Here is a 57,671-nt window from a genome sequence, read left to right as displayed (position 1 = left end):
TGTAATGTGAGGAAGTAAATCATGCCTCGTCTAGAAATACTAAATCGATCTTCTAAGAAAAAATTAGAAATACTAATCGCTAGCGCAAAGAATAGGATATATTTCAATGTCTGGACAAGTTCAATAAAATATCCCCTTTTAAAAAAATCCTGTCCATAATCACTGATATAAAAGACAAAATAATGGAGGATATAAAGTGCAATAGCTGTTGTTGAAACAATCTCTGTTTCTCTCACAGCGCTAAGCAGATAAGTCACTAAAATGACAAGAAAACTCTGGATTATGGCCAATGAAGGCTTTACTACTTTTCCATTCATCTCTATCCCCCAACCTATTTTTTATTTTTCCCCGTAATCTCCATAATTTCCATAAGAACCGTATTTGTCTACTGAAGTATCGAATTTATTCAATACAACTCCTAAAAACGGCTTCCCTGTGTGTTCCAGTTGTTCTTTCGCTTTTTGAATATCCCTTCGATTTGTTTCACCCGCTGCCGTCACTAAAATAGAAGCATCACATTTTCGCGTAATGATAGCTGCATCAATCACGGCACCTACGGGAGCAGTGTCTACAATGATGTAGTCAAAATATTTACGCAAGGTTTCAAGCATTGTACTGAAATTCTTACTTTGAAGAAGAGCTGTCGGATTCGGTGACACAGATCCAGCCTGAATTACAAAGAGATTTTCGATATTGGTATCACAGAGCCCTTGTGATAGGTCTGTAGTTCCTGATAGAAATTCTGTCAGACCTGTAATCTTATCTCTTGCTTTAAAGACACCTGACATAACAGAATTGCGAATATCTCCATCAATCAGCAGCGTTTTGTAACCTGCACGCGCAAAAGCCCAAGCGATATTAGTGGAAGTCGTTGATTTTCCTTCTCCTGGTTTCACTGAAGTGATAGAAAATACTTTCAAATCATCTCCACTTAACTGTAGGTTCGTGCACAAAGCATTATAATACTCCTCTGCCTTTTTTACAAGATCCAATTTTGCCTGTGAGATTTCTAACGTTGGCATAACTTCCTCCTATTTCATTTTGTCCAAATCTGGAACGACCCCTAAAAGTGGAATTTGCAGTACATCTTCAACATCTTCAGGACGTTTCACACGGGTATCAAGCAACTCAATCAAAAGAACAGTAATTACTGTTACGACGGCTCCTCCAAGAAAACCAAACAAGGTGTTGCGTCGAACATTTGGAGAAGAGGGAGTCGTAGCTGGTCGCGCTTCTTCAAGCGTCGTTACATCAGATACTCGCGTTACAGCGATGATCTTTTCTGCAGCAGCTTCTCGTAGAGAATTAGCGATGCGACTGGCTTCCTCTGGTTGTTTATCCTTGACAGAAATTGAAACGATACGAGTGTCAGTTGGTACAGTCACTTGAACTTTGCCGGCTAACGTTTTTGCTGGCATATCCAATTTCAAATTTGTCGCTACCTTTTCCAATACATCCTGCGAAAGGATAATCTCACGGTAGTCTTTTACCAGATAAGATCCTGCCTGCAAGTCCTGATTTGTCAACCCCGGCTTATCTCCTTGATTGCGATTCACTACGTAAATACGCGTAGTACTCGTATATTCTGGCTTAACGATAAAAGTGCTATATGCAAAAGCTCCCGCACCTGTCACAAGTGCCACTAATAAAATAATTAGCTTGCGTTTCCACAAGGTTTTAAGTAATTGAAATACATCGATTTCTATCGTATTTTGTTCTTTCATCATTTCTCCTAAATTAGTTGATCCATTACAATTTTTCGAGGATTGTCTATAAAGAGTTCTTGAGCCTTCGCTTCTCCGTATTTTTGAGTAACAAGGTCATATGCTTCTGCCATATGAGGAGGTCTACCGTCTAGATTGTGCATATCACTTGCAATGACATGAACCAAATCCTGCTCTAAAAAATACTGAGCTCTTTTTTTCATGAATTTATAACGTTCTCCAAAAAGTTTGGGTTTGAGGATGTGTGAACTATTTACTTGCGTGTAACAGCCCATATCGATCAGTTCTCGAACGCATTTTTCATTATTTTCAAGAGCATCATAGCGCTCGATGTGGGCAATGACTGGAGTAATTCCCAACATCAAGATCTTGCTCAAGGCGCTATGAATATCGCGATAAGGGGTGTTCATACTAAACTCTATCAAGGCATAACGACTATCATTGAGGGTCGGAATCTGCTTTTTTTCCAACTTATCCAGAACATCTGGTGTGTAGTAAATTTCCGCCCCATAAGCAATGACCAAGTCACTCGCAACTTCCTTAGCTATTTCCCGAACCTGAAGAAAATTTTCTGCTATCTTCTCTTCTGGAGTTTCAAACATGCCCTTGCGACGATGAGAGGTAGAGACAATGGTTCGCACCCCCTGCCTGTAGGCTTCTGTCAAGAGGGCCTTGCTTTCCTCTCTCGACTTGGGACCATCATCTACATCAAAGACAATGTGCGAATGAATATCAATCATTTCATCTTCCCTCCAACACGTCTTGAATAGCAGTTTTGACAGATGCAAGGCTACTGTCGTCAATTTCCATCATATAGAGGTTGCTATCTGGCATCGCATAGGAAGGAAGATCCATCCGTCCTGTACCTTTCAAGTCTTGCGAATTCACTTTGTAAGTTCCACCACTTTCTAACTGAGCATTGACCAAGTTCATCATGGTCTCAAGCGGCATGTTTGTTTGGATAGAATCTTGCAAGCTATCAATAATCGTACTATAATTTTTCAGTGCTTCGGTCGACGTTAATTTTTGAAGGATAGCCACAATCACCTTTTGTTGATTGCGCCCGCGGTCGCGGTCACCATCTGCTAGAGAGTAGCGCTCGCGAACAAAAGCGAGTGCCTCTTCTGAATCTAAATGGACATTACCGATAGAATAGTGTTTTTTATTAGCAAGAGCTGTGAATTCCTGATCATTATAAACATCTACCCCACCCAACAAATCAATCAATTTCAAAAACGAAGTGAAGTTCAATCGCACATAGTAATTGATATCCACCCCATAGAGATTTTCTAAGGTGTGAATGGATGAATCAACTCCATAAATGCCCGCATGGGTCAATTTATCTTTTTGATTATTTCCACCATCTGCGATTGGTACATAAGCATCACGTGGCGTTGTGGTCAAGAGAATTTTCTTGGTATCTCGATTAACAGTCATCAGGATATTGACGTCTGAACGCGACACTGAACTAATCGGACCATAAGTATCAATACCACTCACATAGATATTAAAAGACTGACTCTTTGAAGTTTTAGGAGCTTCTACTTTTTTAGTGAATCCCTTAGTATAAATCTTTTTAATCTTTGACGCATAGTCCGGATACTCTGACTCGATGATATTTTCAAAGACACTATTTAAGACAATGGCCTTGGTGTCACCTGCAATCAGACTCTTGTAAGCCGCCAAGTAAGACGAACTCTGATTGACCGTCAAATCGGTATTCTGACTTGACTTGATATCAGCTAGTAGTTTTTGAATATTTTCATTATCAGTCCCAGTCGGTGCTGTCACACTCGTCAGTTGCGTAACATTTCCAATCTCACTATCTGCTAAAACAGCAACACTGATAGAATATTCTGAGTAATTAGAAGTCGCATTTAAACGATTGGTCAGTCCAACAAACTGCTGTACTGCAAAAAGTGAAACAGAGCTCACAAGGATAGAGAGCACCAACAGAAAAATAGTAAATTTTTCAGCTTTTTTATAGATAATCAAGAGTAGCTCTGCTAAGGCAACTAGTAGAACTAACGCAGTTGCCACTAGATTAAAATATCTAAAAGCAAGGATATGGTATTTAAAAATCAAAAACAATAAAAAGCTAGCCAACAATAGATAAACAGTTAACAAGGCTATGTTAACGCTTCGCTTTACTTTTCCTGAGCGAGATCTCTTTGAACGTTTCGTCATGACACTCCCCTATACTATAATAATTAAAGTAATTATATCACAAAAGTAGAGTAAATTCCATTCATTCCCACAATTCTCAGCGTTTTCATTCCTTTTTCTTGATCATTTTTTGAAGTTAGGGCTTTCAGCATCGAGAATTTTGGCAAACAAAAAACAAGGCCTCTTGAAGGAAACCTTGTTTTCGCCGTTATTTGATATGATTTTTAAATTCTTTTTGGCTCTTTTCGATAGCCTTTTTACTCTCTTCTTCCCACTTAGTCTTGGCTTCATCAAATTGTTTCTTGGTAACAGGATCTTTTTGCAGTCTCATATACTTGTAGTTATTTCCATCACCTTTGATTCCCACTAGAGAGTAGGCACGTGTAAATGGAGTTACTTTGGTTACAGAGGCCGTACCACCATTTGACATAGCAGACATGACTAGAGAATTGTCAATCATCCAAGCTTGAGCTTCAGCGTATTTTTCATAACGTTTAGAAACGTCTTTATTCTCAGCATCTGCTTCTTTTAGAAGTTTCGTATAGGTATCCAATCCCAAACTCTTAATTTTATCCTGATCTTCCTTAGCATCTAAACCGAAAATCTTGAGATAGAAGCCATCTTCTGCATTAAATGGATCCAGATAAGTTGACGGATCTTGGTAATCACCAACCCAGCCATCAAAGTTCAAATCGTAATCACGAGCTGCTGGATTTGGAGCTAGGAAAGCGACATTCCCAAAGTCATCCGTTGAAAGTTGCTGAACATCAATGACGACATGATCAGAACCTAGTACTGTTTCAAGTGTCTGTTTAAGTGAATTCATACCAGAAACTGCATTTTTATTGGTTTGATCAACCGGGATGTCCAAATGAATGGGGAAGGTCACCCCTTGGGCTTCCAATTCCTTTTTAGCTTCCGCAAATTTTGCTTGAGCCTTTTCCCTGTTAAAGTAACCGTCTTGGGCATCCGACAAGTTGATTTCTGACCATTCTGTTCCATACTGAACAAGTTTAGAAGAGACCACTTCCCCAAAGCTCTTATCTCCCACTTGCACAAATGTAGGGGGAACAAGGGTATTACGAAGGGTATTACTTGCTGCTTCTTGCCCGTTAGATTGGGCAGAGTAGGCTGTACGATCGATGGCAAAGTTCAAGGCCTGACGGAAGTTTTTATTTAAAATCGCTGTTTGCGTTGAGTTCTTTTGCTGGTCTGATGTTTTAGCAGTATGGTTATAGGCTTTACGGTTTACATTAAAGTTGAAGTACCAAGAAGTCTTGTCTTGTAAGCTATAAACAATATTGTCTTGGTATTTTTCTTTCGTCTTGGCATAGCTCGAGCTATTTGGATAGACTCCCGCAAGTGAATAGGCACCACTTTCAAAGTTTCGAATGGTCATCTCTTGATCAGAGCCATCAAAATAGGCTAATTTAACTTTTTCAATGGTCACTTTATCATGGTCATAGTAGTGTGGATTCTTCACATATTCGATTGACGATTTTGATGTAAAATCTTTTAACAAATATGGACCATTATAAAGGATACTGTCTGGTGTCAAGGTTCCAAAATCTTTATCCTTTGATTTCAAGAACTCTTCGTTGACTGGGAAAAGGATACTATTGGTTGTTTTTGAATTCCAATACGGCTCTGGTCGAGTTAAAGTGTACTCGACTGTGTAATCATCCAATGCTTTGACACCAACAGTTGAAAAGTCATTAGTCACACCCGTCACATAGTCATTCAATCCCTTGATTGAATTTTGGATCAGATCCATGGCTTGCCCCTTGTTGTCAGCGGCATATTTGATCCCAGTGACAAAATCCTGAGCTTTGACTGGAGCATACTCTTCTCCATCGGCTGTGTACCACTTGGCATCTTTTCTGAGTTTGTAGGTATAGGTCAAATCATCTGCTGAAACAGACCAATCCTCAGCTAGAGCTGGCGTTAGGTTGCCATAGCTGTCATTCTCTAACAAACCATCTACGAGATTGGTAATAACAGCAGTATTATCTGCATAATAATCTAGAAGATAGTTAAAAGTTGTCGGATTCGCACCAAATGTTGATGAGAAGGTGCTTGTATCTGTGTTGGACTGTCCACATGCCGAGAGCAAAATCCCTGTAGCTAGGACTAGACCAGTTCCGATAAGTCTTTTTTTCATTTTGATCATTATTCACTCCTTTATGTCACTTTTTATAACATAGGCATATTTTATCAAATTTATCCTAAATTGTAAAGTTCCTAGTTTTACGACGACTGATGTCTCAAAATCAGAAAAAGGAAGCACAGATTTTCTGCAACTTCCTTTTCTTTTATAGACTATTTGACATGTTTTTCTAGCTCTTTTTGGTATTTGGCATTTGTTTCAATTTTTTCTTTCTGCCATTTCTTGAGAGCTTCTTCGTATTCTTTTGTAGTCACGACATCCTTTTGCAGCTCCAAACCTTTGAATACAAACGGGTCTCCCTTGATTCCGACTTGAGAGTATGCTTTTGTGAATGGTACAGTACGGCTAACAGTTGGAGAACCACCTGAAGAGGCAACTGGGATCAAGAGCGAACTATCCGATACCCAGGCTTGGGCTTTAGCGTATTTTTCGTAACGCTTATTGAGGTCGCTTGTTTCAGATGCGGCATCATCCAAGAGTTTCTTGTATTCGTCTAGACCGACTTGAGCCATCACTTCTGGGTCTTTTCCACGAGTGAGCCCCAAGTGTTTAAGAGCAGAACCTTTCTTAGCATCAAGAATGTTTAGGTAGGTAGCTGGGTCTTGATAGTCTGGTCCCCAACCAGTTCCGTTCAAGTCATAGTCTTTTTGAGATGGTACTTTGGCTTGGGATGTAATACTCATTTTTTCATTATCGGTCATTTGAAGGACATCGACAATGACATTCTCCGTACCAAGTGTTGATTCGATAGACTGCTTGAGTGAGTTAGTCTGTTGAACGGCAATGACATCGGTCTGTTCAACTGGAACATCCAAACGGATTGGGAAGGTCACACCCTTAGCCTGCAATTCTGCTTTAGCCTTTGCAAAGGCTACCTTGGCTTTTTCAGGACTGTAAAGCGTATCCTTACCATCAGTAAGGGCTACATCTTTCCATTGGTCCCCGTAAGAAACCAGCTCTGCCTGAGCCAACTCTCCAAAGGTCTTTTCACCTACTTGAACGTAGTCATGAGGCACTAGGCTGTTACGGATAATTTTGTCCGCACCTTCTTCACCATTCAACTGAGCAGTGTAAGAATGACGGTCAAGGGCAAAGTTCAGCGCCTGACGGAAGTTCTTGTTAAGAAGAGCTTCTTTGGTTGATGTTTTTTGAGCTTCGTCTGTTTTGGCTGTTTTATTGTAAGACTGGCGGTTTACGTTAACAGTGAGGTAGTAGCTTGTCGCTTCTTGTGGACTGTAAACAATCTTATCTCCGTACTCTTTTTTAGTTGACTCAAAGTTTGAGCTTGTTGGGAAGAGACGAGCTGTTGTATAGGCACCTTGTGTAAAGCTACGAATCAAAGATTCTTGGTCTGAACCATCGTAGAAGGTTAGTTTAATATTGTCAATCTTAACATTGTCCTTATCCCAGTAGTTTGGATTCTTTTCATATTCGATGACTGATTTTGAAGTCAATGATTTCAAAAAGTAAGGACCGTTATAAAGAATACTTGATGGTGTTGGTGCACCGTAGTCGCTCCCTTTAGAATTCAAGAATTCTTCATTAACTGGAAGCATGGTTGCAGTTGTGACTTTAGAGTTCCAGAAGCTTTCTGGTTTGTTAAGCGTATATTCAACCGTGTAATCGTCAACAGCCTTGACTCCTACAGTAGAAAAGTCATTGCTCTCTCCACTGATGTAGGCAGCCAAGCCTTTGATAGAATCTTGAAGGAGAGAGAGGCCGTCTGATTTGCCATCAGCCGCGTGTTTCAGACCAGTAACAAAGTCCTGAGCCTTGACCTCAGCATACTCTTCTCCCTCAGAAGTATACCATTTTACACCCTTACGAAGTTTGTAGGTATAGGTCAAGCCATCTTTAGAAACGGACCAGTCTTCTGCAAGCGACGGAATCAAGTTCCCGTATTTATCGTTTTCCAAGAGGCCATCGACAACGTTGGCTATAACGTCAGAAGTTGAGCTCTTGCTCGTCACGCTGTAGTCCAAAGATGATGGATCTATTGCATAGACATAAGAAAATGTCTTGGGAGCATCAGCTTTCTTTTCGTTTTGCCCACAAGCAGTTAACAGAAGGGCTGCGCTCAAGACAGCACCTGCTCCTAAGAGCCACTTTTTCGATTTCATAAGTAATCTCCTTAAAGATAGTGTTTTCACCATTATACCCTATTTTTTCATAAAAGCAAGGACTTTCGACAGATTTTTTAGAAAATTCTAACAAATATTTTTTAAAGATTTCTCTACACAATTTTTAGTAAAAAACCTCAGGCTTCAAAAGCTTGAGGTTCGCTCATTTTAGTCAGTCATTTCCACACAGAAAGCATCCCATGGCGCCAAAGCCTGTTTCTCAACTGCTTCTTGAGCCACAGTATTTTTAATCAAGACAGATTGCACTTTTCCTTCTACTGAAAAATCTTGTTTTTCATTGGACAAATTAGCCACGACTAGGAAACGACGGTCGCCATCTTTGCGGATATAGGCAAAGACCTTGTCAGCCGTATCAAGCAATTCAAAATCAGCTCGAATCAGCCAACTGTTTTCCTTACGAATCTGAACCAACTTCTGATAGGTATAGAAAATAGAATCTGGATTTTCCAGTGCTTCTTGAACGTTGATTGCTTGATAGTTTGGATTAACTGCTAACCAAGGTTGACCTGTTGAGAAGCCAGCATTTTTGCTTTCATCCCATTGCATCGGAGTACGTGCATTATCACGACCGATGACACGGATGCTGTCCATAATCTCCTCTAGCGGAACGCCTTTTTCAAGAGCCTCACGCGCATAGTTGAGGGATTCAATATCTTCTACTTGATCCAGTGTTTCAAATGGATAGTTTGTCATCCCAATCTCCTCACCTTGGTAAATATAAGGTGTCCCTCTCATGAGATGAAGCAAGATTGCAAAGGCTTTGGCGGATTTTTCACGGTATTCTTGGTCATTTCCCCAGATAGAGACAATACGAGGGAGGTCATGGTTATTCCAGAAGAGGGAATTCCAGCCGTCCTCAACTCCCAACTCTGTCTGCCATTTGTTAAAAATCTCTTTTAACTTCCCTACATTTAACTCTTTTTGGTAGTGCCACTTAGGTTGCCCTTCCTGATACTGTAGACAGATGTGTTCAAACTGGAAGACCATTGACAATTCTTGTCCCTTTGGATCCGAGTAGAGTTTAGCAATCTCTGGCGTTGCCCCCCATGTTTCCCCTACTGTCAAGAGATTCTTATCTCCAAAGGTCCCCTGATTCATTTCCTTGAGATAGGGATGGAGCATAGGACCGTTATTGACTACTTTCTCATCAGGAATTTTTCCAATCATGTCAATAACATCCATACGGAAACCACCAATACCTTTATCAATCCAGAAGTTCATCATCTCATAAATTTTCTGGCGCAGTTTTTCATTCTCCCAGTTGAGGTCAGGCTGTTTCTTACTGAAAAAGTGGAGATAGTATTGACCCGACTTTTCATCGTATTCCCAAGCAGACCCACTAAAGATAGACTCCAAATCATTGGGCTCATCTCGCCAGATATAGTAGTCTCGCTCAGGGCTATCAGGATTTTCACAAGCCTCGACAAACCATGCGTGTTCATCCGAGGTATGATTGACCACCAAGTCCATGATAATTCGAATATCACGTTTCTTAGCTTCTGCAATGAGTTGGTCCATATCCTCCATGGTTCCAAAAATAGCTGCAATCGCTTGATAATCAGCAATATCATAACCATTATCATCCATCGGACTGTCATAAACAGGAGAAAGCCAAATCGCTGTGATTCCTAACTTAGCTAGATAGTCCAACTTACTAGTAATTCCTGGCAAATCACCAATTCCATCTCCATTGCTATCCATAAAACTCTTGGGATAGACTTGATAGACTACGGCATTATGCCACCATTTTTCTTGCATCTTCTTACCTCATTATTTTAATAATCTATAGTCTATGATAGCGCTTTTTAAAACTTTGTGCAAGCGTTTGCCTAATCTTTTTGATTTCTTTTTTGACTCCGTAGTTTCCTATCTTCCAATTTTTTATTATAATAGAGGTCAGAGGTAAAAAAATGAAAAAACAAGCTTTTAGTTCTGAACAATATTTGAATCTACAACGCGACCACATTTTGGAGCGCATTAACCAATTTGACGGCAAACTTTACCTGGAGTTTGGTGGCAAAATGTTAGAAGATTTCCACGCTGCTCGTGTACTGCCTGGTTATGAGCCTGACAATAAAATCAAGCTCTTGCAAGAATTGAAAGAGCAGGTTGAGGTTGTGATTGCCATTAACGCTAGCAACATCGAACATTCTAAAGCGCGTGGTGACCTAGGAATTTCTTATGATCAAGAAGTTCTTCGTTTGATTGACAAATTCAATGAACTGGGAATTTTTGTTGGTTCGGTTGTCATCACACAGTACGCTGGACAACCCGCTGCAGATGCTTTCCGCAACCAGTTAGATAAAAACGGGATTGATTCCTATCTTCATTATCCAATCAAAGGATATCCGACCGATATGGATCACATCATTTCTCCTGAAGGTATGGGGAAAAACGACTATATCAAAACCAGTCGCAACTTGATCGTCGTAACTGCTCCTGGACCTGGTTCTGGAAAATTGGCAACCTGTGTGTCCAATATGTACCATGACCAAATCAACGGTATCAAGTCTGGTTACGCTAAGTTTGAAACCTTCCCAGTTTGGAATCTTCCCCTTCATCACCCAGTCAATTTGGCCTACGAGGCTGCAACCGCAGACCTTGATGATGTCAACATGATTGACCCCTTCCATCTTCAAACTTACGGAGAAACTACTGTCAATTACAACCGTGATATCGAAATCTTCCCAGTGCTGAAACGTATGTTGGAACGCATCCTCGGCGAATCTCCATACGCTTCTCCAACAGACATGGGTGTCAACATGGTTGGCTTCGCCATTACAGATAATGAGGCTGCTATCGAAGCCTCTAAACAAGAAATCATTCGCCGTTACTATCAGACTGTACTTGATTTTAAAGCTGAAAAAGTCGGCGAATCTGCTGTCAAGAAAATCGAGTTGCTCATGAACGACCTCGGTATCACACCTGAAGACCGTAAGGTTGCTGTTGCTGCACGCCAAAAAGCAGAAGAAACTGGTGGTCCTGCCCTAGCCCTTGAATTGCCAAGCGGGGAAATCGTGACTGGTAAAAACTCTGAACTCTTTGGTCCTACAGCTGCCGCCTTGATCAATGCCATCAAAAAATCAGCTGATATCGCTAAGGAAGTGAAACTAATCGAGCCTGAAGTTGTCAAACCAATTCAAGGCCTCAAGATTAACCATCTAGGCAGTCGCAATCCTCGCCTCCACTCAAATGAGATTTTGATTGCACTTGCAATCACGGCTATGGAAAACCCTGATGCTGCGCGCGCAATGAAGGAACTTGGTAACCTCAAAGGAAGCGAAGCTCACTCAACCATCATCTTGACCGATGAAGACAAGAATGTCCTTCGCAAACTAGGTATCAACGTAACCTTTGATCCTTACTACCAATACGATCGCTTGTATCGGAAGTAATTAAACGAGGCTGGATAAAACTCAATTTGAGTAAAAATCCAGTAAATCTTTACATGATAAAAGATAAAACGCATAATATCAAGTCTTTTGAACACTTGGTATTATGCGTTTTTATGATTTTCCATCCTTATTTATTTTAATGAAATTGTCAACTCAACAGAGGCTCCTCCTTGGTCTGGATTGAGCAGGGTCAGACGACCACCATGCAAGAGAGCGACTTGCTTAGAAAAGGCTAAGCCGATACCATGATGGGGATTAGCTGAATTGCGACTTTGGTCACTCTGATAAAAGAGCTGTTCCGCTCCCAGCAGCATCTCCTCTGAAAATGCAGGGCCATTGTTCCAGATAGCAAACACCAACTGATCCTGCTGTACTGATACCGTCAGCTTGACTTCTTTTTGGTCTTGGTCAGCATGTTCAAGCGCATTTAGTAAGATATTGAGTAAAGCCCGTTTGAGATAATCTAAATAAATCAACAAAATCAGACTAAGATCGCAATCTTCTTGGAGATAAAAACGATAGCTTTCCTGTTTGCTGAACAGTGCCCAGTCGTCCTGTAGATCAGCCAAAAAGTCCCTTAAGGAAAGCTGACTAAACTGATTAGCATCAATCTGAAAAGTCTTAGCGTAATCAATCAAAGAGCCACAATACTCTTCCATCTTGTGACTGGCCTGCAAAATCTCAGAAGCATAGTCTGCCTGTGGCTGGTCCAACTGCGCCAATTCCAAGAGCTCAGCATTCCCCTTAATCACAGTTAGGGGCGTTTTCAAATCGTGCGATGTCGCTGATAACTGTAAAATCAACTCCCGATTATGCTGCTGCTCTCTTTCTAGAAGACGAGCATTTTCTTGGTGGCTGCTCCGTAAATCGCTATAAACTTCTAGCATTTCCTCAATCCGAAAAAGACGGCTTTGATTTTCTTCCAAAAGCTTCTCGCTCTTTAGCATTTTTATTTCCCTGTCGATTTTTCGGAGTAATTTCAAAATATGATAAAAAGTAATCAGCAGTAGGCTCCCTGCCCAAAAGAACAAGGTGAAAAGAGCATAATCACTTCCTTGCGTAAATTCATAGCCGATAAGCACAAAAATCAAAACATGAAAAAAGACGATTTTCAAGCTGGTTGTCCAGACTAAGCTTTTGAAATTTCGGGTTCTAATTGCCATCTATAGCCTACTCCTCTCACTGTTGCGATTGCTTGCAGCCCTTCTTGTTTGCATTTTTGACGAATCTGATATACGTATTCTGAGATGGAGCGAAGCTGTGTTTCTGAGCTTTCTGGGTAAAGTAAAGTATGCAGGCGTTCAGCTGAAAAGGTCTGCTTGGGATTGCTAGCTAGTAAATGCAGCAGCTTAAACTCCCGCTCTGAAAATTTCAAGACTTTACTAAAACAGGCAACTTCATAGCGCTCTGGATAAAATTGACAAGAAGCAATCTCAGAATAGCGCTCCTCACGTCTTTCCTCCCGCCGAAGATGCGCTCTGACACGCGCCAGCAATTCTTTGGTCCCAAAAGGTTTGACAATATAGTCATCTGCACCACGAAAGAGCCCTTCCACCTTGTCCGCCTCCAACTCCTTGGCCGTCAGAAAGATGATTGGGCACGAAAGATGAGGACGAATGTAGGAACACAGCTCAAAACCATTAACAGGCTCCATCATCACATCCAGCAGAATCAAGTCATATCCGACAAAATGCGTCAACTCTAGCTCTTCTATCCGATCAAGCGTTGTCACATCATAAGCGTCGAGTTCTAGGACGTTTTTCACCAGCTTTAAAATGCTCTGGTCGTCATCAACCACCAAAATACGATACTGTCTCATGTTTTCCATTATAGCATACCTCTAGCGAACATCTCGTTTCAAGGTTAAGAATATAGCAGAGCTCCAAACCAAAGCTAGCCAGAACAGCTGTATCCCCAGACCTGATAAATCTATTGAATGCTGAAGCCCTTCATACTCAAAAAGATTGAGCGTAGCCAGATCGGGCAGGTATTTTGCTTCTTTGATAAAAGTTGCCAATAAACGGCTAAGACCAATCAAGAGAGGAAAGAGCACCGACACCGGCACAACCCAAGATTGAAAGAGCAAAGCGAGGCCGGCAGTTAAAAAAGCCAGAAAAAGATTGCTGAGAAGACCAAAAGAGCTGTAATAGAGGAATTTCCCCAGTAAGGACCAGCTAAAGTCTAGGTCAAATCGAGCCAGCATAACAAAGAAACAGCTACTTATAATGACACTATAGAGAACCAAGAGCAGCAAGACCAGAAAAAGGAATTTCCCAGCCAACCAAGCCTTTCTATTGGATACTGTTAGAAAATTAGTTCGCATCCCTGACTTGACAAACTCCTGAGCAAAATAGAGGGAAGTAAAGATGACGATGACAGGCTGCGCCAGATAGAGAGCATGCAAAGCCTCGCTCAGAGCTTTCGTCTGGCCAACTGCTGTCTGACTATAGTCAAGATTCATCAGAAAAAATGGAACGACTACCAGAGCCGCCAAGGCGGCACCAAGAGCGAGATAGTAAGAACGGAACTTAATCCATTCACTTCTAAGCAGAGCTTTTATCATCAGTATCTCCCTCCCAAATCAGTCTTCAAAAAGCGCAGAGAGGCCATACTGCCGATGACTAGTAACCATGCGCCTAGTATCAAGAGCCCTTGCAAGGGATTGTTGGTATATTGGGAAGTTGGCGTTGTAGCAAACAACTCTCCTGCTGGCTGTGGCAAATAAGCTCCCCAACTCGTGTGAGCAGCTAGGTAGTTTCCCAGATTATAGATCTGTGGCACGAGAAAAAGCAGAGGAACTAGCATGGTCCGAGCCAATAAACCTAACAAAAATGAAAGGGTTCCCAATAAAGTCAGAGATAAGGTTTTCCACAAAATCAAACTCCAAGCTGCCTGATTGAGCAGAATCGGATCAAGCCCTTCCTTTCCTAAAGCTAGGTGCATGACCATATAACTAAAGTAGATTGATAAAAAGCTACTGGCAAGAGAAAAGCAAGCAAAGGTCACGACTTTCCCCACAAGCAACTTCAGGCGGTTATTACAGGTCAAAAGACTGGTTCTCAAGCTATGGGACTGAAATTCCATAGCTCCCAAAATTCCAGCTAAGATGACCAAAACCATGCCTGCCATAGAGGCCCCATTGAGGCCTAGATATTCCAGCGGGTCAATGGCTTCTGCCAGGCCGGGAACCGTCTCAGGCGTGGCATCCAAGCCAATAGACACATACTGTCGACCCTCCAGCCAGGATACGGCAGGCACCAAGAGCAGCATGAATGCCATACTCACTCTGAAAGCCTTGGTTGAGCGGATTTTCAACCATTCTGAATGCAATAAGGACATCGTTTCTTTCATCTTAAACCTCCTCTGTCAAATCAAAGAAGAGATCTTCTAGACTGTCTGAATCTTGCAGTACCTCTTCCAATTGTCCCTGCTCAATAATTCGCCCATGATGAATCAAGACGACATCATCTGTCACCATTTGCACCTCTGATAGGATATGAGAAGATAGAAGTACCGTTTTCCCTAAGTCAGCCTGCTGACGGATGAAATTTCTAAACCACTTAATCCCACTTGGATCCAGTCCATTGATCGGCTCATCCAATATGAGAAACTGAGGATCACCCAGCAAAGCTGCTGCCAAACCCAAGCGTTGACCTTCCCCCAGAGACAGGCTTGATAAGAGGTCCTTCCTTTTATGAGCAATTCCAGTCATCTCCAAAACCTCATCGATCCGAGACTTGGGAATAGCATTACTCGCCGCAATAATCCTCAAGTGGTCATAGACCTTTCGATTTGGCAAACCGCCAATGCCATCAAAGGCTGCACCTACCGTTCTGAGCGGATAGGTCATTGATTGATAGGTTTGCCCATCAAAAGTTGCAGTCCCTGCTGTCGCCCGATCTAATCCCAAGAGAATCCTCAAGGTCGAACTTTTCCCTGCACCATTTGGGCCTAGAAAAGCTGTAATCCGACCGCTTCTAGCTGTAAAAGAAATATCTTCTAAAATCTGCTTGCTACCATGCTTTTTGCAGACTCCTTCTATTTTCACCATATGTTCCATATTGAACTCCTTTATCTTTATTTTCTCCAGTATACCCAATCTAGTTCAGAATTAGTTCAGAGATTAAGCAGAAATTTTAAAAGTTGATCCCACCTTTCAAAAGTCGCTCTAGCTTCATTAGAAAGAACTCAGTTTTTCTTTTCCTTTACTCCATTCTTTCTTTATAATTCTGAGGTTTATGTATGGAGACTTTATTATCATTCTAGTACCAAAAAGTCATTTATCAAACTCCATCAAGAGCAGGCTTTATGATATAATGAAAGAAGAAAACTGAAAGGATTTACCATGTCAAAAGAAGTTATTGTTGAAAGTTTTGAACTTGACCACACCATTGTTAAAGCACCCTATGTCCGCTTGATTGGGGAAGAAACAGGCCCAAAGGGAGACATCATCTCCAACTTTGATATTCGCTTGGTACAGCCAAATGAGGACTCTATCCCTACTGCTGGCCTTCACACTATCGAACACCTCTTGGCAAAACTCATCCGTACCCGCATTGACGGGATGATTGACTGTTCGCCATTTGGCTGCCGTACAGGTTTTCACATGATTATGTGGGGACGCCATACTAGCGCCGAGATTGCTGCTGTTATTAAGGATTCGCTCAAGGAAATCGCTGAAACCACTACTTGGGAAGATGTCCCTGGAACAACCATCGAATCTTGCGGAAATTACAAAGACCACAGCCTCTTTTCTGCTAAAGAATGGGCAAAACTCATCTTGGAACAAGGGATATCAGATGATGCCTTTGAGCGTCATGTCATCTAAACAAATAAAGGAACCAGCTTATTAGCTAGTTCCTTATTTTTTTCTCAAAATCTTGAGTTAGGCTTTTTCACGAATGACCAAGACACCATTTTCCATATCTGCTTCTAGGTGTTTAGCATCAAGGTTATCCAAGTGGAAGTCTGTCACCTTATCACGAATTTGTTGTTCAACCACACGGCGGAGTGGACGAACACCCATGACTTCGTCATAACCTTCTTCTGTGATAAAGTCCTTAGCTACTTGGCTGACTTCCAAATCAATGTCTTTCTTAGCCAAGGTTTGGTTGACTTCCGCCAACATCAAGTCCACAATCTTAGAAAGGTCTTCCTTATTCAAGTGTGAGAACTCGATAACTGCGTTAAAGCGGTTAAGGAACTCTGGGCGGAAGAATGGTTTCAAACGATCCATCAATTCTGGTTTGTCAGCATCTTCTGTCAAGTTGACTTCATAGCCAAATCCAGCATTTGATGTTGCGATAATGACCGTGTTCTTGAAGTTCACTGTATTTCCTTGACCATCAGTCAAACGACCGTCATCCAAGACTTGGAGGAGAAGGGTGATTACTTGAGGATCAGCCTTTTCAATTTCATCCAAGAGAATGATAGAGTATGGATTGCGACGAACACGTTCTGTCAAGGTATTGCTATTGTCATCATACCCAACATAACCAGCTGTTGTACCAATTAGCTTAGATACGGCTGTGCGGTCACTGTATTCAGACATATCCAAACGGATAATCGCATCCTTCGTTCCAAACATATCGAGCGCTAATTGCTTAGCAAGTTCTGTCTTACCAACCCCAGTTGGACCTACAAAGAGGAAGCTACCGATTGGGCGATTGCCTTCATCAAAACCAGCACGGTTACGACGGATAGCACGAGCTACAGCTTCAACTGCCTTGTCTTGGCCGATTACCTTGTGTTCCAAACGATGAGCCATATCTTTCAAACGTTCGATGTCTGACGCTCCCATTTGTGACACTGGAATACCTGTCATTCGTTCCACAGATTCAGCCACATCGTTGATGCTTGCAGTCACTTTCATGTCTTCTGTGTGGTTTTCGACTTTTTTCTCCAATTCTGCAATGCGTGTCTTGGCATTAAGAGCTGCTTCAAAATCTTCTGCCTCAACAGCTTTTTCTTGCTTGTCTTTTTCTGCCTCGATTTCTCGTTCAACAGCATGAACATCTGTTACAGGATGTTGAGCTGCCAAGTGAGCTGCCGTTACATCGACAAGGTCGATAGCCTTATCTGGCAAGCTGCGTTGTGGAATGTATTGGATAGAATAATCCACTGCTGCCTTCAAGACTTCGTCTGGCAAGATAACATTGTGATGTTGTTGATAGAGGTCACGAATCCCTTGAAGGATTTTAAAGGTATCCTCTGCTGATGGAGCATTGACCTTGACTTCGTTGAAACGACGAGCAAGAGCTGCATTCTTCAAGATGGTGTTACGGTATTCGTCTTGAGTCGTTGCCCCAATAACAGTCAACTCACCACGAGAGAGAGCTGGCTTGAGAATGTCCGCAAGCCCCTTGGAGCCACTGTCTCCACCAGTGCTACCAGCACCAAGAATTTGGTGAATTTCATCAAAGAAGAGGATAATATTCCCTGCTTCTTTTACCTCACTAACAAGATTTTGAATGTTTTCTTCAAAACTACCACGGTATTGAGTACCAGCCTCAAGACCTGAGATATCAATGGAAATGATTTCCTTGTTCTTAATAGCAGCTGGGACATCTCCGTTCACAATTGCTTGTGCTAAACCTTCGACAACTGCTGTCTTACCAACACCTGCATCTCCTACAAGTACAGGATTGTTCTTGGTACGACGGGATAGGATTTCAGATGTTTCTTGAATTTCCTTGTTTCGTCCGATAACAGGATCCAATTTGCCCTCGCGAGCTTCTGCTGTCAAGTTACGACCTAGTTTAGCAAGGACACCATCTTGCTTCATACCTGAAGCGTGTTGTTGCATTTGCGCATCAGATTCTGCATTTCCTGGTAATTGACCAGTTGCACGATAATGAGCAAATTCCTCAGGAGTCACTTCACGTCCATTAATCAAGTAGCGACGGTTTTCAGAACTGTATCCTCGCATACCACCCATCAATTGGTTAAACAAATCATCCATGTTGTTAAAGTTATTAAAGTTGTTATTCATATTCTTTACCTCGTTTATTGTTGATTATTTGCGATCTCCGATATTGACTATCTTTGACCTTTGTTTTAAAAATTTTAGACTAGCTAACTAGCTACCCTACGTATAATTTCTGGTTTTTCTTTTTTAAATAAGCCTTCTATCATCTTCTTTTCAAAGTCTGTTAGATTTAACATAGGCCTCACCCCTTTCTAGGGTATCTATCGTACATTTTCAAGAAATAAAATCATTGAAAATGAAGTTTTCTAAGGAATTCATTTTCCTTATGTTTCTACTATATCACTTTGGTCAGTAAAAGTCAATAACTTTTTGACTAATTTTGACTAATTTTTAAAATTTTTTAAGCACACAAAAAGCCAGTCAGACCGACTGGCTTTTCTCTATTCCAATTGAATCTTAGCTCAATGCGTCATCCATTGAAAGAACTTCGTGGAAGACACGTTGTGTCAATTCAGTTTTTTGTTCTGGAGTGAGGTATTTAGTGTTTACACAGTATCCAGAGATACGTACGATAACGTCTTCACCTGACATGATCTTTTCGTAAACATCGTTCAAGTCCATAACGTTCAAGTTAACGTGTTGTCCACCGTTTTCAAAGTAACCATCAAGGATTGTTACCAAGTTATCAACTTGTTCGTCACGAGTCTTACCAAGAGCACGTGGAGAAACTTGAGTTGTCAATGAGATACCGTCAGCTGCGTAACCAAAGTCTAGGCTAGCAAGTGAGTTCAAGTTTTGCAACCAGCCACCTTTAGCTTTGTTAGAAGGGTTAGCACCTGGTGAGAAGAATTCAAGTTTAGACAAGTTCACAGAACCATCTTCGTTGAGGTATACACCTTTGTGGACTGGTGAGTTACCAGTTTGTTTAGAGTAAGCAACGTTAGATGTAATTGTCAAAAGTGATACTGTAGCTTCTGCGTCTTTGTAAAGTTTGTGGCTACGTAAACGAGTTGTGTAAGCTTCGATCAACCATTCTGCCAATTCGTTTGAACGTGGGTCATCTTCACCCCAACGTGGGTATTCACCGATTGTTTCGTAATCGTAGATGTAACCATCTTCATCACGGATTGGTTTAACGGTAGCGTATTTAATCGCTGACAATGTATCAACAGTGTTAGCAAATCCACAGATACCGAATCCCATGTTGGCACGTTGTTTAGTTGGCAAGAAGGCCATTTGAACAGCTTCGTAGTTGTACTTGTCAGTCATGTAGTGGATGATGTTCAAAGCATCTACGTAAGTGTCAGTCAACCAGTCAAGAGATTTTTCAAAGTTCGCTTTAACTGATTCGAATTCAAGAACTTCGTCACGGATAGGATCGATGTCAAATACTTTGTAGTCTTTGTGGACATCGTCGTAACCACCGTTCAAACCAGTAAGAAGGGCTTTAAGAACGTTTACACGAGCACCGAAGTACTGGATGTTGTGGCGTTGATCTTCGTTTTCTGGGTCAAGTGGTGACACACAGCATGAGATACAGCTCATTTCTCCGTATCCGTCTTTAGCCATTGTTGTTACACCTTCGTATTGGATAGAAGAGTGTTTGTGGCTCATATGCATACAGTAGCGACGGAAGTTGTATGGCAATTTGTCTGTCCAAAGAACTGTCAAGTTTGGCTCTGGAGAGTTACCGATGTTGTCAAGAGTGTTCAAGAAACGGTAGTCCATCTTAGTAACACGGTGACGACCGTCGTTACCCATACCAGCCATAGAAGTGGTGATGAAGGTTGGGTCACCTGAGTACAATTGGTCATAAGCTTTTGTACGAGCAAATTTAACTGTACGAAGTTTCATAACGAAATCATCAACAAATTCTTGGATTTCTGATTCAGTAAATGTACCACGAGCAAGGTCACGTTCTGCAAAGATATCAAGTACGATTGGCACACGTCCTAGAGATGTAGCAGCACCGTTGATAACACGGCAGACAGCCATGAAGGCGATGTTAACCCATTGGATCGCTTCTTTAACGTTCATCGCTGGTTTGCGAACATCAACTCCGTAAAGGTCACCCAAGCGAACAACTTGTTGCAAAGCTTGGTATTGAAGGTTTACTTCTTCACGAAGACGGATTGTTTCTTCATCAATTTCTTTAATTGCATTCCAGTCGTTTACTTTTTCTTGCATCAAATAGTCTGCACCGTAAAGAGCAAGACGTGCGTAAACACCGATGATACGTCCACGTGAGTATGCATCTGGAAGACCAGTTACAGTGTGAGCGTGACGAGCGCGACGAATGTTTGAAGTGTAGGCACGGAAGATACCGTCGTTAACTGTTGTTACGTATTTAGTAAAGATTTCGTGAACAGCTGGGTCTGGTTCGTATCCATTTTCTTTCAAAGTAGTTTCAGCCATACGGATACCACCTTTTGGCATGAAGTTCAATTTGAAGAGTTCATCGTTTTGGATACCAAAGATCAATTCGTTTTCTTTGTCGATAAATCCAGCAGGAATATCAGCAATAGATGTTGGACGAGTGTCCATTGGGAAACGAGTTTCTTCGTAGTGTGCTTTTGTTTCTTCTACGATTTTTTTGATGTGAAGTGAACGTTCTGTTGGTCCAGCAAGGAAACTTTCATCTCCATCGTAAGGTGTGTAGTTGGCTTGAACGAAGCGAGAAACGCTTGCTTTTTCTTTCCAATCTACGCCTTTGAAGCCTTCCCAAGCTTTGTCAAAAATGTCTTGTGCTTCAACAACTGTCTTAACAACCATGTTAATGTCCTCATTTTTCTTTCTAGTAACAGTCATCTGTTACATTCATGAGACCAGTATACCATACAGTAACCGATTTCAACAAGCGAAAAAAGGCTTTTTTATCACTTTCTTTTCTAATACAGTCTGTTTATCGGCGCAATCTGTATTATATATTTGAAAGAATGAGTACTCTTTTCCATTTTTTCAGAAAAAAAGGTATAATGAATAAAAAATGACATTAGAAAGGAAGCAAAATGCTCATATTTCCATTGATTAATGATTTATCAAGAAAAATCATCCATATCGACATGGATGCCTTTTTTGCTGCGGTGGAAATAAGAGATAATCCTAAGTTAAAGGGCAAACCTGTTATCATTGGGAGTGACCCCAGACAAACAGGCGGACGAGGAGTTGTGTCTACTTGTAGCTACGAGGCACGAGCTTTTGGTGTTCATTCAGCCATGAGTTCTAAAGAAGCTTATGAGCGTTGTCCTCAAGCCGTCTTTATCTCGGGAAATTATGAAAAGTATAAGGCAGTGGGACTTGAGATTCGTGCTATTTTTAAACGCTACACTGATCTGATTGAACCCATGAGTATTGATGAGGCCTATTTGGATGTGACAGAAAATAAACTCGGTATCAAGTCAGCCGTCAAAATAGCTCGTCTCATCCAACAGGATATCTGGCAGGAGCTGCACCTTACCGCTTCAGCCGGTGTGTCTTATAACAAATTCTTAGCTAAAATGGCCAGCGATTATCAAAAGCCACATGGTTTGACAGTTATCCTCCCTGACCAAGCCCAAGAATTTCTCAAAAAAATGGATGTTGCTAAATTTCATGGTGTGGGCAAGAAAACAGTGGAAAGGCTTCATGAAATGGGTATTTATACTGGCGCAGACTTATTAGACGTTTCTGAAGTCACTTTAATCGATCGGTTTGGCAGACTCGGTTTTGATCTTTATCGAAAGGCCAGAGGCATTCATAATTCACCGGTCAAGTCCAATCGCATTCGTAAGTCCATCGGCAAGGAGAAAACCTATGGTAAGATTCTCCAGGCTGAAGAGGACATCAAAAAAGAGCTGACTCTTCTCTCTGAAAAAGTTGCTCTCAATCTCAGTAAACAAGACAAAGCTGGAAAAATCATTATCCTAAAGATTCGTTACGCTGACTTCTCCACTCTAACTAGACGAAAAAGCCTCCCACAAGCTACACAGGACGCTAGCCAGATTTCTCAAACTGCCCTTCAACTCTACGAAGAACTAGCTGAAAAAGAAAAAGGCGTTCGTCTACTAGGAATCACAGTGACAGGATTTTAAAAAGCTTGAAGGGAGATTCCTTCAAGCTTTTTCTTATACAAATAAACGCACAAAACTATAGAGCAACAAGACACTACCGAGTACGATACGGTATTTACCAAAGAGTGTAAAGTCGTGCTTCTTCACATAGCTGGTCAAGAAACGAATAGCAACCATGCTGACTGCAAAGGCAACACCCATAGCAACCAAGAGCAAGAACAGTTGGCCAAAACTCAAGAGTTGACCTGCTTTAATAAATTTGAAAATCTTTAAAGCACTGGCTCCGAACATAACAGGAATTCCGAGATAGAAGGTAAACTCTGTTACGACTGAGCGACTTGTTCCATTCAACAAACCACCAACGATAGTGGCACCAGAACGGCTTGTACCTGGGAAAAGGGCGAGGACTTGGAAAAGTCCGATGTAAAGAGCTGTTTTATAAGGCAACTTGTCTAGCTCTGTTACTGTTGGTTCAATGGCTTGCGCCTTATTTCGTTTTTCAAGATAGATAAAGGCAACACCATAGATAATCAACATAATGGCAACCGAAACCATGTTATGGAAGTTGGCATCAAACCAATCATCCAACTTAAAGACCAATAGTAAAGGCAAGGTTGCAACGAGAACTTTTGACCACAATTGCCAAGTTCTACGAACCTCGACCCTGTTTTTACCAGGTTTGAAAGGATTGAGCTTGTTAAAGTAAATGACCATAACTGCTAAAATGGCACCAAGCTGAATGACAACATTAAACATGGACATAAAGGCTTCATTTTGGTCCTTGTATTGCACAAATTCTTCAACCAAGATCAAGTGCCCTGTACTTGAAATGGGCAACCATTCTGTAATTCCTTCAACAATCCCAAAAAAGATTGACTTCAAAATTTCAATAAAATACATACATTACTCCTTTTTCTGTCCTCTATTATAGCATAATTTCGGATGTTGCGATAGATTTTTTCTAGAAGGCGCCGATGCTACCACCGCCTCCACCTCCGGAGAATCCTCCACCCGAACTTCCACTTCCAGAAGATACAGAGTAGGTACTTGCTGTGTTTGCAACACTAGCATAGTGACTCATTTGAGCAGTTGAATGATAAAACATACTGTGCCAGCCATAAGCTACGTAAAGATTGATATCTGGGTTCTCAACTTGAATCTGATAAGATTTCATCAAATGACTCACCTTGTCCGCATAACCAAATAAAGTAGCATAGACAAGGAGGCGATTCCAAAGAACAATACTCTCTAATTCTACCTTGTCTAGGTGGGCGATATCGCGAAGCATGTTTTCAAAACTAGTCCAGAGATAGTATGCTTCTAGTCCTTCTTCGTTTAAAACACCATCACGAGTATCAAATCGGGTCGTCCAATAATAGACGGCAGCTAACATCAAGCCTACAAATCCAAGGATAAGAAGTGGCAGAGAAAGATACCCATGAGCATCCAAACTGTACAAGAACCAGCCAAAACCAACGAAAGCAGGTAGAAGCGTAGAGACACCTATCGTCAATCGCAAGATTTTTTCTCCATTACTCAGTGAACGATAATAAGCTGGAAGTTGCAAAGAGGATACCCGCTTTCTCACCCCATCCTGCATCTGCTTCAGAGCTTGCTCGAAAGAAGACTTAAGCTTACGTCCTGTTTTCTGAATCTTTTTTTCATCAGCTGCTTTTGCACCTTGGTAAAGACTAGTTGACACTTGGTAATCTGCAAACAAATCTGAAACAAGCACTTCTTCTCTTCCTGAAAAGGCCAAATTAAGGCAATCTTTTTCAAAACTTGCCAATCCTTTTTCTTTTATGACTTTTAGACGGACCTCATCTCCATTTGAGATGATTGAAACATTTCCACGGTCGATTACATCCAACAAGGTTGCCTGAACGAGTTGGTCAAAGGTGAACTTCCCACCTCCCTTGGTCAAGGGACTGACTTCCTCTAAAGAAGTGGAGTAAACAGCTTCCGATAAAACCATCGGTTCTAAGTCCATTGGCGGTTCGTAGAGACGGTGATTTTTGGCATATTTCTTCGATGGGGAGGTTTTTCTTCTGTAAATGCAGTAGAAAATAACACTAAAGACTAAAGAGAGCGAGAGTAGCAAAGGGATGATCCACATAACCAGAGCTTTACTTTGAGCTTTTTCAGCAGTAATGGACTCCTCTATTTTTTCAAATTCTGCTAAACGATTGCCCTTCAATCCCTGATCCAAAGCTGTTTCAAAATCTTTTCTAGGCCAATAGGCATGCAATTCAACCCCACGCTGACGAGGTAGGTTCTGTAAATAAACACGATAATCACCATCTATCTTCTCTACCCTGCCCTCTGTAAAGAGTTTCCCTGTATGAAAGAAAAGTTTTTCTGCTCCATTAAAGCCTATTACTCGAAACTCAAAATTTTCGATAGATTCTGAACTATCCGTCAAGGGTTGCCAATTAAGTTCCGCGATATCATCATATAGAAATAGGAGATTTTTTAGTTGCCATGTGATTACCACTTCAACGGTATCCCCCTCTTGACCTGGATTATACACTTTTACAGTATAACCTTCCGATTCTTCTATCACTTCACTATTGACATTTTCAATGGCACTAGCATTTTTCCATACCTGAACCTTCGGACTGGAATCTATTTCAAAGCCCTTTGGCATCTTACCAGCACGGCCAAGTCCTACTAGTTGTCCATTAAAATCTTCATCAAAATAATAGACTACTTTCTCCCTAAATTCTGCCGTATTATCTGCATGAATATACAAATCACCTTGATAAGAGCGAATCTTGAAATCAACCGCAAAAACAGAGAGTGGTAAAATACAAAACAAGCTAAATAAAAGCAAGAAAAAAGTCTTTTTCACAACACAATCCCCCTTTTTATCTTTGCTATCATTATATCATTTTTTATAAGTAAAGGCTTACTTGTATTGAAAATCTCACTATTTTTCGATACAATAGAGAGAAGTCATTTTTAGACTAGAAATAGGAGAAAACATGAAAAAATTATGCTTATCTATCCTTGCTAGCCTAGCCCTTACACTGGGACTAGTTAGCCAGGTCCAAGCCGACGAATATTTACGCATTGGGATGGAGGCAGCGTACGCCCCCTTCAACTGGACCCAAGACGATGATAGTAACGGCGCTGTCAAAATTGACGGTACCAACCAATATGCCAATGGCTACGATGTCCAAATCGCTAAAAAGATTGCCAAAGACCTAGGCAAGGAACCTTTGGTCGTAAAAACAAAGTGGGAAGGACTTGTTCCAGCCCTTACTTCTGGCAAAATCGATATGATCATTGCTGGTATGAGCCCAACCGCTGAACGTAAACAAGAAATTGCCTTTTCAAACAGTTACTATACTAGCGAACCGGTTCTATTAGTAAAAAAGGACTCTGCCTACGCGAATGCCAAATCTTTGGAAGATTTTAGCGGAGCAAAAATCACTTCTCAACAAGGTGTTTACCTTTATGATTTGATTTCTCAAATTCCAGGTGCCAAAAAAGAAACAGCTATGGGGGACTTCGCTCAGATGCGTCAAGCTTTGGAGGCTGGTGTTATTGATGCCTATGTTTCTGAACGACCTGAAGCAATGACCGCTGAGTCTGCTAACGCTAAGTTCAAAATGATCCAACCCCAACCAGGTTTCAAAACTGGCGAAGAAGATACAGCTATCGCCATTGGACTTCGTAAAGATGACAGTCGTATCAGCCAAATCAATGCCAGTATTGAAACCATCTCTAAGGATGAGCAAGTAGCCCTCATGGATCGTATGATTCAGGAGCAACCTGCCGAAGCCACAACAACTGAAGAAAGTAGCAGTAATTTCTTCAACCAAGTTGCTAAAATTCTTTCTGAAAACTGGCAACAGCTCTTGCGTGGTGCTGGTATCACACTCTTAATCTCAATCATCGGAACTATCGTAGGTCTCATTATCGGTCTTGCCATTGGTGTCTTCCGTACTGCTCCTCTCTCGGAAAACAAAGCCATTTACAGCCTACAAAAACTAGTCGGTTGGTTCCTCAATGTCTATATTGAAATCTTCCGTGGTACACCGATGATTGTTCAATCCATGGTTATCTACTATGGTACTGCTCAAGCTTTCGGTATCAATCTCGACCGGACACTGGCTGCTATCTTTATCGTCTCAATCAACACGGGTGCCTACATGACAGAAATCGTTCGTGGTGGTATTCTAGCAGTCGACAAGGGACAGTTCGAAGCTACAACCGCTCTTGGTATGACCCACAATCAAACCATGCGTAAGATTGTCCTTCCTCAGGTTGTCCGTAATATTCTACCTGCTACTGGTAATGAGTTTGTCATCAATATCAAAGATACCTCTGTACTGAATGTTATCTCTGTGGTGGAACTCTACTTCTCTGGTAATACTGTGGCCACCCAAACTTATCAATACTTCCAGACATTTACAATCATCGCCGTGATTTACTTTGTCCTCACCTTCACAGTGACCCGTATCTTGCGCTTCATCGAAAGACGCATGGACATGGATACCTACACTACAGGTGCTAATCAAATGCAAACGGAGGACTTGAAATAATGAATCAACCCATTCTTGAAATTAAACACCTCAAAAAATCATATGGACAAAATGAAGTCTTAAAAGACATCTCTCTGTCAGTCCACAAAGGAGAGGTTATCTCCATCATCGGGAGCTCAGGAAGCGGAAAATCAACCTTCCTACGTTCTATCAACCTACTTGAAACACCTACTGAGGGGGAAATTCTCTACCGAGGAGAAAACGTCCTTGCGAAAGGCTATGACCTTACTCACTATCGGGAAAAACTCGGAATGGTTTTTCAATCCTTCAACCTCTTTGAAAACCTCGATGTTCTCGAAAATACGATCGTCGCCCAAACGACTGTCCTTAAACGAGAACGCTCTGAAGCTGAAAAAATTGCCAAAGAAAATCTTGAAAAAGTCGGCATGGGAGAACGCTACTGGCAAGCCAAACCCAAACAACTCTCTGGTGGCCAGAAGCAACGTGTGGCCATCGCTCGCGCCCTCTCCATGAATCCTGACGCCATCCTTTTCGACGAACCAACATCTGCTCTGGATCCAGAAATGGTCGGTGAAGTCCTTAAAATCATGCAGGATCTAGCTCAAGAAGGCCTGACTATGATTGTCGTCACCCACGAAATGGAGTTCGCCCGCGATGTCTCACACCGTGTCATCTTTATGGATAAGGGTGTCATTGCTGAAGAAGGCAAGCCAGAAGACCTCTTCACGAACCCTAAAGAGGAACGGACACGAGAATTTCTTCAACGCTATCTCAACTAACAAACAAAGGCTGCATATTTTATGCAGTCTTTTTGCTAACTGTTTGCAAAACAAAAGGCAGATCCATTTTAAGAATCTGCCTGTAAGCCTAGTTTAATCATCAAATTTTTCATGATTCTTGTCATAAAAATCAATCAAACCTAGGGCTGTTTCAAATGAAATATTTTTCACTTTTGCACGACCTTGTGCCAAAGCAATAATTGACATTTCACGTGCATTTGTTTCCTTAGAGATACGGTAACCTGTGATTTTCTTATCACGAACCCAGCCAACAACTGATTCTACTTTTTCAAAGTTTGATTTAGCCATGTTCTTCTCCTATTTTGTTCTTTACGATACTGAAATATATCCATTCTTTTAGGATTATCCAAAAAACATCTACTTATTGAAAACAAATAATGAATTATTACTTAGCTTTTAAAGCTGATAATATGCTTGTCCGTATATCTTCAACTCCATCAGGATTTGCTGGTAGGAAGATGGTGTTATTGCCCTTATTGTCTGCGAAATTATTCAAAGTATCCAAATACTGATTTGTTAATAGAATGGACATAATCTGGGCTTCTGTGAGTTCAACATTGGCTCCTTTTAATTCTTGAATAGAATCAGCAAGTCCGTCAACAATAGCCTTACGCTGTTCTGCAATCCCTACCCCGTGTAGGCGATCTTTTTCTGCCTCTGCTTCTGCTGCTGTCACAATCTTAATCTTATCTGCTTCTGCAAGTTCTTGCGCTGCAACTCTCTTACGCTGGGCAGCATTGATTTCATTCATTGATTGTTTAACTTCAGCGTCAGGCTCAACCTTCGTAATCAGTGTTTTTACAATGATGTAACCATATGTAGACATTTCTTCTGCTACTTGTTTTTGAACTTCTAATGCGATTTCATCTTTTTTCTCAAATAGTTCATCCAAGGTTAATTTCGGTACAGACGAACGCAAGGCATCTTCAATATAGGATTTGATTTGAGCTTCTGGTCTCATTAGTTTATAGTAAGCATCTGTGACATTATTCTCATTCACTCGATACTGAGTTGCCACATTCATGGTCACAAAGACGTTATCCTGCGTTTTTGTTTCCACGACAATCTCACTTTGCAATAGGCGCAACTGCACCCTAGCCGCAATTCTATCAATTCCAAAAGGTGCTCGTACATGAATACCACTATTACTCAACTTTTGGTATTTACCAAAACGCTCGATAATAGCGACAGACTGTTGCCTTACAACATATACAGAGCTGATAATAATCGCTGATGCAATCAGCACTAGAATAAAGAGAACAAGTAAAACATGTAAAACCATGGGAATCTCCCCCTTTCGTCACCATCATTATAGCATCATTATAGGAAATTGGCAAATAATATGATAGCAAATTTATTTTAGACTAGCATATTATACAAGGTCTCATTTCCGTTCAGATTGATATAAGATGGGTCAAACTTTTCCATCCGATGAATCAAGCCAGCATAATCATGCTTATCAGCAAGAGCAATCCCAATCAATACTGGACCTGTCCCCTTGCTGGCCCGTTTGATATATTCAAAACGAGTGATGTCATCATTTGGCCCCAAAATATCATTTACAAACTCCCGTAGAGCTCCTGGACGTTGTGGGAAATTGACTACAAAGTAATGCTTGATTCCATCGTAAATCAAGGCACGTTCTTCCATCTCTGGCATACGGTTGATATCGTTATTTCCCCCAGAAATGATACAACAAATGGTCTTACCTTTGATATAGTCCGATAGAACTTCCAAGGCTGCAATGCTGGCCGCTCCAGCAGGTTCGGCGACAATCCCTTGCTTAGAATAAAGATCAATCAAGGTCTCCGAAATCAAACCCTCATCTACTCCAATAAGAGTTTCAACATTCTGACGAGTTGCTTCATAAGTCAACTGCCCAACTTTCTGCACAGCTATGCCATCAGCAAATTTGTCAATTTCTTTGAGTTTAACTGGCCCTCCAGCTTCAAAGGCTGCCTTCATCGAACGGGCTCCATTAGCTTCTACACCAATTACTTCGATAGCGGGATTGGTTTCTTTGATATAGGTCGAAACCCCTGCAATCAGTCCGCCACCACCTACCGGAACTAGTACTGTATCAAAATCAATAGACTCTTTACGGGCTTCTTCAAGAATTTCATAGGCTACAGTCCCTTGACCAGCTTGAACATGGATATCATCAAAAGGATCAATGAAGGTTCTATTTTCTGAAACGGTAAATTCTTGTGCTGCCTTAGCAGAAGCATCAAAGGTATCCCCAACCAACTTGATTGTCACAAACTCTCCACCAAAAAAGCGAACCTGTCCAATCTTTTGTTGCGGTGTTGTGATGGGCATAAAAATTGTTGCAGGAATCTTCATCTCCTTACAAGTGTATGCGACACCTTGGGCATGATTTCCCGCAGAGGCACAGACTACACCACGCTCACGTTCTTCTTTTGATAGTTGAGAAATGGCATAATAGGCTCCGCGAATCTTAAAGGAACGAACACGCTGGGCATTTTCCTTCTTCAAATAAATCTTAGCACCATACTTCTCCGATAAATAATGATCATATTCCAGTGGTGTATTCACTACTACACCACTTAAAACTTTGTGGGCTTTCACCACATCTTTTGCACTTAGCATGTCTCCTCCTCAAATACTTTACAAGGTAAAAAGCGAGTTAGGTACCCCCCAACTCGCCTTCTGTTTTTATTCTAAGAATTAGTTATAGATTTTGAAAGCATCGTCATCGTTTTTACCAACGAAAGGCATTGCTTTACGCAATTCAGCACCAACTTTTTCAATTTCAAGATTAGCTGCTTGTTCACGGTAAGCAGTGAGTTTTGGACGACCAGCCTTGTAGTCATTTACAAAGTCATTTGCAAATGTACCATTTTGGATGTCTGCAAGAACTGCTTTCATGTTTTCTTTAACTTGCTCAGTAATCACACGTGGGCCTGATACATAGTCACCGTACTCAGCAGTATTTGAAATAGATTGACGCATTTTCTTGAATCCACCTTCATAAATCAAGTCAACGATCAATTTCATTTCATGAAGAACTTCAAAGTAAGCCAATTCTGGGGCATAGCCTGCTTCTGTCAAGACTTCAAAACCTGCTTCGATAAGGGCAGTCAAACCACCACAAAGTACAGCTTGTTCACCAAACAAATCTTCTTCAGTTTCTTCTTTGTAAGTTGTTTCAAGCAAACCTACACGAGCTGCTCCAACACCTTTACACCAGTCCATAGCAATGTTTTTCGCATTTCCTGTGGCGTCTTGGTAGACTGCATAAAGAGCTGGAACACCAAATCCCTCTTCATAAGTACGGCGCACCAAGTGTCCTGGCCCTTTAGGAGCACACATGAAGACATCTACATCTGCAGGAACTTTGATAAATTCAAAGTGAATGTTGAAACCATGAGCAAATCCAACTGCATTTCCAGCTTCCAAGTTTGGAGCGATTTCTGCTTCGTACAATTCTTGTTGAATTTCGTCTGGTGCCAAGATCATGATAACGTCAGCCAATTTAGTTGCTTCTGCTACTGTGTAAGTATCAAATCCATCTTCTTTTGCTTTGTCAAAAGATTTACCTGGACGCACACCGATGATGACATCACGACCTGAATCGCGCAAGTTTTGCGCATGCGCATGTCCTTGTGAACCATAACCGATAACGGCGATTTTTTTACCGTCAAGCGCTGCTACTTTAACATCTTTTTCGTATTCCATTTGAACTGCCATAGTTTTTCTCTCTTTTCTATTATTTATTGCCTCTTAGGCGGTTTTAACAAATTTTAGTTGGATTTTTAGTCGCGGGTAAATCCAGTTGCACCCGTACGAGCGATATTTTTAATACCGTATGGTCGAATCACTCGCAATAAAGCTTCACTCTTCTCAGCATTTCCCGTCATCTGGATGGTGATTGAGCTTGGAGCCACATCTACTACCGTTGCACGGAAAGGTTGGATAATGGCCAAGATTTCTGCACGCTTTTCAGCTGGTGCTGCAATCTTCACCAAGATAACTTCTCTTTCCAAGTGTGGTTTATCCGTGATATCTCGAATGCGAATCACATCGATCTGACGGTTGAGCTGCTTGATGATTTGCTCGACCTCATCATGAGACGCCACATCAATAATGATGGTGATGCGAGATACATTGGGGTTCTCCGTCGCACCAACTGAGATACTCTCAATATTGACTTGACGACGAGAAAGGACACCTGTAAAACGATTCAAAACTCCTGAACGGTTTTGCAATCTAGCTGTTAACATTCTACGCATGGAACTTCACCCCCAACATCTCATGATTGCTCTTACCAGCTGGTACCATCGGTAAGACCTGTTCCTTACGAGAAATATCCACCTCGATAAACATGGGCACATCCTCCAGAATAGCCTCTAGATCTTTTTCTATAGTTTCTGGATTGTCAAATTTATAATTTTTGATGCCGTAGGCCTGTGCCATCAGCTGGAAGTCAGGAAGTGTATCAAAGACTGACTCGGAAGTTCTACCCTCATAGAAGGATTCCTGCCACTGACGAACCATTCCTAGTGAGTGGTTATTCAACATGACAACCTTAATCGGCACCTTGTAGATGTTTAGGATAGCTAGTTCTTGGTTGGTCATTTGGAAACCACCATCACCGACAAAAAGAACTACTTCTTTTTCTGGATTGGCAATCTTGGCTCCGATAGCTGCAGGAACTCCGAACCCCATGGTACCCAAACCACCTGAAGTGACTAATTGACGCTCATTTTGGTAAGGATAATACTGAGCTGTCCACATTTGATGTTGCCCTACGTCTGTGACAACAATGGCATCTCCATTCGTCAACTCGCCGATGCGTTCAATAACGGCCTGAGGTTGAACCACACGTTCTTTCTTATCATAAGAACGAACACGATTCTTGTCCGTGGTAACTTTGTCAATCCACTTTTCAGTATTGTTATGAACAGTTGGTTCTGCTAAAAGCATCTGCAAAGCTTTCTTAGCGTCCCCGACCACTGGAATATCTGCACTGATAATCTTACCAATCTCAGCTGGGTCAATGTCGATATGAGCAACCTTGGCATTTTTAGCAAAGGTCTTAGGATTTCCAGTTAAGCGGTCATCGAAACGGCAACCAATACTAATCATAAAGTCCGCTTCGGTCATGGCAATGTTAGCTGCGAAAGAACCGTGCATACCTCCCATTCCTAGGAAGAGCGGATGGCTAGTCGCAATCGTACCTTGCCCCAAAAGACTGGTCACGACTGGAATTTGGTAACGTTCAGCAAACTCATTGAGCTCGGCAGCCGCTTCTGCATAACTAACCCCGCCACCAGCTAGCAATACAGGTTTCTTAGCCTTAGACAATTGTTTCAAGATTTTCTTGATTTGCATGTCATTCGGATCAAGCGTCGGTTGATAGCTTGGTAAATTTACCTCTGGTGAATAGATGAAGTCCGTCTCTAAGGCAGATACATCCTTTGGCAAATCAATTACAACTGGACCTGGACGACCAGTCGTTGCGATATGCACAGCTTCCGTAATGATACGAGGAATGTCAGCCGTTTCACGGACTTGGTAATTGTACTTGGTAATGGGCATGGTAATACCGACAATATCCGCCTCCTGAAAGGCATCCTTCCCAATGCCTGCTCGAGCGACTTGTCCCGTAAAGACCAAGAGGGGAACGCTATCGCTCATGGCATCCGCGATTCCTGTAATGGCATTTGTTGCTCCCGGTCCACTCGTGACGACGGCAACGCCCAACTTTCCAGTTGATTTGGCATAACCTTCAGCTTCATGCAAACAGCCTTGTTCATGGCGACCCAAGATGTGGCGAATGCCTTTGAAATTATAAATCGCATCATATAAAGGCAAGACAGCCCCACCAGGATAACCAAATATGGTATCAATTCCTAAATCACGGAGGGTTTCCAAAACTAGATCCGATCCCGTCTTAGGAGCGTCTAAACTGATTTTTTCCATTGTTCCCCTTTCTCTTCTCTTAAAAATAGCTTGTTACTATCATACCATTTTTTCAAAAATTTTCAAGACAAAAGAAGCAATTTTCTGAATTTTCTATCTAAAAGTGTTTTTATGAATGTTTTTCCTATTTTTATAAATATGAATAGGGAATTGAACGATTTTATTACTGCCAAATTTAGTTTAGGGTATATTTTTCTAACCTTCCTTGATATAGAACATAAAAAGGAAGCCACTAAATGACTTCCTTCTAGAGCGAGGACTGATTAGTCTTCACCTTTGTTTTTCTTAATGATTTCTTCTTGTACTGACTTAGGTACATCTTCGTAGTGGTCAAATACCATCATGAAGGTACCACGTCCTTGAGATGCAGAACGAAGAACAGTTGCGTAACCGAACATTTCAGCAAGTGGAACGTAAGCACGTACGATTTGGCTGTTACCATGTGCTTCCATACCATCTACACGTCCACGACGAGCAGTTACGTGACCCATAACATCACCAAGGTTTTCTTCTGGAACAGTGATGGTTACAAGCATCATTGGCTCAAGGATAGCTGGTTGTGCAGTCTTAGCAGCTTCTTTAAGAGCAAGTGAAGCCGCGATCTTGAAGGCAGTTTCAGATGAGTCGACATCGTGGTATGAACCATCGTAAAGCTTAGCTTTAACGTCAACCATTGGGTAACCTGCAAGAACACCGTTAGCCATAGATTCTACCAAACCTTTTTCAACCGCTGGGATAAATTCACGAGGAACCACACCACCGACGATTGCGTTTTCGAATTCGAATCCTTTACCTTCTTCGTTTGGACTAAACTCAATCCATACATCACCGAATTGACCTTTACCACCAGACTGACGTTTGAAGAATCCACGTGCTTGAGTAGAAGCGCGGAATGTTTCACGGTAAGATACTTGAGGAGCACCTACGTTCGCTTCAACTTTGAACTCACGACGCATACGGTCAACAAGGACGTCAAGGTGAAGTTCACCCATACCTGAGATAACTGTTTCACCAGTTTCAACGTTTGTTTCAACGCGGAATGTTGGATCTTCTTCCGCCAATTTTTGAAGGGCAATACCCATCTTATCTTGGTCAGCTTTAGATTTTGGCTCAACCATCAACTGGATAACTGGTTCTGGAACGTGGATTGACTCAAGGATGATTTTAGCTTTTTCATCTGTCAATGAATCACCAGTAGTTGTATCCTTCAAACCAATAGCAGCTGCAATATCACCAGCATAAACGGTTTCGATTTCTTGACGACTATTGGCATGCAATTGCACAAGACGTCCGATACGTTCACGTTTACCTTTAGAAGTGTTCATTACGTAAGAACCAGATTGAAGAACACCTGAGTATACACGGAAGAATGTCAAGCGGCCTACAAATGGGTCTGTTGCAATTTTGAAGGCAAGAGCTGCGAATGGCTCTTCGTCAGATGCTGGACGAGTTTCTTCTTCGTCTGTATCTGGGTTGATACCTTTGATCGCTGGGATGTCAAGTGGGCTTGGAAGGTAGTCGATAACCGCATCAAGCATCAATTGAACACCCTTGTTCTTGAAGGCAGAACCACACAATACTGGGAAGAATTCAACGTTGATAGTCGCTTTACGGATACCAGCTTTCAATTCTTCGTTAGTGATTTCTTCACCTTCGAGGTATTTCATCATCAATTCTTCGTCAGTTTCAGCAACTGCTTCGATCAATTTTTCACGGTATTCTTGAGCTTGGTCAAGGTATTCAGCTGGAATATCCTCTTCAAGGATATCTGTACCAAGATCGTTAGTATAGATTTCAGCTTTCATCTTGATCAAGTCGATGATACCACGGAAGTCATCTTCAGCACCGATTGGCAATTGGATTGGGTGTGCGTTTGCTTGAAGACGGTCGTGAAGTGTGCTTACTGAGTAAAGGAAGTCAGCACCGATTTTGTCCATTTTGTTGGCAAATACGATACGTGGAACTCCGTACTCAGTTGCTTGACGCCAAACTGTTTCAGTTTGAGGCTCAACACCTGATTGTGAGTCAAGAACAGTAACCGCACCGTCCAATACACGAAGAGAACGTTGTACTTCGATTGTGAAGTCCACGTGTCCTGGTGTGTCGATGATGTTTACGCGGTGGTTGTTCCATTGAGCTGTTGTCGCAGCAGATGTGATAGTGATACCACGTTCTTGCTCTTGCTCCATCCAGTCCATTTGTGACGCACCTTCGTGAGTTTCACCGATTTTGTGGATTTTACCAGTGTAGTAAAGAATACGCTCAGTAGTTGTTGTTTTACCGGCATCGACGTGAGCCATGATACCGATATTACGAGTTTTTTCAAGTGAAAATTCGCGTGCCATGAGGTTAGTTTCTCCTATTTTTTATTTTACAATCTATTATAACATTATTTAGAAAAAACGGATAGGCAGGACCTACCCGTTCTCAATGTTTATCTTGTTTTTGTTGGTTTCAACTTGTAGACAAGTTGAATTGAACTCGGGCTAGAGTTAGCTAGCTGAGTTGAACTCAATTGAACTCGGGCTAAAAGCTTGGAAAATAGATAAGCTTTCCTAGAATCTTTGATTCTGCGTCAAGCTTCCTAATTTTCAGTCGCTTTTTTAACGCCCTTAGTATCTTATTATTACCAACGGAAGTGTGCGAAGGCACGGTTAGCTTCAGCCATACGGTGAGTGTCTTCACGTTTCTTAACAGCTGCACCAGTGTTGTTAGCAGCATCCAAGATTTCTTTTGCAAGACGGTCTTGCATTGTGTGTTCACCACGAAGGCGAGCGATGGTTACCAACCAACGAAGTCCAAGTGTTGTACGACGTTCTGGACGAACTTCAACTGGGACTTGGTAGTTAGATCCACCAACACGACGTGCACGTACTTCAAGTACAGGCATGATGTTTTCCATAGCTGTTTCAAATACTTCAAGTGCATCGTTACCAGTAGCTTCTTTGATTTGCTCAAAAGCACCGTAAACGATTGAAGCAGCTGTACCACGTTTACCATCAAGCATAACGCGGTTGATAAGACGAGTAACTAGTTGTGAATTGTAAAGCGGATCTGGCAATACGTCACGTTTTGGAGCTCTATTTTTACGACTCATTTCTCTTTATCCCCTTTCCTTATGCTTTTGGACGTTTAGTACCGTATTTAGAACGGCCTTGTTTACGATCGTTAACACCTGCAGTATCAAGTGCACCACGTACGATATGGTAACGTACCCCTGGAAGGTCTTTTACACGTCCACCACGAAGAAGCACCACGCTGTGCTCTTGCAAGTTGTGTCCGATACCTGGGATGTAGGCAGTAACTTCGATGAGGTTGCTCAAACGTACACGAGCGAATTTACGAAGGGCAGAGTTAGGTTTTTTAGGTGTCATTGTTCCAACACGAGTTGCAACACCACGTTTTTGTGGTGAAGAAACATTTGTTTGAACTTTTTTATGACTGTTGTAACCAACGTTCAAAGCTGGTGATTTAGATTTTTCTACTTTTGATTTACGCGGTTTGCGAACCAATTGGTTAATTGTAGGCATCTACATTCTCCTGTGTTTTTTTATTTTTGGTGATGATACACTTGGTGACAGCTACCATCTGTGTGTACTTTTGCAACATTTGTCAGCACGTCCCTGTACACTTTTGAGAGACCAAAAGTAAAAAGTACCGTCTATTATTGTAACACATTTTTTCTTTCCTTGTCAATATTTTTTTCATTTTTATTCTGATCTTTTATCTCTTTGACACTAGTTCTAACCGCTTTTTTAAACAAAAAAAGGAGGCAGTTTTGCCCCCTACTTTCTAGTATGGATTTCCTTCGATTAAGCATTCGTTTGGGATATTTTTATCTTTCTTATCAAAGCCAACCAGATTCTTTTGCAATGTTGGCTGCCTCTGTTCGATTACCAGCATCTAGTTTCGAAAGAATATTGGTGACATAGTTTCGGACAGTTCCGTTTGAGAGGTAAAGATGATCTGCGATTTCTTGGTTAGACAAGCCCTGAGCGATTCCCTTTAAAACAGCGATTTCTTGTTCTGTTAAGGGGTTGGGATGCGTCATCACCACTTCCATCAATTCAGGCGAATATTCCTTACGTCCTTCGAGAACAGTGTGCAAGGTTTGCATGAGGTCTGCAATGCTTCTTTCTTTTAAGACATAAGCATCCACTCCAGCCTTGACCGCACGTTCAAAATAGCCAGGACGCTTGAAGGTCGTCACGACGACTACCTTAGTTTCTAGCTTTTCTGCTCGTATCCACTCCAAGACTTCGAGGCCAGTCTTAACAGGCATCTCTACATCAAGGATGGCAATATCGACAGTCTCTTTTTCTAAGAGTTCGATTGCTTCTTGGCCATCCTTGGCTTGTAGGACAGAATCTACATCTGGTTGAAAGGTAAGCAACTGGCACATAGCATCTCGCAACATACTTTGATCTTCTGCAACAAGTAGTTTCATCTTAGTTTCTCTCCTTATAAGGTAGTCGAACCTGCACTTCCGTCGGATGTTTCTGACTGATCACTTTTACTTCTCCTGAAAATGGAAGGACACGATCGCGGACTGTATGAAGTTCATCCCCCTTTAGAGAAGCAAAGCCACAGCCATCATCTCGCACTGTTAAAATGAGTTCTTTCTCTGTTCGTTCTACTTTTAAAAAAGCTTTAGACGCTTTAGCGTGTTTGATGATATTGGTCACTAACTCAAGCAAAATCATGGAAGCCGTTGACTCCAATTCCTGAGTTAAACTAGCAGTATCTAATTGGTGATCGATTTGGACTTCAATTCCTGCAATTTCCAGCATTTTTTTCACAGTCGTAAATTCAGAAGCAAGAGTTCTGGTTTTAAGATTTTCGATAATTGTACGGACTTCATTCATGGATTCCTTACTGATCTGATGAATTTCTTTTAATTCTTTTTCCACTTGAGGATAGGCTTGCATTTGAAGTAGCTGGAGGGCAAGATCCGTCTTCACACTCAGCATGGCAAAGGTATGGCCTAGGCTGTCATGGAGATCCTGGCCGATACGACTGCGTTCATTTTCAGCCAAGAAAAGATTGAGCTTAGCATTTTGCTTTCTCTTTTCTTCTTTTATTTCCTCTGATACTCGAATTCGATAGAGACCAAAGGTAAAGGCATCAGAAAAGACAAAGGTCACCAAGAAAAAGAGCAATTGCCAAGGACTAACATGATTGACCATATAGATTCCGGTCAGAATCAATGGTTGTAGGACAGCAAAACTGACAAAGCGCCAAGAGTGAAAAGAAATCTCATCCAGCTCATAAATAAGGAGATTGGATAAATAAAAGATAAACCATGTGAAACCCGAATTCAGCCAAACCGATGTATAAAAAATGTAGGCAATCATAACCCACCAAGCCAGCCACTGCACAGTACGGTTTTGACTTAATAAAATCGAATAAAAGGCTAGGACAAATAATAATGTCCAGAACAAGGTCAAAGGCGGGTACTCTCCACTGATGACACCCGCTATAGGAAAGATGATAAACACTAATGAAATATGAAACATATAATGCGTGTTTTTTAATTTTTCCAACATAGATTTATTTTACCTCGATCCGTTTTTTCAGCTGGATTACCAATACACCAAAGAAAACTGTATAACCTAGTACAACCAAGGCAGCAAGAATATTAAACTCGTGGCGCTCCAAATAAGTAGAGACAACCTGCATCAGTTGATAGGTTGGAGTCAGTTTTCCAATGGATTGGAGCCATTCTGGGAAGGAATTCAAAGGGAACCAGAGTCCACCTAGGACAGCCAAAGCAATATAGGCAATATTGCCAATAACCGTCATCAGTTGAGCACTGGGAAGCAAGCTCACCAAGACACCCATGCTGATAAAGACCACGCTTCCGACCAGCAAAATAGCACCGATTACCAACCAGTCAAGCCAAGGTAGCGTAACTCCACGGACAAAATGACCAACCGAAAAGACAACTATAATTGATAACAAGAAAGTTAGCAGAGTACTGAACAGTTTTGATACATAATATTCTACCATAGATACGGGAGAATGTTGAATCAATTTTTGCCAGTTGTTTGTCTTATCAGACTCGAGTGTGCTTGGGATACTGAAAAAAGCACTTGACATGATACTAAAGAGCGTCATGGCAAAAAGATAGGCTTGAAGAGCAATTTCTGGAATATCTGACCCTGACATCATACCAGAAAAAATAAGGTAAAACACACTTGGGAGTCCGATGGATAGCAAGTAGTAGACGGCTTGCCGTTTCATCAGAATGATTTCCACTTTCATGAGACTTGTCATATTTTTCATCGTCAATCTCCTTTAATCTTGAGTCGTTTCAAAAATACTGTCTAAGAGAGTTCGATTGCGAACTTCAATTTCTTCGATCGTGCAGCCCTGTTCTTGCAAGACTTTCCATACCTGGCTGGCTTCTTTGGTGGTGAAGGAAAGAGCATTTTGCTTGATTTCAATCTCTTGAACTTGGTCTAAAGTTCTGATAACTTCCTGATAAGTTAGAGGTACCGTAAAATGTTTTTCTTGTTCTTCACCACGCATGGCATAAGGCGTCGTATCGCGAATTAATTCTCCCTTGTGGAGAACCAAAATGCGATCAGCCGTATGCTCTACCTCTTCGATATAGTGAGAAGAATAGACAATGGTGACACCATTTTTCTTTAACTGATTAACAATTTCCCAAAAATGCTGACGTGTCGAGGTATCCATGGCAGCAGTTGGCTCGTCTAAAAATAGAATTTTCGGACGACCTATTAGTGCCAACACGAAAGAGAACAAACGTTTTTGCCCACCAGACAACTTGCCCGCTAGCTGATTTTTCTGTTTGTCCGAAAATCTCAGCAAGTCATCAATTTCTTGATTGGAGAGACTGTTTGGATAGATTGATTGAAAGAAGGATAAGAGTTCTTTCACTTTCAAGTCTTGAACCACCGTATTTTCTTGAGGTAAGATAGAAATAAGCTGCTTTAATCGAGGATCTGTTGGTGCAAAGCCTTGAATAGCTATCTGACCTGAGCTCACGAACTTGTCGCCCAAGAGGCAATCAATCAAGGTCGTCTTACCTGCTCCGTTAGGTCCTATCAAGGCGACACATTCACCATCGTTGATTTCAAAGGAGATGTTCCGCAAGATCTCCTTGTCTTTTATTTTCTTACTCAATTTCTCAACTTTAATCACAGTCGTGAGATTCTCCTTTCAACCACTTCATTCCCATAGGGAAAACGACGAAAATCATAAACCCAAAACCCCAAGCACCACGAATAAATTGGCGAAGCACGGTTTGGTCAAACCAACCAGTAAACATTTCCACTAACCATACCAAGAGTGATAGGCTGATAAAGAAATAGATGATTGCTTTTTTCATTCCTCAAACTCCTTTTTCACATCTCTGACCAATTTCAAACCTTCTCTGACAAGCCAAGACATCATTCCAAAGCCAGCAAAGAGCTCCCAAGGAAAATGGTAGAAACCCTCGTCCAATCCTGAAAACATGAGATAGGTCATAACTCCTGCTGCTACTAAACTCACTGCGACAATCATTTTATTTTTCATTTCTTCTTCCTCCATTTCATACTTCAATTATAGTCTTTTGAATTTGGCGGAGCTAGATGCTTCTGTCACTAGGAAATATGACAAATGTCATAAAAAAAGAAAGCTGCAAAATCAACTTTCTTTTTAATCGATTAAATTTTTATTCTACACTGAAAAGATATGGATATACAGGTTGTTGTCCTTGGTGGATTTCTACTTCTACATCTTCGAATTCTTCTGTGATTTCTTGGGCGATTTGGTTAGCCAATTCTTCACTTCCATCTTCACCAATATAGAAGGTTACGATTTCACTATCTTCGTTCAACATATGTTTCAATGTTTCTGTCAAGGTTTGATGCATGTCAGGGTTTGACACGAGGATTTTCCCATCTACCATACCAAGATTGTCATTTTCGTGAATTTCCAAACCATCGATAGTCGTGTCACGAACGGCTGTTGTTACACTACCGCTGACCACTTCACCAAGAGCTGCAGTCATACGTTCTTTGTTTTCTTCGATAGACTTGCTTGGATCAAAGGCAAGAAGACTAGTCAATCCTTGAGGAAGGGTACGAGCTTCTACCACAACAGCTGGTTGATCCAATACCTCTGCAGCAGATTGGGCCGCCATGAAGATATTTTTGTTGTTTGGCAAGAAGATGATGTTGCGAGCATTGACTTGCTCAACAGCCTTGATAAAGTCTTCTGTCGAAGGGTTCATGGTTTGTCCACCTTCGATGACATAGTCCACACCTTGGGCACGGAAGATATCTGCCAAGCCTTGACCTGCTACTACTGCGATAAGGGCGTATTCCTTCTCTTCAGCTGGCTTGCTGATTTGAGCTTCTTTTTCTACTTGAGCTTCGTGTTGGTTGCGCATATTATCTACTTTAACCTTGACCAAGCTACCATATTTAAGGCCTTCTTGCATAACAAGACCTGGATCTTCTGTATGGACGTGGACTTTGACGATTTCATCATCGTTGACGACAAGAAGAGAATCCCCTAGGTCATTCAAGTAGTTACGGAATTCATCGTAGTCAAAGTCCTTAGAATAAGTTGGACCTTGTTTGAGAGCTACCATGATCTCTGTACAGTAACCGAAGGTAATATCCTCAGTTGCCACATGTCCAGCTACTGACTTGTGGTGTTCAGCATTGATCATTTCACCCATATTAGCTGGAGTTGCTACAAAGTCCTCAGACGCACTGTATTCACCAGTAAGAGCTGATAGGAAACCTTCGTAGATGAAGACCAAACCTTGACCACCTGAGTCCACAACACCAACTTCTTTCAAAACTGGAAGCATGTCTGGTGTTTTGGCAAGAGCTGTTTTAGCTCCTTCCAAGGCTGCACGCATGACCTCAACAGCATCATCTGTCTGTTCCGCTTTTTTCTTGGCACCAATGGCAGCACCACGAGAAACTGTCAAAATAGTTCCTTCGACTGGTTTCATAACAGCCTTGTAGGCTACCTCGACACCAGATTGGAAAGCAAGAGCCAAGTCTTGACCTGTTAACTCGTCTTTATCTTTGATCGCTTGAGAGAAGCCACGAAAAAGTTGAGACGTGATAACTCCTGAGTTTCCACGCGCACCCATCAAGAGCCCCTTAGCAAGAATGCTCGCCACTTCTCCAACTGTAGAAGCCGGCTTATCTGCTACTTCTTTGGCACCATTTTCGATGGTCATCCCCATGTTTGTCCCAGTATCTCCATCTGGAACTGGAAAGACGTTTAATGAATTGACATATTCTGCTTGCTTATTCAAACGAGTTGATGCAGCCTGCACCATCTCTTGAAATAAGCTGGTAGTAATTTTTGACACGATTATTCTCCTACAACTTTGATATTTTGAATGTAGACATTCACAGTCTGAGCAGTAATTCCTAGTTGGTTTTCCAAGCTAAAACGAACGCTCCCTTGGATGTTTTTTGAGACTTCACTAATCTTTGTTCCGTAGCTCAACACGGTATAAACATCAACTGCAATGCTGCCATCCTCGGCTGCCTTCACGACAACACCTTTTGCATAATTTTCCTTACCAAGAAGGGCTTGGAAATTATCTTTGAGGGTATTTTTGCTAGCCATACCGACCACACCAAAAATCTCAGTTGCTGCACCACCTACAACGGTTGCAATCACTTCATCTGTCAGTTCGATTTGACCATCTTTTGTATTAATTTTTACAGTCATTTTTTTTACCTCAACTAGTTGATACTTTATTTTATCATATTTCATCCCAAGTGTAAAAGCAGAATGCTGTATCGGCAGATATTTACTCTATTTTTCAAATGGTTTTATCTATAGAGCAAAAGAAAAAGACCAGTTAGGTCTTTTCATTTTTATTAAACGCGTTCAACTTTACCTGATTTCAAAGCACGAGCTGAAGCCCAAACTTTTTTAGGTTTACCATCGATAAGAACAGTAACTTTTTGAAGGTTTGGTTTTACGGCACGTTTTGTTTGGTTCATCGCGTGTGAACGGTTGTTTCCTGATACAGTCTTACGACCTGTAAAGTAACATACTTTAGCCATTATGTTTTCCTCCTATTAGATCTAATATAGCGGATGTGCTAGCACCACATACCGTACTATGTTATCACACTTTCTTGAATTTATCAAGAGAATTAAAAATTTTTTTATTTGACGTAAACAACTCCAAGTTTACCAAAAGCGACTTCCCCACGGATAATCAAGGTTTTGTTTGTTGGCGCTACAGGAGCATCTGCCTTAGCTGCACCAAAGGATGTTTCTACTTTCAAATCGACACGCCAGTGTTGCGGAACATAGACAGTTGCATTACCAAAGGCCACTTCGATATTTAAAGTCGCGAAATCACCTAATATCTCTGCATTATCATAATAGATTTTAGCATCGCCAAAAGCGACTTCCACTTGGTCGGCTACAAGATCTTGATCCTGCGTATAGAAGGTTCCACTACCAAAAGCGACTTCCTTATCCGTGATAACTGTTCGCTCACCGTTGTACCACCATTTTTTGCCATACCAAAACTTACTTGAGTGAGTGAGATAGCCAACACCTAGCACTGCTAGGATACTAGCCCAAAACAAAGACTGGTTTGGGATTGGCAAAATGTTATAAAAATGATTCGCAATCATTAAGGCTACTAGAGCGGTAAAAACTGCCGAAGTCAGGTGACGACTAAGCAAAGCCTCAACTGATTGGTAGGCAAAAAATACGATACCAAGCAAAGGCCATATTTTTCCATCCAAAGAAGGAATGCCAAAATTCCCTTGCAGCAAGATCCAAGCTGCTAAAACCAATAAAACAATACCAAATGCTTTCTTTTTCATCTTTTTTACCTCATGTTTCTTAGATTTTCTTTTAGGAGGGATTGGTAATGCCGTGAGACATGAACCTCCTTGTGCGTATTATAAAAGGAAATGGTGCCCGTTCCTGAAAAGGACTTGTCCACTGAGTAAATCTGACGGATGTTTGCGATAGTTGACTTGGACACTCGACTAAAATAGCGAGGCAAGATGGACTCCAACTCATAAAGTTTGAGACGTACTTCATAGGCTTCCTTCTGATTATGAGCGTAGATCTTGCTCCCTTCTGTTTCAAAGAAGAGAATTTCTGACAGGTCTAGATAATATTCACCTGTCCCCTTGTAAAAAGTCAACCTCGGAGCCTTTGACTCTTCCAAGAGTCGTTGCAAGTCTGCAATTTCATCTGTCAAAGTGGGGGTCTTGATGACAATTTCAGTTTCCTCTAAATTGCCGTCAATCTCAATTCGTAACTTCATCACATCTCCTTTCTGACTCTACTATATCAAAGCTAAGATAGGAAAACAAGAGCAAAAAAGCAAGTGGTCAATCTGAGCCTGTAAGTGGTTGTAGGACTAGCTTAACTTACATATCAGAATAGGAAGAAAAGAAACCCCCACACCAGACCACAAGCATAGCCAACCAAGACATCCTTGGGATAATGAACACCTCCTAAAACCCTCACCAAGCCCAGCAAAGCTGAGAAGAGCAAGCATGCCAAGCCAACAGGTAGACTGGCATGCAGACAGGCCATGGAGATGATAGTTGCCGAAAAAACATGACGACTAGGCATAGACTGACCCGAACTATCCTTGTCAAGCAAGGAACTGATATCCCAAGTTTCGTAGGGGCGCGGGTGATTGATTTTCTTACGAAACAGGGACAAGATCACAAAACCTGATGCAGGGACAAGCAAATAGATCCCAACTTGCTTCCCAAGTCCTAATTGCAGATAAGTGGTGACTAGTAAGGTCAAATAGACCAGAGGCATAGCGACTGTCATCAAACGATTGAAACTGCGTAACAGAAATAAAAGAGTGGGATGGCCGGTGAGTCTGGAGCTGATATTTTGATACCATTCTTGATAATTTTTCATTTATGTTTCTCATATTTTTCTAGAACTTGTTGAGATGTTTTCCCCTTGGCAAGCCAATCCACTAGTTTGTCCAACCGACGTATTTCCTGCATCAGAGGGTCATCAATTTCCTCAATACGGACACCGCAAATCTTCCCTGTAATCGCAATTCGTTCAGGGACATAATAAGGTGCTTGGCGAAAAAAATCTCCGTAGGTAACATCCCTATCCAGACAAGCAAGAACGTCACTCACTTCATACCCTGTCAACCAACTGGTCACTTGGTGAACTGACTCTGCCTTTCCACCCTTTCGCTCAACTTTTGCAATCAAGGCTGAGTAGACAGCAGCAAATTTCATATTGTATAATTTCTGACTCATACTTCTCTCTTTCTATGTGTACTAGTATAAATAAGAAAAAGAAGGCCGTCAAGCCTTCTTTTGATTTATTCTTCTGCTTCGTCTTCTGTAAACTGACTATTGTACAAGTCAGCATAGAAGCCACCTTGTGCCATCAGTTCCTCATGGTTGCCCTGTTCGATGATATTGCCATCTTTCATGACAAGAATCAAGTCGGCATTACGAATAGTTGACAAGCGGTGGGCGATGACAAAGGAAGTTCTACCCTCCATCAAACGGTCCATGGCTTTTTGAATCAACTCCTCTGTACGTGTGTCGACTGAGGATGTCGCTTCATCCAAAATCAAGAGCGGTGCATCTTTGAGAAGGGCACGAGCAATGGTCAAAAGTTGTTTTTGTCCAACAGACAAGGTTACGGTGTCATCCAAAACAGTGTCGTAGCCGTCTGGCAAAGTCATGATAAAGTGGTGGATTCCTACTGCTTTGGACGCTTCAATCATACGTTCATCACTGATGTCTGTCTGATTATAGATCAAGTTCTCTCGAATCGTTCCTTCAAAGAGCCAAGTGTCCTGCAAGACCATTGAAAATGCATCGTGTACTTCCGAACGCTTCATGTCCTTGGTATCCACACCGTCGATGCGGATACTTCCCTTATCAATCTCATAAAACTTCATCAAAAGATTGACAATGGTTGTCTTACCAGCCCCAGTCGGTCCAACGATAGCGACCTTCTGACCTGCATGAGCTGTCGCAGAAAAATCATGGATGATGGTGCGCTCTGGTGTATAGCCAAAGGACACGTGATCAAAGACTACTTCCCCTTTCATGTTGCTCAATTGTCTTTCCTTGTGAGATTCATCTTGCATCTCTGCTTCAGCTAGAAATTCTAATACACGAGTCATGGCTGCACTCGCTTGTTGCAAGCTCGTAATCCCTTGAGCAATCTGTGACAGAGGTTGGGAGAAGGTCCGTACGTAAACCATAAAGGCTACAATAATCCCTATAGTGATATGTCCTTCTAACGCCAGCGCGGCCCCAACGATGATGACTAAGACATAACTAAAGTTCCCAACAAAGAACATGGCTGGCATCATGATACCAGAGATAAACTGAGATTTCCAGATACTATCATGCAAGTCTTGGTTTAAACCTGCAAATCTCGCTTTGGAGGTGTCCACTGCGTTGTAGCTGGTCACTACATTATGGCCAGAGTACATCTCTTCCACATAACCATTGACGGCCGCTAGATTATTTTGTTGGGCTTTAAAATAACCCTGTGACTTGGCCATGATTATGGAAACCGCCGCAAAACCAACAAGGGTTGATACAACGGTTACCAATGCCAAAATCCAGTTCATGCCAAACATGGTAATCAAAACAGCAATCAACAAGAAACTAGCTGAAAGAACTGTCCCTAGACTTTGGTTGAGAGATTGCGCTGCCGTATCCACATCATTGGTCACGCGCGAAAGGGTGTCTCCTTGTGAATGACGATCAAAATAGCCAAGTGGCAAACGATTAATCTTTTCAGCGATTGCTGTCCGCAAGCGTTTTGAAAAATGCTGAATACTCGTTGAAAAGATATAGGCCTGGGTATAATTAAGGATGGCGCCAAATACATAGAGAATCACTAAAAAGCTAGCAATACTTGAAACAGCCTCTAAATCAATTCCTGTCATCAAACCATCTGAAATCAAGTTAGTGATTTCTTTAATCTTAGTTGGACCATAAACAGTAATGATACTTGAAATAACTGCAGCCACAACTGCTATTAGGAGAGGGAGTTGGAGGCCTGCCATATAAGGTTTGCACTGTTTCCAGACCGACACTTTTTTATTTTCCATGTTCCAATTCCTCCTTCGATAGTTGTGAGTAGGCAATTTCTTGGTAGACTTCGTTGGTAGCTAGAAGTTCCTTGTGGGTGCCTTGTCCCACGACTTTTCCTTGATCCAAAACTAAGATCAGGTCGGCGTCCATAATGGTAGAAATCCGCTGCGCTACGATGAGCTTGGTCATGGATTTTGTTTTCTCAGCTAGCTCTTGGCGAAGGACACGATCAGTCTTGTAGTCCAAGGCTGAGAAAGAGTCATCAAAGATGAGAATCTCTGGTTTACGAGCCAAGGCACGCGCAATGGCCAAACGCTGTCTTTGACCTCCTGAGAAGTTGGTTCCACCTTGGGCTACTTCTGATGCAAGACCTGCTTCCTTGTCCTCGATAAATGCTTTAGACTGGGCCAATTCAAGAGCTTGCCACATAGCAGCCTCGCTTAGAGGAGTTTCTTTGCTCTTACCAAAGTCCAAGTTCCCCTTGACATCTCCTGAGAAGAGGACTGCTTTTTGAGGGATATAGCCGACCTTATTGCGCAAATCTTCCAAATTGTAATCTTGTACATTGACACCATCCACTAGGATTTCTCCATCTGAAACGTCGTAAAAACGAGGCAAGAGGTTGACTAGGGTGGACTTTCCTGATCCAGTCGATCCGATGAAAGCCACGGTTTGACCCGCTTCTACTTTGAAAGCGACATGTTCCACGACTGCTTCTGAGTTTTTAGAGTAGCGGAAAGTCACATCACGGAATTCCACTTGTCCTTGAACTGAAGGATCCGCTGTCTGTACTTGACTAGGATTTTCAATAGAAGAATGCAAATCCAATACTTGATTGATACGTCCTGCTGAAACCAAGGTACGAGGAAGAACGATAAAGAGTGCTCCCATGAGAAGGAATCCCATCACCACCTGCATAGCATAGGACATGAAGACCACCATATCACTAAAGAGTGGCAGACGTTCTGTCAAACTTGCATCGTTGATGATATAGGCACCGATCCAGTAAATGGCTAAACTTAGTCCACTGGAAATCGCCATCATAATCGGGTTCATAATCGCCATCAATCGATTGACAAAGAGATTGAGGCGCGTCACTTCATCATTGGCTGCTTCAAATTTTTCATCTTGATAATCCTCAGCATTGTATGCACGAACAACTCGAATCCCAGTCAAACTTTCACGAGTGATGCTATTGAGCTTATCTGTCAATTTTTGGATGACAGATTGTTTTGGAAAGGCCAGAGTCATGAGAACAGTGGTCATCAAGACATTCACAATAACAGCCACCACTACTGCCCAGAGCCAGTATTCCGATTTCCCAAGGATTTTTCCAATGGCCCAGATAGCCATAATTGGCCCACGAGTGACCACTTGCAAGCCCATGGTAAAGAGCATCTGTACCTGGGTAATATCATTGGTCGTCCGAGTCAAAAGACTTGGGATTGAAAAGCGCTTGATTTCTGTCTGCGAAAAATCCAAAACCTGATGAAACACGTCACTACGTAAGTGGGTTGTATAAGATGCTGCAACGCGAGCGGCAAAGAAACCAACCATAACAGATGAAAAGAAAGCTAATAAAGACAAACCAATCATCTTCGCAGCTGGTGACCAGAGTTCACCCAACTGCGTTCCAGACGTTCCCAGTAATTCTGTAATTTGCGAAATATAAGTCGGTACCTCTAACTCGAGATAGACCGAGAAACAAGTGAACAGAATCGTAAGGAGAATCATTCCCCACTCTTTTCCTGTAATACGTTTAGCGAGTTTCTTCATCTTCTCCTCCTATCTTCTCAACATTTTTTTGCAACTGACCGAGAACTTTTTCAAATATTGCCAAGTCTGACTTTGAAACCCCCTCTAGCAGACTCTGATCAATCCGATCAAAAAAAGCCTTAACTTTTTGCATCTGCGAACGCGATTTCTCCGTCAGGCGAACAAATTTTGCCCGCTTATCGCTCGGGCTCGCCTCTAACTCAACCAAACCATTTTGTACCATGCGCTTGACTAAATTACTCGCAACAGATTTAGTAATATTGAGTTCCTGCTCAATATCTTTAATCAAGACCAAGTCTTGGTTTTCCTCACGACCATCCAAAAAACGTACAACCTGGCCTTGAGGTCCACCCATAAATTCAATGCCACATCGCTTGGCTTCTTTCTGTACCATCAGATGAACCTGGTGTCCAAAACGTTTAAACATTAACATCGGCTTGTCCATGATTGCTCCTTTCTTATCCTTTAAATAGTTCTCACAAGAACTATTTAAGTTTCCATGAGAACTATTTTATCACTTTCAGAAGAGATGTCAAGAAAAAAGTTTCCTAGAGAACTATTTTGGCACAAATTGACATTATGCAATATTTTTTCTATAATAAGCACTAACTACCATGGATAGAAATCCATTCACTCGATGAAGGGAGAAAACTTTCAAATGAAACCAGAAGAACAAAAAGTTTTAGGAATTTTAGCAACTATTTTTGGAGCTATCGCACTTTTAGGGTCTTGGATTCCGTTTATTAACTATCTATCGTTTTTCATCGCTATTGTCGCTTTGATCTTGGGCATTATCGGCCTTATCGTCAACCTTAAAAAACGGAAAACGATGGCCATTATCGGAACATCCCTAGCAATTGCTTCTGTTGTACTTTTCTTTACGACCCAGATACTGTACGCTAATGTCTACAAAGAGTTTGCCAGGGAGTTTAACCGTTCCTATAGGGAGGCAAGTTCCTCAATGGAACGCGAAGAAGAAAGCGACTTGACAGATGATAGCGCCTATTCCATCCCTGAAGAGGAAGAAGACGATACCTTCACCTGGACCCAAGAACAGTTCGACGCCTTAATCGAAGGTGACCTTGACAATAAAGGAAAAGGTGGTACCAACTACAAGGATATTATCAAAAAACACGGACTACCAAATTCCGAATTTGATTCAATCATTGAGGGCTACGACACCAAGAAAATTACCTATATTGGCATTAATGATAGAATCAAAACCGTTACTCTAACCTTTGTAAAACAGGATAATGGTCAACTCTTACTCGTTCATAAAATAGCTGTAGGCCTAGGAGAAAGCCAGCAGCAAAGAGATTCTGGAACCAGAATCTAATCTCAAATATAAAAAGCGAACAGCTAGCAAGTCTGTTCGCTTTTCTATTAGAATCCATCTACGTTTGTGTAGATCTTTTGTACGTCTTCGTCGTCTTCAAGAACGCTGTAAAGTTTTTCAAAGGTTTCAAGGTCATCACCTGACAATTCCACTTCTGACTGAGGAATCATTTCCAATTCAGTCACTTGGAATTCTTCAATACCTGACTCACGAAGGGCAACGATAGCCTTGTGAAGGTCAGTTGGAGCTGTGTAAACAGTGATTGTTCCTTCTTCTGCTTCTACATCGTCCACATCAACATCTGCTTCTAGCAATTGTTCAAAGACCGCATCAGCATCTTCTCCCGCAAATACGATAACACCCTTGTTGTCAAAAAGGTATGAAACCGAACCTGAAGCACCCATGTTTCCGCCGTTTTTACCAAAAGCAGCACGGACATTGGCTGCAGTACGGTTAACGTTAGAAGTCAAGGTATCAACAATCAACATAGAACCGTTTGGTCCAAAACCTTCGTAACGTCCTTCTGTAAAGGTTTCGTCTGTATTTCCTTTTGCTTTATCAATCGCTTTATCGATAACGTGTTTTGGCACTTGGGCTTGTTTGGCACGGTCGATAACGAATTTCAAGGCAGTGTTTGATTCTGGGTCTGGATCACCTTTTTTAGCTGCTACATAGATTTCTACACCAAATTTTGCATATACTTTAGAGTTAGCTCCATCTTTAGCCGTTTTCTTGGCTACGATATTGGCCCATTTACGTCCCATTAGGAATCTCCTTTTTTCACATTTTAATCTTTCTTATTATAACACAAGTTTTTTCGATTTTCACTAGAGGAAATGGATTTTATTTAGCAAATCGAGCTAGGATGATACTTTAGTTGCCAAGATGGCCTTGCCTTCTTTTATCAAAGGATGACGGAACAGTGAGAAGTACAGTTGGATGGTCATGGCAACCCAGATTAGAGGTTCGCAAAGGATAACACCCTTATAGCCCGCCCAAGGAATAATCAAGACCACAAAAGCGATTTTTCCGATTAGTTCAATAAAGCTAGAAACTAAGGGAAGGATCTTTTGCCCCAAGCCCTGCAAGCAATTGCGATAAATCAACAAGAGGCTCAAAATGGGATAAAAGGCTGAGCTGATTTGCAGGTAGAGGCTACCATTTTCTACTAAGTATCCATCCGTCGAAGTCGCCAAGAAGGAAACTAAGGTAGGACTGGCAAAAAAGAGGAAGACACAAACAAAGACTGCCCAGGACATACTTAAACGACTGCCGATTCGAAGTCCTTGAACAATGCGGTCTGGTCGCTTGGCACCCAAATTCTGAGAAGCAAAGGTCGTCATCGAGGCAGAAATAGCAGTCATAGGAAGAAGGGCAAAGGCCATAATGCGTCGAGCTGCCGTCTGGGCACTAATAATCACTGCACCAAAGGTATTAACAGAAGATTGTAAAATCACACTACCGATAGACACAATGGAACTCATCAAGCCCATAGCTAACCCCTGCTCTAAGAGATCTGCATATAAGGCCTTGTTCCATTTGAAATGCTTGAGACTAGGAAGAAGTTCTGGAACACTCTTGCGGATATAGTAGAAACAGAGTATCGCTGATAGCCCCTGCGAAATGATGGTAGCAAGGCCCGCAGATTGAACTCCCAGATGCAGTTGCGTAATGAAATAGAGATCCAGAACCACATTAACCAAAGCAGAGAAAATCAGAAAGCCAAGGGCTGCTAGACTGTCCCCAATGGACCTCAACAAGCCTGCAAAAAGATTATATGCAAAGCTGACACCGACACAGGTCACAATCATAGATATATATTGATAGGACTGAGGAAGGATTTCTGCAGGGGTATCTAAGTATTGCAAGAGAGGATACAAACCAAGAAAGCCCAGTAGCATAACTACAATACTCAACAGAGTTCCTAAAATCCAGGTGGCTGCTACTGCTTCCTTGATTTTGGTGAAATTCCGAGCCCCATAATAGCGGGCAATGACAATCCCCATTCCATTGCCAACACCAAGTGTAAAGCCTATAATCAAATCAAAAATGGCAGTTGTTGCCCCAACCGCAGCCAAAGAATCTTGTCCAAGAAAACGCCCAACAATCAAGACATCAGCAGTGTTATAGAGCTGCTGGAAAATATTGGACAGCAAGATTGGAAAGGCAAAACTCAAGAGCGAAGGAAGAATAGGACCATGTATCAGGTCCACTGTTCGTTTCTTATTCATAAAGCTATTATATCAGCTTTCTGGAAGAGCGACAAGGATTGCTTGGCTTTCTTAAAATCAATTGCTTACAGAGAGACAATTTGCTATAATCAAGAAAAGGAGGTCACTTATGAGTTTGACCAGTCAATTAATAACCGATGCATTTCCAGATCTTGATAAGGTTGAAAAGCTAAACAAGGAAGCTTTCCCCGAGGAAGAACGAGTCCCTCTGTCTGAGTTCTTGCGCTATCAGGACCGAGATGACGCCCACTTTTTTGCCTTTTATAACCAAGAAGAGTTTGTCGGCTTTGCCTTCTCCATCTCCAATCAAAAAGCCTTCTATATCAGCTTTTTTGCCATCATGCCCCACTTGAGGAGCCATGGATACGGAAAGGAAATCATCGAAAAGCTGACAGATTTTTACCAGCGAACCATGTTGCTGGAAGTCGAGCGCTTGGATGAAGAATGCGATAACTTGGAGCAGAGAAAGGCTCGCATGGATTTCTATCGCCAAAATGGCTTTAAAACAGCCAACGCTTTTCTAGAGTACGATGATCTGAGTTTTGAAATCCTCTACCGTGGCGACCATTTTGACGAAGAAGCCTATCGCGACATCTTCCAAAAGTTACAGGATGAACATTATTTTGACTTTCACATCGAATACCGTCGTTTTAGTGATCATTAGTTCTTTCATCTGAAATAAACATAAAAAGTAGCAGTTCCTATCTGCTACTTTTTATGTTATTCTTCAATTTCGATTTCAAGTCCATCGCCTAGGTCAAGTGTTACTTCTTGGTTAGGTGCTAGATCTTCTGCGACAGAAGTAGAAGTTGTCCCTTCTTCATCTTCAATCAAGCCATATTGAACACGAACTTGATGGTCAATCTCATCAAAGACTTCTGGGTGATCTGCCAAGTATTTCTTAGCATTTTCAGAACCCTGACCGATCTTTTCATCCTTGTAAGAGTACCAAGCTCCTGCTTTTTTGATGATATCCAAATCACTTGCAATCTTCAAGAGCTCACCGGTCTTAGAAATACCTTCTCCGTACATGATTTCAACAAAGGCTTCCTTAAATGGTGGAGCCACCTTGTTTTTCACGACCTTGATCTTGGTTTCCTTACCGACATTGGTATCTTTTTGGTCACCAGTTCCCTTGATTTGTGTGCTTCCACGAACATCCAAACGGACTGAAGCATAGAATTTCAGAGCACGTCCACCAGGTGTTGTTTCTGGATTTCCAAACATGACCCCAACTTTTTCACGCAATTGGTTGATAAAGATGGCAATTGTTTTAGTTTTATTGATAGAAGCTCCGAGTTTACGCATGGCCTGGCTCATCATACGAGCCTGCAAACCAACGTGACTGTCTCCAATATCCCCATCAATTTCTGCACGAGGTACAAGGGCCGCAACCGAGTCGATAACGACAAGGTCAACTGCACCTGAGTCAATCAATTTTCCAGCAATTTCAAGACCTTGCTCTCCTGAGTCTGGTTGTGACAAGAGTAATTCGTCAATGTTCACACCAAGGGCTGCTGCATAGGCTGGATCAAGGGCATGTTCCGCATCGATAAAGGCTGCGATACCACCTTCTTTCTGTGCTTGCGCAACAGCGTGAAGGGCAACCGTTGTCTTACCAGATGATTCTGGTCCGTAGATTTCGATGATACGTCCTTTAGGATAACCACCTGAACCAAGGGCAATGTCCAGAGCCAATGAGCCTGAACTCATGACTTGCACTTTTTGCTCCGCACGCTCGCCCAAACGCATGATTGAGCCTTTACCGAAGTCTTTTTCAATCAGTTTAAGAGCATCGTTCAAGGCTTTTTCACGATCCGCTCCAAATTTTTTCCCAATTTCATCTAATTTTTTTGTTGGTTTTTTCGCCATTCTGTTCTCCTATATTCTACCGGTCCTTAGACCTATCTACTATTATATCAAAAGTTAGTCACTTAATAAAGCCTTGCGAACTAGGTTAAAGGCATGCATAACCGCAATCTGACGAACATCTGCTCGACTTCTTCCTGCGATATTGGCCTTGATAACCTCTGTCCCTTTTGCATGTGCCAAGCCAATAAAGACCGTCCCAGCTGGATGACCCTCTAGGCTATCTGGCCCTGCCACACCTGTCAAACTGACTCCATAATCAGACTGAGTCTTGAGCCGTGCCTGCTCTGCCATTTTTCGAGCTGTAAACTCAGAAACGACCCCGTGCTCTTTTAGCTCTTGCTCGGCAATTTCCAGCATCTTGGACTTTTCTTCTAGACTGTAAGTGACAAAACCACCATTAAAGATAGCTGAAACACCTGAAAAGTCTGCTAATGTCGCTTGAAAGAGGCCTGCTGTCAAGCTTTCTGCCGCAGTAATGCTTTTCTGTCTCTTCTTTAGTTCTTCTACAACGACACTTGCTAGGCTGGTTTCTTCCCCATATCCATAACAGATGTTTCGTAGAGAAATTCCCTCGAAAGTCTGGCGATCTAAGATTTGATTTTCCAAGATGTCCAATGCTTGATTGGCCTTTTCTTGACTGACTGCTTTTGTAGACAAGCGCAAGGTCACCTCTCCCGTTTTGGCATACGGAGCCAAGGTCGGGTCGGTTTGATTATCAATCAAATCCGCTAAAATGGTCACCAACTGACTTTCACCAATCCCAAAGAAACGGAGCACTCGTGAGTACAACTTGGCACCAGTCATTAACTTAGGTAAGAGTTGATTTAAGACCATAGGTTTCAACTCACTAGGAGGTCCTGGGAGAACCACGTAGGTCACACCATCCACTTCCAACACCCCTCCTACTGCTAAACCTGTCTCATTTGGCAGTGGAGTCGCCCCTTCTACAATTTGGGCTTGGCGCTCATTATTCGGTGTCCGAGCATAGTCAGGTCTATGAGCAAAAAAGATATCTAATTTCTCTTGCGCTTGAGGGTCAAACACTAGATTTTTTCCCAAAAATTTAGCCAGAGTTTGTTTGGTCAAATCATCCTCGGTTGGTCCCAAGCCACCTGTCAAAATCACAAGATTGCTACGCGAGCTCGCAATCTCTAGCAAGGACATGAGACGCGCTTCATTATCTCCGACAGCTGTTTGGAAGTAGACATCTACTCCAATTTCTGCTAGCTTTTCTGATAAAAACTGGGCGTTGGTATTGACGATCTGCCCTGTTAAAATTTCCGTTCCTACAGCAATGATTTCTGCTTTCATCTTTCCTCCTACCTATCTATTCGAATTTTTTTGAAAAAATCGCAGGAAAGTCCCACGATTTGATTCTTTGTTTTATTCTATCTCTTCGTTTGAGGCATTTGTGGAAGGTGCTGTTCGACCATAAAGATTTTCATACAGAACAGCGTTGGTCTCCAACTCTGCTACATCCTCTCTCCCTAGGGAACGACGCAAGAGATTTTGCATTTCTAGCATATGCTCTCTCGTTACGATTTGGTAAGAGATTCCTTGCAACTCGGCATCTTCACCACGAAGTTGATGAGTTTCGATGTTTTTAAAGGAATCTTGGTAACCAAGTAGTTGTGGGATACTGGAGGCAGACAAATCAACATTTGTCTGCATATTATCACTAAGCGCTTTTAGGATCGCTTGATAATGACTGATACTATTGAGGCTCAAGACCTTTTCCATAATCTTTTGAATGACTTCACGTTGACGTTTTTGACGACCATAGTCACCTTCAGGGTCTTGGTAACGCATCCGCGAATACACCAAGGCTTCCTCACCATTCAAGGTTTGTTCTCCAACACCAATAGAAATCTTATTAAACTCTTCTTGGTCAGCAATCGAAATTGGAAAACCGAGTTTATTGTTGATGGTGATCCCCCCAACTGCATCCACCAATTGCTGGAGTCCTTGCATGTTGACCATCACATAGCGGTCAATGTGGATATTCATCATCTTTTGAATAGTAGAAATTGCAAGTTCCGCACCGCCATTGGCATAGGCAGCATTGAGTTTTGCTTCCTGAACTTGACCGTTTCCAGTCTCAATCTTGGTCAAAATGTCCCGTTCCAAACTCATCATAGTGGTTTTCTTGGTTTTGGGATTAACCGTCAAGAGAATCATAGAATCACTATTTCCCGCCCAGGGGTCTGTACGTTCCACATTTCCCGTATCCACCCCCATCAAGAGAATAGTTAAAGGCTCTGTCGCTTCGATAACGTTGGTTTCTTCACCAATTTTCTTATAAGTTTTTTTACTTAGGGTTTCAGTTCCCTGCTGGTAGATTGTGTAGCCATAAATTCCTACACCTACGACTGTCACTGCTAGGAAACCCAGCACCATTCCGATTATTTTTTTTACCATCTTATCACTTATCTATCAGTCTACCCATCAGGTAAACGTCTAAAAATATCCCTTCTTCTAAATAGGCTCCTCTTTCTTGTAAGCCTTCTGTAACAAATCCAAATTTTGAATAGAGGTGGATAGCTGCCTCGTTGCGCTTT

The 57,671-nt window shown here is 41.8% G+C and carries 55 protein-coding genes (2 of these 55 running past the window's edge); 7 read left to right on the top strand and 48 right to left on the bottom strand.

Annotated features, from left to right (window positions below; all coding sequences use genetic code 11):
* The 8 genes from I6G42_RS03810 to I6G42_RS03775 all read right to left on the bottom strand — a co-directional run.
* Nucleotides 1–317, bottom strand: partial view of a sugar transferase gene (locus I6G42_RS03810; protein WP_038804132.1) — the start only. 1,051 nt of this gene lie to the left of the window's left edge; 317 of the gene's 1,368 nt are visible here — the first part of the coding sequence; it begins with the start codon at nucleotides 315–317; its stop codon lies off the left edge, out of view.
* 21 nt (nucleotides 318–338) lie between these two features.
* Nucleotides 339–1,022 (bottom strand): tyrosine-protein kinase, encoded by a 684-nt coding sequence (locus I6G42_RS03805; protein ID WP_038804133.1) that lies wholly within the window; start codon nucleotides 1,020–1,022, stop codon nucleotides 339–341.
* A gap of 9 nt (nucleotides 1,023–1,031) precedes the next feature.
* Nucleotides 1,032–1,724, bottom strand: a complete 693-nt coding sequence (gene cpsC / locus I6G42_RS03800) for a capsular polysaccharide biosynthesis protein CpsC (RefSeq protein WP_038804134.1) — start codon at nucleotides 1,722–1,724, stop codon at nucleotides 1,032–1,034.
* Nucleotides 1,725–1,732: 8 nt separating this feature from the next.
* Nucleotides 1,733–2,464 carry a capsular polysaccharide biosynthesis protein Cps4B gene (gene cps4B / locus I6G42_RS03795; protein ID WP_038804135.1) on the bottom strand — a complete coding sequence of 244 codons (732 nt, stop codon included), beginning with the start codon at nucleotides 2,462–2,464 and terminating at the stop codon, nucleotides 1,733–1,735.
* A 1-nt stretch (nucleotide 2,465) separates the two neighbouring features.
* Nucleotides 2,466–3,911, bottom strand: coding sequence for an LCP family protein (locus tag I6G42_RS03790; protein ID WP_038804136.1), 1,446 nt, complete (start codon nucleotides 3,909–3,911; stop codon nucleotides 2,466–2,468).
* Between the two features lie 187 nt (nucleotides 3,912–4,098).
* Complete coding sequence (locus tag I6G42_RS03785; protein ID WP_068981895.1) at nucleotides 4,099–6,060, bottom strand: peptide ABC transporter substrate-binding protein; 1,962 nt, start codon at nucleotides 6,058–6,060, stop codon at nucleotides 4,099–4,101.
* A gap of 149 nt (nucleotides 6,061–6,209) precedes the next feature.
* Nucleotides 6,210–8,177, bottom strand: coding sequence for a peptide ABC transporter substrate-binding protein (locus I6G42_RS03780; RefSeq protein WP_038804137.1), 1,968 nt, complete (start codon nucleotides 8,175–8,177; stop codon nucleotides 6,210–6,212).
* A 168-nt stretch (nucleotides 8,178–8,345) separates the two neighbouring features.
* Nucleotides 8,346–9,956, bottom strand: a complete 1,611-nt coding sequence (locus I6G42_RS03775; RefSeq protein ID WP_038804138.1) for a glycoside hydrolase family 13 protein — start codon at nucleotides 9,954–9,956, stop codon at nucleotides 8,346–8,348.
* 152 nt (nucleotides 9,957–10,108) lie between these two features.
* Between I6G42_RS03775 and I6G42_RS03770 the strand changes: the two genes are divergently transcribed.
* Nucleotides 10,109–11,593 carry a DUF1846 domain-containing protein gene (locus I6G42_RS03770; protein ID WP_038804139.1) on the top strand — a complete coding sequence of 495 codons (1,485 nt, stop codon included), beginning with the start codon at nucleotides 10,109–10,111 and terminating at the stop codon, nucleotides 11,591–11,593.
* A 131-nt stretch (nucleotides 11,594–11,724) separates the two neighbouring features.
* Here I6G42_RS03770 and I6G42_RS03765 read toward each other — a convergent pair whose 3' ends face one another.
* From I6G42_RS03765 to I6G42_RS03745, 5 genes are read right to left on the bottom strand one after another with little or no spacing between them, the layout of a single operon-like run.
* The gene (locus I6G42_RS03765) at nucleotides 11,725–12,756 is read right to left on the bottom strand and encodes a sensor histidine kinase (RefSeq protein ID WP_038804140.1); all 1,032 of its coding nucleotides are present in this window, start codon (nucleotides 12,754–12,756) and stop codon (nucleotides 11,725–11,727) included.
* The gene (locus tag I6G42_RS03760) at nucleotides 12,723–13,421 is read right to left on the bottom strand and encodes a response regulator transcription factor (RefSeq protein ID WP_038804141.1); all 699 of its coding nucleotides are present in this window, start codon (nucleotides 13,419–13,421) and stop codon (nucleotides 12,723–12,725) included. The genes I6G42_RS03765 and I6G42_RS03760 overlap by 34 nt, the downstream gene beginning before the upstream one ends.
* 12 nt (nucleotides 13,422–13,433) lie before the next feature.
* Entirely contained in the window at nucleotides 13,434–14,156 is a 723-nt protein-coding gene (locus I6G42_RS03755; protein WP_038804142.1) for a lantibiotic ABC transporter permease, read from the bottom strand.
* The gene (locus I6G42_RS03750) at nucleotides 14,156–14,944 is read right to left on the bottom strand and encodes a lantibiotic ABC transporter permease (RefSeq protein ID WP_038804143.1); all 789 of its coding nucleotides are present in this window, start codon (nucleotides 14,942–14,944) and stop codon (nucleotides 14,156–14,158) included. The genes I6G42_RS03755 and I6G42_RS03750 overlap by 1 nt, the downstream gene beginning before the upstream one ends.
* A gap of 1 nt (nucleotide 14,945) precedes the next feature.
* On the bottom strand, nucleotides 14,946–15,653 hold the full coding sequence (locus tag I6G42_RS03745) for an ABC transporter ATP-binding protein (protein ID WP_038804144.1): 708 nt from the start codon (nucleotides 15,651–15,653) through the stop codon (nucleotides 14,946–14,948).
* 285 nt (nucleotides 15,654–15,938) lie between these two features.
* Here I6G42_RS03745 and I6G42_RS03740 point away from each other — a divergent pair, with 285 nt between their 5' ends.
* Complete coding sequence (locus tag I6G42_RS03740; protein WP_000032544.1) at nucleotides 15,939–16,421, top strand: S-ribosylhomocysteine lyase; 483 nt, start codon at nucleotides 15,939–15,941, stop codon at nucleotides 16,419–16,421.
* 57 nt (nucleotides 16,422–16,478) lie between these two features.
* Here the strand turns inward: I6G42_RS03740 and I6G42_RS03735 are convergent, their stop codons facing one another.
* Nucleotides 16,479–18,584: an ATP-dependent Clp protease ATP-binding subunit gene (locus tag I6G42_RS03735; RefSeq protein WP_038804145.1), complete on the bottom strand. Its 2,106-nt coding sequence runs from the start codon at nucleotides 18,582–18,584 to the stop codon at nucleotides 16,479–16,481.
* Between the two features lie 393 nt (nucleotides 18,585–18,977).
* A complete protein-coding gene (gene pflB, locus I6G42_RS03730; RefSeq protein WP_038804146.1) occupies nucleotides 18,978–21,293 on the bottom strand; it encodes a formate C-acetyltransferase in 2,316 nt (771 codons plus the stop codon).
* A 236-nt stretch (nucleotides 21,294–21,529) separates the two neighbouring features.
* Between pflB and dinB the strand changes: the two genes are divergently transcribed.
* On the top strand, nucleotides 21,530–22,591 hold the full coding sequence (gene dinB / locus I6G42_RS03725) for a DNA polymerase IV (RefSeq protein WP_038804147.1): 1,062 nt from the start codon (nucleotides 21,530–21,532) through the stop codon (nucleotides 22,589–22,591).
* A 33-nt stretch (nucleotides 22,592–22,624) separates the two neighbouring features.
* Here the strand turns inward: dinB and I6G42_RS03720 are convergent, their stop codons facing one another.
* Entirely contained in the window at nucleotides 22,625–23,470 is an 846-nt protein-coding gene (locus I6G42_RS03720; RefSeq protein ID WP_038804148.1) for an undecaprenyl-diphosphate phosphatase, read from the bottom strand.
* Between the two features lie 61 nt (nucleotides 23,471–23,531).
* Nucleotides 23,532–25,421, bottom strand: coding sequence for a DUF2207 domain-containing protein (locus I6G42_RS03715; RefSeq protein WP_038804149.1), 1,890 nt, complete (start codon nucleotides 25,419–25,421; stop codon nucleotides 23,532–23,534).
* Nucleotides 25,422–25,554: 133 nt separating this feature from the next.
* On the opposite strand from I6G42_RS03715, the gene I6G42_RS03710 reads away from it, so the two are divergent.
* Complete coding sequence (locus I6G42_RS03710; protein ID WP_038804150.1) at nucleotides 25,555–27,120, top strand: ABC transporter substrate-binding protein/permease; 1,566 nt, start codon at nucleotides 25,555–25,557, stop codon at nucleotides 27,118–27,120.
* Complete coding sequence (locus I6G42_RS03705) at nucleotides 27,120–27,860, top strand: amino acid ABC transporter ATP-binding protein (protein ID WP_038804151.1); 741 nt, start codon at nucleotides 27,120–27,122, stop codon at nucleotides 27,858–27,860. The genes I6G42_RS03710 and I6G42_RS03705 overlap by 1 nt, the downstream gene beginning before the upstream one ends.
* A gap of 93 nt (nucleotides 27,861–27,953) precedes the next feature.
* Here I6G42_RS03705 and I6G42_RS03700 read toward each other — a convergent pair whose 3' ends face one another.
* From I6G42_RS03700 to I6G42_RS03580, 25 genes are all read right to left on the bottom strand, one after another.
* The gene (locus I6G42_RS03700) at nucleotides 27,954–28,169 is read right to left on the bottom strand and encodes a hypothetical protein (RefSeq protein ID WP_038804152.1); all 216 of its coding nucleotides are present in this window, start codon (nucleotides 28,167–28,169) and stop codon (nucleotides 27,954–27,956) included.
* 97 nt (nucleotides 28,170–28,266) lie between these two features.
* Nucleotides 28,267–29,163, bottom strand: coding sequence for an SPFH domain-containing protein (locus I6G42_RS03695; RefSeq protein ID WP_000242874.1), 897 nt, complete (start codon nucleotides 29,161–29,163; stop codon nucleotides 28,267–28,269).
* Between the two features lie 77 nt (nucleotides 29,164–29,240).
* A complete protein-coding gene (gene ilvA, locus I6G42_RS03690) occupies nucleotides 29,241–30,491 on the bottom strand; it encodes a threonine ammonia-lyase IlvA (protein ID WP_038804153.1) in 1,251 nt (416 codons plus the stop codon).
* Nucleotides 30,492–30,569: 78 nt separating this feature from the next.
* Nucleotides 30,570–31,592, bottom strand: a complete 1,023-nt coding sequence (gene ilvC, locus I6G42_RS03685) for a ketol-acid reductoisomerase (protein ID WP_000290685.1) — start codon at nucleotides 31,590–31,592, stop codon at nucleotides 30,570–30,572.
* Nucleotides 31,593–31,657: 65 nt separating this feature from the next.
* Nucleotides 31,658–32,134, bottom strand: a complete 477-nt coding sequence (ilvN, locus tag I6G42_RS03680) for an acetolactate synthase small subunit (protein WP_038804154.1) — start codon at nucleotides 32,132–32,134, stop codon at nucleotides 31,658–31,660.
* Nucleotides 32,127–33,827 carry an acetolactate synthase large subunit gene (locus I6G42_RS03675; RefSeq protein WP_038804155.1) on the bottom strand — a complete coding sequence of 567 codons (1,701 nt, stop codon included), beginning with the start codon at nucleotides 33,825–33,827 and terminating at the stop codon, nucleotides 32,127–32,129. The genes ilvN and I6G42_RS03675 overlap by 8 nt, the downstream gene beginning before the upstream one ends.
* Nucleotides 33,828–34,090: 263 nt before the next feature.
* A complete protein-coding gene (gene fusA, locus I6G42_RS03670; RefSeq protein ID WP_038804156.1) occupies nucleotides 34,091–36,172 on the bottom strand; it encodes an elongation factor G in 2,082 nt (693 codons plus the stop codon).
* Nucleotides 36,173–36,453: 281 nt separating this feature from the next.
* Nucleotides 36,454–36,924: a 30S ribosomal protein S7 gene (gene rpsG, locus I6G42_RS03665; protein WP_000087873.1), complete on the bottom strand. Its 471-nt coding sequence runs from the start codon at nucleotides 36,922–36,924 to the stop codon at nucleotides 36,454–36,456.
* Nucleotides 36,925–36,943: 19 nt separating this feature from the next.
* Nucleotides 36,944–37,357 carry a 30S ribosomal protein S12 gene (rpsL, locus tag I6G42_RS03660; RefSeq protein ID WP_001142332.1) on the bottom strand — a complete coding sequence of 138 codons (414 nt, stop codon included), beginning with the start codon at nucleotides 37,355–37,357 and terminating at the stop codon, nucleotides 36,944–36,946.
* Between the two features lie 317 nt (nucleotides 37,358–37,674).
* Nucleotides 37,675–38,274, bottom strand: coding sequence for a response regulator transcription factor (locus tag I6G42_RS03655; protein ID WP_038804157.1), 600 nt, complete (start codon nucleotides 38,272–38,274; stop codon nucleotides 37,675–37,677).
* 1 nt (nucleotide 38,275) lies between these two features.
* Nucleotides 38,276–39,373: a sensor histidine kinase gene (locus tag I6G42_RS03650; RefSeq protein ID WP_038804158.1), complete on the bottom strand. Its 1,098-nt coding sequence runs from the start codon at nucleotides 39,371–39,373 to the stop codon at nucleotides 38,276–38,278.
* A 4-nt stretch (nucleotides 39,374–39,377) separates the two neighbouring features.
* Entirely contained in the window at nucleotides 39,378–40,112 is a 735-nt protein-coding gene (locus I6G42_RS03645; protein ID WP_038804159.1) for an ABC transporter permease, read from the bottom strand.
* Nucleotides 40,113–40,124: 12 nt separating this feature from the next.
* The gene (locus tag I6G42_RS03640; protein ID WP_038804160.1) at nucleotides 40,125–40,994 is read right to left on the bottom strand and encodes an ABC transporter ATP-binding protein; all 870 of its coding nucleotides are present in this window, start codon (nucleotides 40,992–40,994) and stop codon (nucleotides 40,125–40,127) included.
* Complete coding sequence (locus I6G42_RS03635; protein ID WP_000709170.1) at nucleotides 40,987–41,181, bottom strand: hypothetical protein; 195 nt, start codon at nucleotides 41,179–41,181, stop codon at nucleotides 40,987–40,989. Before I6G42_RS03635 ends, I6G42_RS03640 begins: the two co-directional genes overlap by 8 nt.
* The gene (locus I6G42_RS03630; protein WP_000390701.1) at nucleotides 41,178–41,384 is read right to left on the bottom strand and encodes a hypothetical protein; all 207 of its coding nucleotides are present in this window, start codon (nucleotides 41,382–41,384) and stop codon (nucleotides 41,178–41,180) included. Before I6G42_RS03630 ends, I6G42_RS03635 begins: the two co-directional genes overlap by 4 nt.
* A 124-nt stretch (nucleotides 41,385–41,508) precedes the next feature.
* Nucleotides 41,509–43,173 (bottom strand): DAK2 domain-containing protein, encoded by a 1,665-nt coding sequence (locus I6G42_RS03625; protein ID WP_038804161.1) that lies wholly within the window; start codon nucleotides 43,171–43,173, stop codon nucleotides 41,509–41,511.
* A gap of 2 nt (nucleotides 43,174–43,175) precedes the next feature.
* Complete coding sequence (locus tag I6G42_RS03620; RefSeq protein WP_038804162.1) at nucleotides 43,176–43,541, bottom strand: Asp23/Gls24 family envelope stress response protein; 366 nt, start codon at nucleotides 43,539–43,541, stop codon at nucleotides 43,176–43,178.
* Between the two features lie 152 nt (nucleotides 43,542–43,693).
* A complete protein-coding gene (rpmB, locus tag I6G42_RS03615; RefSeq protein WP_001140948.1) occupies nucleotides 43,694–43,882 on the bottom strand; it encodes a 50S ribosomal protein L28 in 189 nt (62 codons plus the stop codon).
* Nucleotides 43,883–43,986: 104 nt separating this feature from the next.
* Nucleotides 43,987–44,661: a LiaF transmembrane domain-containing protein gene (locus tag I6G42_RS03610; RefSeq protein ID WP_038804163.1), complete on the bottom strand. Its 675-nt coding sequence runs from the start codon at nucleotides 44,659–44,661 to the stop codon at nucleotides 43,987–43,989.
* Between the two features lie 5 nt (nucleotides 44,662–44,666).
* The gene (locus I6G42_RS03605; protein ID WP_038804164.1) at nucleotides 44,667–45,113 is read right to left on the bottom strand and encodes a LytTR family DNA-binding domain-containing protein; all 447 of its coding nucleotides are present in this window, start codon (nucleotides 45,111–45,113) and stop codon (nucleotides 44,667–44,669) included.
* A gap of 113 nt (nucleotides 45,114–45,226) precedes the next feature.
* Nucleotides 45,227–45,730 carry a phosphatase PAP2 family protein gene (locus I6G42_RS03600; RefSeq protein WP_038804166.1) on the bottom strand — a complete coding sequence of 168 codons (504 nt, stop codon included), beginning with the start codon at nucleotides 45,728–45,730 and terminating at the stop codon, nucleotides 45,227–45,229.
* Nucleotides 45,727–46,089, bottom strand: a complete 363-nt coding sequence (locus I6G42_RS03595) for a DUF2200 domain-containing protein (protein ID WP_000078812.1) — start codon at nucleotides 46,087–46,089, stop codon at nucleotides 45,727–45,729. Before I6G42_RS03595 ends, I6G42_RS03600 begins: the two co-directional genes overlap by 4 nt.
* Before the next feature lie 65 nt (nucleotides 46,090–46,154).
* The gene (locus I6G42_RS03590; protein ID WP_038804167.1) at nucleotides 46,155–47,915 is read right to left on the bottom strand and encodes an ABC transporter ATP-binding protein; all 1,761 of its coding nucleotides are present in this window, start codon (nucleotides 47,913–47,915) and stop codon (nucleotides 46,155–46,157) included.
* Nucleotides 47,905–49,674, bottom strand: a complete 1,770-nt coding sequence (locus I6G42_RS03585) for an ABC transporter ATP-binding protein (protein WP_038804168.1) — start codon at nucleotides 49,672–49,674, stop codon at nucleotides 47,905–47,907. Before I6G42_RS03585 ends, I6G42_RS03590 begins: the two co-directional genes overlap by 11 nt.
* Nucleotides 49,658–50,119 (bottom strand): MarR family winged helix-turn-helix transcriptional regulator, encoded by a 462-nt coding sequence (locus I6G42_RS03580; protein ID WP_038804169.1) that lies wholly within the window; start codon nucleotides 50,117–50,119, stop codon nucleotides 49,658–49,660. Before I6G42_RS03580 ends, I6G42_RS03585 begins: the two co-directional genes overlap by 17 nt.
* Nucleotides 50,120–50,311: 192 nt before the next feature.
* Between I6G42_RS03580 and I6G42_RS03575 the strand changes: the two genes are divergently transcribed.
* Entirely contained in the window at nucleotides 50,312–51,010 is a 699-nt protein-coding gene (locus I6G42_RS03575; RefSeq protein WP_038804170.1) for a CD20-like domain-containing protein, read from the top strand.
* A 47-nt stretch (nucleotides 51,011–51,057) separates the two neighbouring features.
* On the opposite strand, the gene I6G42_RS03570 is transcribed toward I6G42_RS03575, so the two are convergent.
* Together I6G42_RS03570 and I6G42_RS03565 are read right to left on the bottom strand one after the other, a co-directional pair.
* On the bottom strand, nucleotides 51,058–51,774 hold the full coding sequence (locus I6G42_RS03570) for a YebC/PmpR family DNA-binding transcriptional regulator (RefSeq protein ID WP_000532893.1): 717 nt from the start codon (nucleotides 51,772–51,774) through the stop codon (nucleotides 51,058–51,060).
* 96 nt (nucleotides 51,775–51,870) lie between these two features.
* On the bottom strand, nucleotides 51,871–53,241 hold the full coding sequence (locus tag I6G42_RS03565; protein WP_038804171.1) for an MATE family efflux transporter: 1,371 nt from the start codon (nucleotides 53,239–53,241) through the stop codon (nucleotides 51,871–51,873).
* 109 nt (nucleotides 53,242–53,350) lie between these two features.
* Between I6G42_RS03565 and I6G42_RS03560 the strand changes: the two genes are divergently transcribed.
* Complete coding sequence (locus I6G42_RS03560; protein ID WP_038804172.1) at nucleotides 53,351–53,905, top strand: GNAT family N-acetyltransferase; 555 nt, start codon at nucleotides 53,351–53,353, stop codon at nucleotides 53,903–53,905.
* A 56-nt stretch (nucleotides 53,906–53,961) separates the two neighbouring features.
* On the opposite strand, the gene recA is transcribed toward I6G42_RS03560, so the two are convergent.
* From recA to I6G42_RS03540, 4 genes are all read right to left on the bottom strand, one after another.
* Nucleotides 53,962–55,113: a recombinase RecA gene (gene recA / locus I6G42_RS03555; protein WP_038804174.1), complete on the bottom strand. Its 1,152-nt coding sequence runs from the start codon at nucleotides 55,111–55,113 to the stop codon at nucleotides 53,962–53,964.
* 54 nt (nucleotides 55,114–55,167) lie between these two features.
* Nucleotides 55,168–56,424, bottom strand: a complete 1,257-nt coding sequence (locus I6G42_RS03550) for a competence/damage-inducible protein A (protein ID WP_038804175.1) — start codon at nucleotides 56,422–56,424, stop codon at nucleotides 55,168–55,170.
* Nucleotides 56,425–56,496: 72 nt separating this feature from the next.
* Nucleotides 56,497–57,531, bottom strand: coding sequence for a biofilm formation/cell division transcriptional regulator BrpA (gene brpA / locus I6G42_RS03545; protein WP_038804176.1), 1,035 nt, complete (start codon nucleotides 57,529–57,531; stop codon nucleotides 56,497–56,499).
* 4 nt (nucleotides 57,532–57,535) lie between these two features.
* On the bottom strand, nucleotides 57,536–57,671 hold the end of the coding sequence (locus I6G42_RS03540; RefSeq protein ID WP_038804177.1) for a GNAT family N-acetyltransferase. It continues 386 nt past the right edge of the window; 136 of the gene's 522 nt are visible here — the last part of the coding sequence; the start codon falls outside the window, past its right edge; it ends in the stop codon at nucleotides 57,536–57,538.

This window comes from Streptococcus oralis (assembly GCF_016028255.1).
GTDB classification, from domain to species: Bacteria; Bacillota; Bacilli; order Lactobacillales; family Streptococcaceae; genus Streptococcus; species Streptococcus oralis_AC.
This window is presented reverse-complemented; position numbering and strand designations above follow the sequence as displayed.

Excerpts from the sequence above, each read along its gene's own strand:
- I6G42_RS03805 (WP_038804133.1), bottom strand. The coding sequence starts at position 1,022 with ATGCCAACGTTAGAAATCTCACAGGCAAAATTGGATCTTGTAAAAAAG.
- cpsC (WP_038804134.1), bottom strand. The coding sequence starts at position 1,724 with ATGAAAGAACAAAATACGATAGAAATCGATGTATTTCAATTACTTAAA.
- cps4B (WP_038804135.1), bottom strand. The coding sequence starts at position 2,464 with ATGATTGATATTCATTCGCACATTGTCTTTGATGTAGATGATGGTCCC.
- I6G42_RS03790 (WP_038804136.1), bottom strand. The coding sequence starts at position 3,911 with ATGACGAAACGTTCAAAGAGATCTCGCTCAGGAAAAGTAAAGCGAAGC.
- I6G42_RS03785 (WP_068981895.1), bottom strand. The coding sequence starts at position 6,060 with ATGATCAAAATGAAAAAAAGACTTATCGGAACTGGTCTAGTCCTAGCT.
- I6G42_RS03780 (WP_038804137.1), bottom strand. The coding sequence starts at position 8,177 with ATGAAATCGAAAAAGTGGCTCTTAGGAGCAGGTGCTGTCTTGAGCGCA.
- I6G42_RS03775 (WP_038804138.1), bottom strand. The coding sequence starts at position 9,956 with ATGCAAGAAAAATGGTGGCATAATGCCGTAGTCTATCAAGTCTATCCC.
- I6G42_RS03770 (WP_038804139.1), top strand. The coding sequence starts at position 10,109 with ATGAAAAAACAAGCTTTTAGTTCTGAACAATATTTGAATCTACAACGC.
- I6G42_RS03765 (WP_038804140.1), bottom strand. The coding sequence starts at position 12,756 with ATGGCAATTAGAACCCGAAATTTCAAAAGCTTAGTCTGGACAACCAGC.
- I6G42_RS03760 (WP_038804141.1), bottom strand. The coding sequence starts at position 13,421 with ATGGAAAACATGAGACAGTATCGTATTTTGGTGGTTGATGACGACCAG.
- I6G42_RS03755 (WP_038804142.1), bottom strand. The coding sequence starts at position 14,156 with ATGATAAAAGCTCTGCTTAGAAGTGAATGGATTAAGTTCCGTTCTTAC.
- I6G42_RS03750 (WP_038804143.1), bottom strand. The coding sequence starts at position 14,944 with ATGAAAGAAACGATGTCCTTATTGCATTCAGAATGGTTGAAAATCCGC.
- I6G42_RS03745 (WP_038804144.1), bottom strand. The coding sequence starts at position 15,653 with ATGGAACATATGGTGAAAATAGAAGGAGTCTGCAAAAAGCATGGTAGC.
- I6G42_RS03740 (WP_000032544.1), top strand. The coding sequence starts at position 15,939 with ATGTCAAAAGAAGTTATTGTTGAAAGTTTTGAACTTGACCACACCATT.
- I6G42_RS03735 (WP_038804145.1), bottom strand. The coding sequence starts at position 18,584 with ATGAATAACAACTTTAATAACTTTAACAACATGGATGATTTGTTTAAC.
- pflB (WP_038804146.1), bottom strand. The coding sequence starts at position 21,293 with ATGGTTGTTAAGACAGTTGTTGAAGCACAAGACATTTTTGACAAAGCT.
- dinB (WP_038804147.1), top strand. The coding sequence starts at position 21,530 with ATGCTCATATTTCCATTGATTAATGATTTATCAAGAAAAATCATCCAT.
- I6G42_RS03720 (WP_038804148.1), bottom strand. The coding sequence starts at position 23,470 with ATGTATTTTATTGAAATTTTGAAGTCAATCTTTTTTGGGATTGTTGAA.
- I6G42_RS03710 (WP_038804150.1), top strand. The coding sequence starts at position 25,555 with ATGAAAAAATTATGCTTATCTATCCTTGCTAGCCTAGCCCTTACACTG.
- I6G42_RS03705 (WP_038804151.1), top strand. The coding sequence starts at position 27,120 with ATGAATCAACCCATTCTTGAAATTAAACACCTCAAAAAATCATATGGA.
- I6G42_RS03700 (WP_038804152.1), bottom strand. The coding sequence starts at position 28,169 with ATGGCTAAATCAAACTTTGAAAAAGTAGAATCAGTTGTTGGCTGGGTT.
- I6G42_RS03695 (WP_000242874.1), bottom strand. The coding sequence starts at position 29,163 with ATGGTTTTACATGTTTTACTTGTTCTCTTTATTCTAGTGCTGATTGCA.
- ilvA (WP_038804153.1), bottom strand. The coding sequence starts at position 30,491 with ATGCTAAGTGCAAAAGATGTGGTGAAAGCCCACAAAGTTTTAAGTGGT.
- ilvC (WP_000290685.1), bottom strand. The coding sequence starts at position 31,592 with ATGGCAGTTCAAATGGAATACGAAAAAGATGTTAAAGTAGCAGCGCTT.
- ilvN (WP_038804154.1), bottom strand. The coding sequence starts at position 32,134 with ATGCGTAGAATGTTAACAGCTAGATTGCAAAACCGTTCAGGAGTTTTG.
- I6G42_RS03675 (WP_038804155.1), bottom strand. The coding sequence starts at position 33,827 with ATGGAAAAAATCAGTTTAGACGCTCCTAAGACGGGATCGGATCTAGTT.
- fusA (WP_038804156.1), bottom strand. The coding sequence starts at position 36,172 with ATGGCACGCGAATTTTCACTTGAAAAAACTCGTAATATCGGTATCATG.
- rpsG (WP_000087873.1), bottom strand. The coding sequence starts at position 36,924 with ATGAGTCGTAAAAATAGAGCTCCAAAACGTGACGTATTGCCAGATCCG.
- rpsL (WP_001142332.1), bottom strand. The coding sequence starts at position 37,357 with ATGCCTACAATTAACCAATTGGTTCGCAAACCGCGTAAATCAAAAGTA.
- I6G42_RS03655 (WP_038804157.1), bottom strand. The coding sequence starts at position 38,274 with ATGAAACTACTTGTTGCAGAAGATCAAAGTATGTTGCGAGATGCTATG.
- I6G42_RS03650 (WP_038804158.1), bottom strand. The coding sequence starts at position 39,373 with ATGTTGGAAAAATTAAAAAACACGCATTATATGTTTCATATTTCATTA.
- I6G42_RS03645 (WP_038804159.1), bottom strand. The coding sequence starts at position 40,112 with ATGAAAAATATGACAAGTCTCATGAAAGTGGAAATCATTCTGATGAAA.
- I6G42_RS03635 (WP_000709170.1), bottom strand. The coding sequence starts at position 41,181 with ATGAAAAAAGCAATCATCTATTTCTTTATCAGCCTATCACTCTTGGTA.
- I6G42_RS03630 (WP_000390701.1), bottom strand. The coding sequence starts at position 41,384 with ATGGAGGAAGAAGAAATGAAAAATAAAATGATTGTCGCAGTGAGTTTA.
- I6G42_RS03620 (WP_038804162.1), bottom strand. The coding sequence starts at position 43,541 with ATGACTGTAAAAATTAATACAAAAGATGGTCAAATCGAACTGACAGAT.
- rpmB (WP_001140948.1), bottom strand. The coding sequence starts at position 43,882 with ATGGCTAAAGTATGTTACTTTACAGGTCGTAAGACTGTATCAGGAAAC.
- I6G42_RS03610 (WP_038804163.1), bottom strand. The coding sequence starts at position 44,661 with ATGAAAAAGAAAGCATTTGGTATTGTTTTATTGGTTTTAGCAGCTTGG.
- I6G42_RS03605 (WP_038804164.1), bottom strand. The coding sequence starts at position 45,113 with ATGAAGTTACGAATTGAGATTGACGGCAATTTAGAGGAAACTGAAATT.
- I6G42_RS03600 (WP_038804166.1), bottom strand. The coding sequence starts at position 45,730 with ATGAAAAATTATCAAGAATGGTATCAAAATATCAGCTCCAGACTCACC.
- I6G42_RS03595 (WP_000078812.1), bottom strand. The coding sequence starts at position 46,089 with ATGAGTCAGAAATTATACAATATGAAATTTGCTGCTGTCTACTCAGCC.
- I6G42_RS03590 (WP_038804167.1), bottom strand. The coding sequence starts at position 47,915 with ATGGAAAATAAAAAAGTGTCGGTCTGGAAACAGTGCAAACCTTATATG.
- I6G42_RS03585 (WP_038804168.1), bottom strand. The coding sequence starts at position 49,674 with ATGAAGAAACTCGCTAAACGTATTACAGGAAAAGAGTGGGGAATGATT.
- I6G42_RS03580 (WP_038804169.1), bottom strand. The coding sequence starts at position 50,119 with ATGGACAAGCCGATGTTAATGTTTAAACGTTTTGGACACCAGGTTCAT.
- I6G42_RS03575 (WP_038804170.1), top strand. The coding sequence starts at position 50,312 with ATGAAGGGAGAAAACTTTCAAATGAAACCAGAAGAACAAAAAGTTTTA.
- I6G42_RS03570 (WP_000532893.1), bottom strand. The coding sequence starts at position 51,774 with ATGGGACGTAAATGGGCCAATATCGTAGCCAAGAAAACGGCTAAAGAT.
- I6G42_RS03565 (WP_038804171.1), bottom strand. The coding sequence starts at position 53,241 with ATGAATAAGAAACGAACAGTGGACCTGATACATGGTCCTATTCTTCCT.
- I6G42_RS03560 (WP_038804172.1), top strand. The coding sequence starts at position 53,351 with ATGAGTTTGACCAGTCAATTAATAACCGATGCATTTCCAGATCTTGAT.
- recA (WP_038804174.1), bottom strand. The coding sequence starts at position 55,113 with ATGGCGAAAAAACCAACAAAAAAATTAGATGAAATTGGGAAAAAATTT.
- I6G42_RS03550 (WP_038804175.1), bottom strand. The coding sequence starts at position 56,424 with ATGAAAGCAGAAATCATTGCTGTAGGAACGGAAATTTTAACAGGGCAG.
- brpA (WP_038804176.1), bottom strand. The coding sequence starts at position 57,531 with ATGGTAAAAAAAATAATCGGAATGGTGCTGGGTTTCCTAGCAGTGACA.